The organism is Maritimibacter sp. 55A14, from assembly GCF_003122205.1.
Taxonomy (GTDB): Bacteria; Pseudomonadota; Alphaproteobacteria; order Rhodobacterales; family Rhodobacteraceae; genus QEYE01.
This window is the reverse complement of sequence record NZ_QEYE01000021.1, coordinates 1-55,876: the sequence shown is the minus strand read 5'-3', so window position 1 is coordinate 55,876 and position 55,876 is coordinate 1. Positions and strand designations below refer to the sequence as shown.

49 protein-coding genes and 1 tRNA gene are annotated in these 55,876 nt (G+C 66.7%); 26 read left to right on the top strand and 24 right to left on the bottom strand.

Going from position 1 to position 55,876, the window contains the following annotated elements:
- Window positions 1-121: 121 nt before the first annotated feature.
- The 4 genes from ppk2 (at window position 122) to DDZ14_RS15670 (ending at window position 4,132) form a co-directional block, all read left to right on the top strand.
- Complete coding sequence (gene ppk2 / locus DDZ14_RS15685) at window positions 122-1,072, top strand: polyphosphate kinase 2 (RefSeq protein WP_109425924.1); 951 nt, start codon at window positions 122-124, stop codon at window positions 1,070-1,072.
- Window positions 1,073-1,161: 89 nt separating this feature from the next.
- On the top strand, window positions 1,162-1,824 hold the full coding sequence (locus DDZ14_RS15680) for a DUF1007 family protein (RefSeq protein ID WP_109425923.1): 663 nt from the start codon (window positions 1,162-1,164) through the stop codon (window positions 1,822-1,824).
- A complete protein-coding gene (locus tag DDZ14_RS15675) occupies window positions 1,806-2,699 on the top strand; it encodes a nickel/cobalt transporter (protein ID WP_109425922.1) in 894 nt (297 codons plus the stop codon). The genes DDZ14_RS15680 and DDZ14_RS15675 overlap by 19 nt, the downstream gene beginning before the upstream one ends.
- A 41-nt stretch (window positions 2,700-2,740) precedes the next feature.
- The gene (locus tag DDZ14_RS15670) at window positions 2,741-4,132 is read left to right on the top strand and encodes an MATE family efflux transporter (RefSeq protein ID WP_109425921.1); all 1,392 of its coding nucleotides are present in this window, start codon (window positions 2,741-2,743) and stop codon (window positions 4,130-4,132) included.
- A gap of 19 nt (window positions 4,133-4,151) precedes the next feature.
- Here the strand turns inward: DDZ14_RS15670 and DDZ14_RS15665 are convergent, their stop codons facing one another.
- The 3 genes from DDZ14_RS15665 to DDZ14_RS15655 form a co-directional block, all read right to left on the bottom strand.
- Window positions 4,152-5,369: a bifunctional alpha/beta hydrolase/OsmC family protein gene (locus DDZ14_RS15665; protein ID WP_109425920.1), complete on the bottom strand. Its 1,218-nt coding sequence runs from the start codon at window positions 5,367-5,369 to the stop codon at window positions 4,152-4,154.
- A gap of 127 nt (window positions 5,370-5,496) precedes the next feature.
- Window positions 5,497-6,840 (bottom strand): dimethylsulfonioproprionate lyase DddP, encoded by a 1,344-nt coding sequence (gene dddP / locus DDZ14_RS15660; RefSeq protein WP_109425919.1) that lies wholly within the window; start codon window positions 6,838-6,840, stop codon window positions 5,497-5,499.
- 201 nt (window positions 6,841-7,041) lie between these two features.
- Window positions 7,042-7,833, bottom strand: coding sequence for a hypothetical protein (locus DDZ14_RS15655; RefSeq protein ID WP_109425918.1), 792 nt, complete (start codon window positions 7,831-7,833; stop codon window positions 7,042-7,044).
- Between the two features lie 270 nt (window positions 7,834-8,103).
- Between DDZ14_RS15655 and DDZ14_RS15650 the strand changes: the two genes are divergently transcribed.
- Window positions 8,104-8,292 (top strand): hypothetical protein, encoded by a 189-nt coding sequence (locus DDZ14_RS15650; RefSeq protein WP_146193163.1) that lies wholly within the window; start codon window positions 8,104-8,106, stop codon window positions 8,290-8,292.
- An 88-nt stretch (window positions 8,293-8,380) separates the two neighbouring features.
- Here DDZ14_RS15650 and glnA read toward each other — a convergent pair whose 3' ends face one another.
- Both glnA and DDZ14_RS15640 read right to left on the bottom strand, forming a co-directional pair.
- Window positions 8,381-9,787, bottom strand: a complete 1,407-nt coding sequence (gene glnA, locus DDZ14_RS15645; RefSeq protein ID WP_109425916.1) for a type I glutamate--ammonia ligase — start codon at window positions 9,785-9,787, stop codon at window positions 8,381-8,383.
- A 49-nt stretch (window positions 9,788-9,836) separates the two neighbouring features.
- Window positions 9,837-10,175, bottom strand: coding sequence for a P-II family nitrogen regulator (locus tag DDZ14_RS15640; RefSeq protein WP_109425915.1), 339 nt, complete (start codon window positions 10,173-10,175; stop codon window positions 9,837-9,839).
- A 155-nt stretch (window positions 10,176-10,330) separates the two neighbouring features.
- Between DDZ14_RS15640 and DDZ14_RS15635 the strand changes: the two genes are divergently transcribed.
- Window positions 10,331-11,968, top strand: a complete 1,638-nt coding sequence (locus DDZ14_RS15635) for an NAD(P)H-hydrate dehydratase (RefSeq protein ID WP_109425914.1) — start codon at window positions 10,331-10,333, stop codon at window positions 11,966-11,968.
- Here the strand turns inward: DDZ14_RS15635 and DDZ14_RS15630 are convergent.
- On the bottom strand, window positions 11,965-12,456 hold the full coding sequence (locus DDZ14_RS15630; protein WP_109425913.1) for a Hint domain-containing protein: 492 nt from the start codon (window positions 12,454-12,456) through the stop codon (window positions 11,965-11,967). The two genes, DDZ14_RS15635 and DDZ14_RS15630, sit on opposite strands and share 4 nt — an antisense overlap.
- 176 nt (window positions 12,457-12,632) lie before the next feature.
- On the opposite strand from DDZ14_RS15630, the gene DDZ14_RS15625 reads away from it, so the two are divergent.
- From DDZ14_RS15625 to DDZ14_RS15595, 7 genes are all read left to right on the top strand, one after another.
- Window positions 12,633-12,717, top strand: a tRNA-Leu gene (locus tag DDZ14_RS15625).
- Window positions 12,718-12,743: 26 nt separating this feature from the next.
- Window positions 12,744-14,078, top strand: coding sequence for a trigger factor (gene tig / locus DDZ14_RS15620; protein ID WP_109425912.1), 1,335 nt, complete (start codon window positions 12,744-12,746; stop codon window positions 14,076-14,078).
- A 185-nt stretch (window positions 14,079-14,263) separates the two neighbouring features.
- A complete protein-coding gene (locus tag DDZ14_RS15615) occupies window positions 14,264-14,884 on the top strand; it encodes an ATP-dependent Clp protease proteolytic subunit (RefSeq protein WP_109425911.1) in 621 nt (206 codons plus the stop codon).
- Between the two features lie 154 nt (window positions 14,885-15,038).
- Window positions 15,039-16,304, top strand: coding sequence for an ATP-dependent Clp protease ATP-binding subunit ClpX (gene clpX / locus DDZ14_RS15610; RefSeq protein ID WP_109425910.1), 1,266 nt, complete (start codon window positions 15,039-15,041; stop codon window positions 16,302-16,304).
- A 168-nt stretch (window positions 16,305-16,472) separates the two neighbouring features.
- Entirely contained in the window at window positions 16,473-16,856 is a 384-nt protein-coding gene (locus tag DDZ14_RS15605) for an NADH:ubiquinone oxidoreductase subunit NDUFA12 (protein WP_109425909.1), read from the top strand.
- Window positions 16,857-16,865: 9 nt separating this feature from the next.
- Complete coding sequence (gene mlaD / locus DDZ14_RS15600) at window positions 16,866-17,315, top strand: outer membrane lipid asymmetry maintenance protein MlaD (RefSeq protein WP_109425908.1); 450 nt, start codon at window positions 16,866-16,868, stop codon at window positions 17,313-17,315.
- Window positions 17,312-17,749: a DUF2155 domain-containing protein gene (locus DDZ14_RS15595; protein WP_109425907.1), complete on the top strand. Its 438-nt coding sequence runs from the start codon at window positions 17,312-17,314 to the stop codon at window positions 17,747-17,749. The genes mlaD and DDZ14_RS15595 overlap by 4 nt, the downstream gene beginning before the upstream one ends.
- Here the strand turns inward: DDZ14_RS15595 and aat are convergent.
- The 7 genes from aat to DDZ14_RS15560 form a co-directional block, all read right to left on the bottom strand.
- Window positions 17,692-18,333 carry a leucyl/phenylalanyl-tRNA--protein transferase gene (gene aat, locus DDZ14_RS15590; protein ID WP_109425906.1) on the bottom strand — a complete coding sequence of 214 codons (642 nt, stop codon included), beginning with the start codon at window positions 18,331-18,333 and terminating at the stop codon, window positions 17,692-17,694. The two genes, DDZ14_RS15595 and aat, sit on opposite strands and share 58 nt — an antisense overlap.
- A gap of 96 nt (window positions 18,334-18,429) precedes the next feature.
- Window positions 18,430-19,782 (bottom strand): acetyl-CoA carboxylase biotin carboxylase subunit, encoded by a 1,353-nt coding sequence (accC, locus tag DDZ14_RS15585; protein WP_109425905.1) that lies wholly within the window; start codon window positions 19,780-19,782, stop codon window positions 18,430-18,432.
- A gap of 7 nt (window positions 19,783-19,789) precedes the next feature.
- Window positions 19,790-20,284 carry an acetyl-CoA carboxylase biotin carboxyl carrier protein gene (gene accB / locus DDZ14_RS15580; RefSeq protein ID WP_109425904.1) on the bottom strand — a complete coding sequence of 165 codons (495 nt, stop codon included), beginning with the start codon at window positions 20,282-20,284 and terminating at the stop codon, window positions 19,790-19,792.
- A 130-nt stretch (window positions 20,285-20,414) separates the two neighbouring features.
- Complete coding sequence (locus DDZ14_RS15575) at window positions 20,415-20,618, bottom strand: GDCCVxC domain-containing (seleno)protein (protein WP_109425903.1); 204 nt, start codon at window positions 20,616-20,618, stop codon at window positions 20,415-20,417.
- 32 nt (window positions 20,619-20,650) lie between these two features.
- Window positions 20,651-21,406, bottom strand: coding sequence for a DsbA family protein (locus tag DDZ14_RS15570; RefSeq protein WP_109425902.1), 756 nt, complete (start codon window positions 21,404-21,406; stop codon window positions 20,651-20,653).
- 35 nt (window positions 21,407-21,441) lie between these two features.
- Window positions 21,442-22,785 carry a M48 family metalloprotease gene (locus DDZ14_RS15565; protein ID WP_109425901.1) on the bottom strand — a complete coding sequence of 448 codons (1,344 nt, stop codon included), beginning with the start codon at window positions 22,783-22,785 and terminating at the stop codon, window positions 21,442-21,444.
- A gap of 218 nt (window positions 22,786-23,003) precedes the next feature.
- Window positions 23,004-25,700, bottom strand: coding sequence for a ribonuclease E/G (locus DDZ14_RS15560; protein WP_109425900.1), 2,697 nt, complete (start codon window positions 25,698-25,700; stop codon window positions 23,004-23,006).
- A 418-nt stretch (window positions 25,701-26,118) separates the two neighbouring features.
- Between DDZ14_RS15560 and DDZ14_RS15555 the strand changes: the two genes are divergently transcribed.
- The 5 genes from DDZ14_RS15555 to DDZ14_RS15535 all read left to right on the top strand — a co-directional run bounded on the left by DDZ14_RS15555 (window position 26,119) and on the right by DDZ14_RS15535 (window position 33,560).
- On the top strand, window positions 26,119-27,348 hold the full coding sequence (locus DDZ14_RS15555; RefSeq protein WP_109425899.1) for an N-acetylmuramoyl-L-alanine amidase: 1,230 nt from the start codon (window positions 26,119-26,121) through the stop codon (window positions 27,346-27,348).
- Window positions 27,349-27,490: 142 nt separating this feature from the next.
- Window positions 27,491-30,013: a penicillin-binding protein 1A gene (locus DDZ14_RS15550; RefSeq protein ID WP_109425898.1), complete on the top strand. Its 2,523-nt coding sequence runs from the start codon at window positions 27,491-27,493 to the stop codon at window positions 30,011-30,013.
- 109 nt (window positions 30,014-30,122) lie between these two features.
- Entirely contained in the window at window positions 30,123-31,250 is a 1,128-nt protein-coding gene (prfB, locus tag DDZ14_RS15545) for a peptide chain release factor 2 (RefSeq protein ID WP_109425897.1), read from the top strand.
- On the top strand, window positions 31,247-32,689 hold the full coding sequence (locus DDZ14_RS15540; RefSeq protein ID WP_255417510.1) for an amidase: 1,443 nt from the start codon (window positions 31,247-31,249) through the stop codon (window positions 32,687-32,689). The genes prfB and DDZ14_RS15540 overlap by 4 nt, the downstream gene beginning before the upstream one ends.
- 85 nt (window positions 32,690-32,774) lie before the next feature.
- Window positions 32,775-33,560, top strand: a complete 786-nt coding sequence (locus DDZ14_RS15535; protein ID WP_109425896.1) for a DUF2189 domain-containing protein — start codon at window positions 32,775-32,777, stop codon at window positions 33,558-33,560.
- Window positions 33,561-33,645: 85 nt separating this feature from the next.
- On the opposite strand, the gene DDZ14_RS15530 is transcribed toward DDZ14_RS15535, so the two are convergent.
- From DDZ14_RS15530 to DDZ14_RS15515, 4 genes are all read right to left on the bottom strand, one after another.
- Entirely contained in the window at window positions 33,646-34,206 is a 561-nt protein-coding gene (locus DDZ14_RS15530; RefSeq protein WP_109425895.1) for a polymer-forming cytoskeletal protein, read from the bottom strand.
- Window positions 34,196-35,518 (bottom strand): M23 family metallopeptidase, encoded by a 1,323-nt coding sequence (locus DDZ14_RS15525; RefSeq protein WP_233252609.1) that lies wholly within the window; start codon window positions 35,516-35,518, stop codon window positions 34,196-34,198. The genes DDZ14_RS15530 and DDZ14_RS15525 overlap by 11 nt, the downstream gene beginning before the upstream one ends.
- A gap of 161 nt (window positions 35,519-35,679) precedes the next feature.
- Window positions 35,680-36,480 (bottom strand): ferritin-like domain-containing protein, encoded by an 801-nt coding sequence (locus DDZ14_RS15520; RefSeq protein WP_109425930.1) that lies wholly within the window; start codon window positions 36,478-36,480, stop codon window positions 35,680-35,682.
- 20 nt (window positions 36,481-36,500) lie between these two features.
- Window positions 36,501-36,962: a peroxiredoxin gene (locus DDZ14_RS15515; RefSeq protein WP_109425894.1), complete on the bottom strand. Its 462-nt coding sequence runs from the start codon at window positions 36,960-36,962 to the stop codon at window positions 36,501-36,503.
- A 125-nt stretch (window positions 36,963-37,087) separates the two neighbouring features.
- Here DDZ14_RS15515 and DDZ14_RS15510 point away from each other — a divergent pair, with 125 nt between their 5' ends.
- The 6 genes from DDZ14_RS15510 (at window position 37,088) to uvrA (ending at window position 48,228) form a co-directional block, all read left to right on the top strand.
- Entirely contained in the window at window positions 37,088-40,387 is a 3,300-nt protein-coding gene (locus tag DDZ14_RS15510; RefSeq protein WP_109425893.1) for an AsmA-like C-terminal region-containing protein, read from the top strand.
- Between the two features lie 11 nt (window positions 40,388-40,398).
- Window positions 40,399-41,505 (top strand): tRNA preQ1(34) S-adenosylmethionine ribosyltransferase-isomerase QueA, encoded by a 1,107-nt coding sequence (queA, locus tag DDZ14_RS15505; RefSeq protein ID WP_109425892.1) that lies wholly within the window; start codon window positions 40,399-40,401, stop codon window positions 41,503-41,505.
- A 49-nt stretch (window positions 41,506-41,554) separates the two neighbouring features.
- Window positions 41,555-42,838: an MFS transporter gene (locus DDZ14_RS15500; protein ID WP_109425891.1), complete on the top strand. Its 1,284-nt coding sequence runs from the start codon at window positions 41,555-41,557 to the stop codon at window positions 42,836-42,838.
- 87 nt (window positions 42,839-42,925) lie between these two features.
- Window positions 42,926-43,516, top strand: a complete 591-nt coding sequence (locus DDZ14_RS15495; RefSeq protein ID WP_109425929.1) for a DUF924 family protein — start codon at window positions 42,926-42,928, stop codon at window positions 43,514-43,516.
- 130 nt (window positions 43,517-43,646) lie between these two features.
- Window positions 43,647-45,041 carry a dihydrolipoyl dehydrogenase gene (lpdA, locus tag DDZ14_RS15490; RefSeq protein ID WP_109425890.1) on the top strand — a complete coding sequence of 465 codons (1,395 nt, stop codon included), beginning with the start codon at window positions 43,647-43,649 and terminating at the stop codon, window positions 45,039-45,041.
- A 328-nt stretch (window positions 45,042-45,369) separates the two neighbouring features.
- Window positions 45,370-48,228 (top strand): excinuclease ABC subunit UvrA, encoded by a 2,859-nt coding sequence (gene uvrA / locus DDZ14_RS15485; protein WP_109425889.1) that lies wholly within the window; start codon window positions 45,370-45,372, stop codon window positions 48,226-48,228.
- Window positions 48,229-48,263: 35 nt separating this feature from the next.
- On the opposite strand, the gene DDZ14_RS15480 is transcribed toward uvrA, so the two are convergent.
- The 7 genes from DDZ14_RS15480 to DDZ14_RS15450 form a co-directional block, all read right to left on the bottom strand.
- Window positions 48,264-48,584, bottom strand: coding sequence for an excinuclease ABC subunit A (locus DDZ14_RS15480; RefSeq protein WP_199221358.1), 321 nt, complete (start codon window positions 48,582-48,584; stop codon window positions 48,264-48,266).
- A gap of 93 nt (window positions 48,585-48,677) precedes the next feature.
- Entirely contained in the window at window positions 48,678-48,887 is a 210-nt protein-coding gene (locus DDZ14_RS15475) for a DUF2892 domain-containing protein (protein ID WP_109425888.1), read from the bottom strand.
- An 80-nt stretch (window positions 48,888-48,967) separates the two neighbouring features.
- Window positions 48,968-49,636, bottom strand: a complete 669-nt coding sequence (locus DDZ14_RS15470; RefSeq protein ID WP_109425887.1) for a Crp/Fnr family transcriptional regulator — start codon at window positions 49,634-49,636, stop codon at window positions 48,968-48,970.
- Window positions 49,636-50,508 (bottom strand): 3-hydroxyisobutyrate dehydrogenase, encoded by an 873-nt coding sequence (gene mmsB / locus DDZ14_RS15465; RefSeq protein ID WP_109425886.1) that lies wholly within the window; start codon window positions 50,506-50,508, stop codon window positions 49,636-49,638. The genes DDZ14_RS15470 and mmsB overlap by 1 nt, the downstream gene beginning before the upstream one ends.
- The gene (locus tag DDZ14_RS15460; RefSeq protein ID WP_109425885.1) at window positions 50,505-51,554 is read right to left on the bottom strand and encodes an enoyl-CoA hydratase/isomerase family protein; all 1,050 of its coding nucleotides are present in this window, start codon (window positions 51,552-51,554) and stop codon (window positions 50,505-50,507) included. Before DDZ14_RS15460 ends, mmsB begins: the two co-directional genes overlap by 4 nt.
- Window positions 51,551-52,696 (bottom strand): acyl-CoA dehydrogenase family protein, encoded by a 1,146-nt coding sequence (locus tag DDZ14_RS15455; protein ID WP_109425884.1) that lies wholly within the window; start codon window positions 52,694-52,696, stop codon window positions 51,551-51,553. Before DDZ14_RS15455 ends, DDZ14_RS15460 begins: the two co-directional genes overlap by 4 nt.
- Window positions 52,697-52,781: 85 nt before the next feature.
- Window positions 52,782-53,912, bottom strand: coding sequence for a carboxylate-amine ligase (locus tag DDZ14_RS15450; protein ID WP_109425883.1), 1,131 nt, complete (start codon window positions 53,910-53,912; stop codon window positions 52,782-52,784).
- 356 nt (window positions 53,913-54,268) lie between these two features.
- Here DDZ14_RS15450 and DDZ14_RS15445 point away from each other — a divergent pair, with 356 nt between their 5' ends.
- Window positions 54,269-54,892 carry a VPLPA-CTERM sorting domain-containing protein gene (locus DDZ14_RS15445; protein WP_233252608.1) on the top strand — a complete coding sequence of 208 codons (624 nt, stop codon included), beginning with the start codon at window positions 54,269-54,271 and terminating at the stop codon, window positions 54,890-54,892.
- A 221-nt stretch (window positions 54,893-55,113) separates the two neighbouring features.
- Complete coding sequence (locus DDZ14_RS19455; RefSeq protein WP_146193161.1) at window positions 55,114-55,755, top strand: hypothetical protein; 642 nt, start codon at window positions 55,114-55,116, stop codon at window positions 55,753-55,755.
- Window positions 55,756-55,876 lie beyond the last annotated feature (121 nt).

The window sequence follows — 55,876 nt, the reverse complement described above, 5'->3', positions numbered from 1 at the left end:
GCGCATCCCCGGTGCCCGATTGCCACACTCGTGGCGCATGGGCGGTTTCTTGACGCAGATCAGGGCGCCGCGCCGCCGGGCGGCGTACCGGAGACGGAGTCCGGATTTCGGAGGATAGCGCATGACGACGACCAAAACGACACGATCCCACGCCAAGGCCACCGCCACGGAGAAAGCCGAAAATGCCGCCGCCGAGGTTCAGGATTTTCCCACCGTGACGCCCGATGCGGTGCGCGAAGCCTTCGAGACCGGCAAGTACCCCTATTCCGAAAAGATGACCCGCAGCGATTACGAGGCGCAAAAGGCGCTCCTTCAGGCGGAGCTTCTGAAAGTGCAACTTTGGGTGCAGGAGACGGAGCAGAAATTCGTGCTGCTCTTCGAGGGCCGGGACGCCGCCGGCAAGGGCGGCACGATCAAGCGCTTCATGGAGCATCTCAACCCGCGGACCGCGCGTGTCGTCGCGCTCAACAAGCCGACATGGGAGGAGAAGGGCCAGTGGTTCTTCCAGCGCTATATTCGCGAGTTGCCTACCGTGGGCGAAATGGTCTTCTACGACCGCTCCTGGTACAATCGCGCCGGGGTCGAGCGGGTCATGGGCTTCTGCACGCCCAACGAATACCTGGAATTCATGCGCCAGACGCCGGAAGTGGAGAGGATGCTCGTGCGCTCGGGCATCCGGCTCTACAAATACTGGTTCTCGGTCACGCGGGAGGAACAGAAACTCCGTTTCGACAGCCGCGCCAGCGATCCGCTGAAGCGCTGGAAGCTGAGCCCGATCGACAAGCAGTCGCTGGGCAAATGGGGCGACTATACCGAGGCCAAGGAGGCGATGTTCTTCTATACCGACACCGCGGACGCGCCCTGGACGATTATCAAGTCGAACGACAAGAAACGCGCGCGGCTCAATTGCATGCAGCATTTCCTGGCCCCGCTCGATTATCCGGGCAAGGATGCGAGCATTGTGACCGGCCCCGATCCGCTGATCGTGGGGCGTGCCGACCATGTGATCCACAGCGCAGATCATATTCTGGGCACCTCGCTGCATCCCGGCCAGCGCCGCGGTGGAACCTGAGCCGCGCGGACGGCGTCGGGGCGCCGATCCGCCCGCGGCCCCGCATACGGGGCTTGAGTGCGGCGCGCGGGCGGGGGATAGTCCCGCGCATGATCCGCATCGTCTGGGTATCGCTTCTGTTGACCTGCCTCACCGCCCTGCCGGCGCGGGCGCATCCGCATGTCTTCATCGACGCCGGGCTGACCCTGGTGATGGACGAGGACGGGCGGGTTGCCGCGCTGCGCGTGGCCTGGGCCTATGACGCTTTCTATTCGCTGATGCTGATCGAGGATAACGGTCTGGATGCCGATCATGACGGGGTGCCCGAGCCCGGCGAGCTGGAGCGGCTGGCCGGGCGCGACGTGGACTGGGAGGCACCAGATTTCGGCGGCGATCTGGAGGTGCTGGTCGATGGTGAGCCCGTGGCGCTGGGCGGTCCGATGCGCCACACCGCCGCCTGGTCCGACGGGCGCTATGTCACGACCCATCTGCGGCCGGTCGAGACGCGGATCGACCCGGCGGCACACAGCATTTCGGCGCGCATCTACGATCCGGGCTATTTCGCATTCTACGAGATTACGCTGCCGCTTCGGGTGGAGGGGCGCGCCGATTGCCGGCTGCTGCGCATCCCCGCCGATCTCGACGCCGCCGAGGACGCGCTGCGCGAGAAAATCGCCCAACTTCCCGCCAATGTGGATGCCGAGGCAGAGTATCCGCGCGTGGGTGCGATCTTTGCCGACAGTCTGAGGCTCGAATGCACCGCGCCGTCCTGACCGGGCTGGCGGTCGCCGCGCTTGGCGTGCTGGCGCTCTGGGCGCTGGGGGCGGGCGATGGGCTCGGACGCTGGGCGGCCGAGGGCCAGCGGGTCTTCCAGAATGCGATGGCCGACGGGATCCGGGCGCTGCGCGCCGGCGAGTCGGGCGCGCTGGCGGCGCTGATGGGGCTCTGCTTCGCTTATGGCTTCTTCCATGCGGTGGGGCCGGGGCATGGCAAGCTGCTGATCGGCGGCTACGGCGCGGCCCGCCCGGTCGGCATAGCGCGGCTTTCGGCAATCGCGCTGATGGCCTCGCTGGGCCAGGCGCTGAGCGCGGTGTTGCTGGTTTATGCCGGGATCACGGCGCTTGGCTGGACCCGGCGTCACATGGTCGGCGTCACGGAAACGGTGATGGCGCCGCTGAGCTATGGTGTGATCGCGCTTCTGGGGCTTTGGCTGGTGCTGCGGGGGCTTCGCGGGCTCTGGCGGTTGCGCGACACGGCCCCAGTTGCGGCGTTGGCAGACGGCGGCGTATGCGCCGATTGCGGACACGCGCACATGCCCGATCCGGACGCGCTGGCGCAGGCGGGCGGGCTGCGCGACGCGGTACTCCTGGTCGGCGCGGTGGCGATCCGGCCCTGCACCGGGGCGCTGCTGCTGCTCATTCTCACCTGGCAGATGGGCATCGCCGCCGCGGGCATTGCTGGCACTTTCGCGATGGGTCTGGGCACGGCGAGCGTAACATTGGCCGTCGCCGGGCTGGCCGTGGGCCTGAGGGAGGGCAGCCTTGCCGCGCTGGCCGCACGCCGGAGCCTGGTGATGCCGGTGCTGGAACTCGGCGCGGGCGCGCTGGTCGCGCTGGCGGCGGGGCAACTGGTGCTGCGCGCGCTCTGACCGGGCTTGCCCGCGGCTGCGGCTTTGCCTAAAGGCGGGGGATGGCACAATCGCCCGGCATCCAGTCCTGGGGCGGACATTTCCGCGCCACGATGACACTCGGCCTGCCGCTGATCGGTAGCCATCTGGCGCAGGTCGCGATCCAGTTGACCGACACGTTGATGCTGGGCTGGTACGGGGTCGAGGCGCTGGCCGCGGTGGTTCTGGGCGCCTCGCTCTTCATGGTGCTCTTCTTCGTGGGTTCTGGATTTGCCTGGGCGGTGATGCCGATGGTGGCCGGTGCCGCCGCCGAGGGCGACACGCGCGAGCTGCGCCGCGCCACCCGGATGGGCATGTGGCTGTCGGTCTGCTACGGACTGGGCGCGATGGTGCCGATGCTCTGGTCGGACCCGTTGCTGGTCGCCGCCGGACAGGAGCCGGTTCTGGCGGACATGGCGCAGGACTATCTGCGCATCGCGGGTTGGGGCATGATCCCGGCGCTGCTTGTCATGGTGCTCAAGAGCTACCTCTCGGCGCTGGAGGCCGCGCGCATGGTGCTGTGGTCCACGGTCGCCGCGGCAGTGCTGAATGCGCTGGTGAACTACGCGCTCATCTTCGGCAACTGGGGCGCGCCCGAGCTTGGTATTCGCGGCGCGGCCATCGGCGCGATCGTCTCGCAGGTTGCGCCGTTCCTGATACTGGCGGTCTACGTAACGCATGCGCGGGTGACCCGCGGCCACCATATCTTCGCCCGGCTCTGGCGCGCGGATTGGGAAGCGTTCGGCCGGGTCTTCCGCCTGGGTTGGCCGATCGGGCTGACCACTCTGGCCGAGGCGGGGCTCTTCGCGGCCTCGGCTGTGATGATGGGCTGGATCGGCACCCGGCCGCTGGCCGCGCATGGCATCGCGATCGAGCTGACCTCGGTCAGCTTCATGGTCCATATGGGGCTGAGCCAGGTCGCCACGGTACGCGCGGGGCGGGCGCTGGCGCGCCGCGACATCGCCGGGCTGCGCCGCGCCGCCGCGATGGCGGCCGGCTGCTCGGCGGGCTTCGCGCTGGTCACGGTGGCGCTCTTCCTGGCGGTGCCGGAGTTTCTGATGGGCCTCTTCCTGGAGGCCGGCGACCCCGAGACGCCCGAGATCGTGGCGATCGGCGTCGGGCTTCTTGCCGTCGCGGCGCTCTTCCAGCTTGCCGATGGCGGGCAGGTGGTGGCGCTGGGCCTCTTGCGCGGGGTGCGCGATACCCGCGTGCCGATGTGGCTGGCGAGCTTCAGCTACTGGATCGTGGGCCTGCCGGTGGCCTGGGCGCTGGGGATCGCGCTGGGACTCGGCGGGGTCGGCGTTTGGTTGGGGCTCGTCGTCGGGCTGGCGCTGGCCGCCGTCACGCTGAGCCTGCGGTTCCTGCGCAATCTCGGCCGCATCGCGGACCGTCTGCCGGCGGAGGAACCGGCCTGAGCGCCATGCCGTTGCCGCGTCAGTCCAGCATCACCGTGTCGATCTCCACCTCGCTTTCCAGCGTGCGGTGGACCGGGCAGCGGTCCGCGATCTCGCGCAGGCGCGCGCGCTGATCGGGGGCGAGGTCGCCCTCCAGACGGATGCGTCGGGTGAAGCGGTCGATGCGCTGGCCGTTGGTGCAGTTCTCGCAATCCTGGGCATGGACCTTGTCATGGCTGACATCGACCTGCACATGTTCCAGCGGCCATTGCTTGCGCCGGGCATACATCCGAATCGTCATCGAGGTGCAGGCGCCGAGCCCGGCCGAGACGAACTGATAGGGCGTCAGCCCGCGGCCCGAACCGCCATAGGTCTCGGGCTCGTCGGCCAGCACGTGCAGACGGGTCCCGATATGCACGTCCTGAAGGAAGCCATCCGGGTCGGCCTCCGATATGCGCAGCACGCCTTCGGGGGCGCCGGGCGGCGGGGCAGGGGCGCGCAGGTCGACATAGCGCCGCGCCCAGGCGGCGATCACCTCGGCGGCGTATTCGGCATCCTCGGGCCGGGTGATCAGGTGATCGGCGTCGTCGAGCGTGATGAAGCTCTTGGGGTGTTTCGCGGCCTTGAAAATCTCCGCCGCATTCTCGATGCCCACCACCGCGTCGCGCGGCCCGTGCAGGACCAGGAGCGCCCGGTCCAGATCGCGGATCGAGCGGCCGAGCTTTTCGGCCCGCACATCCTCCACGAAGCGGCGCCCGATGCGCACCGGCCGCCCGCCCAGATCGACCTCTGCCGTGCCGTCGGCGTCGATCCGATCCAGTGCATTGCCGAAATTGTGGGTCACATGCTCGGGATCGAAGGGTGCGCCGATCGTCACCACGGCGCGGACGCTGTCGATCTGCCCGGCCGCACGCAGCGCCGCCGCACCACCCAGAGAATGGCCGATCAGCAGGCGGGGCGCGCGGCCCTCGGCGGTCAGCGCCTCGGCCGCGAGGCGCAGGTCCTCGACATTGGAGGTGAAGGTCGTGTTCTCGAACTCGCCGCCCGAATGCCCGAGCCCGGTGAAGTCGAAGCGCAGCACCGCGATGCCCATCGCCGCCAGCCGCGCCGAGATGCGGCGTGCGGCGGGTATGTCCTTGGAACAGGTGAAGCAATGGGCAAAGAGCGCGGTCGCCAGATAAGGGCCTTCGGGCAGGTCCAGACGCGCCGCCAGCGCCTCGCCGGAATGCCCCGTGAAGGTGAATTTTTCGGTGGGCATGCAATGCTCCGTTTTCCCAATGCCGCAAGGATGGTGAGAGGGCACGGGATGCGCAACCGCGGCCGGGGCGCTTACACGCTAAGGTGAGGCACTGTTACAGCGGGAGCGGGCGGCGATGCGGCGGGGCTCAGCCTTCGCCCATCAGCCGCGGGTCGAACGGATAGCGCGTCAGGTTCTCATGGCCGTCCTCGGTGATCAGCACCTGGTCTTCCAGCTTGATCGAGAAATCGCCGCCGGCCGCGCTCACCAGCGCCTCCACGCAGAGCGTCATGCCCGGCTCCAGCACATAATCGAAGGCGCCCTCGACCATCTGGTCGGGATAGGCGATCAGCGGCCATTCATCGCAAAGCCCGACGCCGTGGATCAGGCAGCCGTATTTCTGTGCCTGGTAGCGGTCGTCGAGCCGGTGGCTGCGCAGCGACAACTCGCGCATCGACACGCCCGGCGCCAGCATCTCCATATTGGTCATGATGTGCTCATGCGCGTGGCGCATCGCGTCCACCATGTCCGGGCGCGGGGGGTGGTCGCCGATCCACCATGTCCGGCTGATGTCGCAGCAGATGCCGTAGCTGCCGATAAGATCGGTATCGAAGGCCAGGATCTCGTTGTTACCCACGAGCCTCGGGCCGCATTCCTGAAACCAGGGATTGGTGCGCGGCCCGGAGGTCAGGAGCCTCGTCTCGATCCACTCGCCGCCGCGGCGGATGTTTTCGGCATGGAGTACCGCCCAGATGTCGTTCTCGGAACTCTGGCCGAGCGGCACGGCCTCCCGCGCGAAACGCTCCATCCCGGCGACCGCGGTCTCGCAGGCGTGGCAGGCGCAGCGCATGGCGCGGATCTCGTCGGACCCCTTGATCGAGCGGGCCTTCTCGGTCAATTCCTCGCCTTCCATGATCTCGAAGCCCTGCGCCTCCAGCGCGCGAAGTCCGTGCAGCATGATCTTGTCCACTGCCAGCCGCGGATTGCCGCCGCCATGCGCGTCGATCAGCGCGCGCAATTCGCCCGCGAAGGCGCGTGCGGCCAGGTCCGCCTTGTCGCCACGGTCGAAATAGAAGAGGTCCGCGCCCGAACGGGCCTCGCGCACCAGCGGGTTGAAGCCCGACAGGAAGGACGAGTTCCGGTAGTCCCAGATCACCATGTAGCCGTCTGCGCAGACCAGCACCGCGCGGAACGGGTTGTGGGTATTCCAGAGCTGCATGTTGGTGCTGTCGGTGGCGTAGCGGATGTTGAGCGGGTCGAACATCAACACGCCGCCATAGTCCCGTGCGACGACGTGACCGGTCAGGCGGTGGTGGCGCCAGGCGCGCATCGCCGGCAGGTCGGGAAGCTCCAACCCCGCTGCGGCCCATTCGGCCAGCGCCAGCCGTGTCGGGCCGATCTCCACCCGGTCGGCATCGTTTGGCGTGTTGTCGCCGGTGATGGCCCCGCGGGTCGGGTCGATCTTGCGGCGGTCCCGGTAATGTTCGTTCATCGCACGTACTCCGGCCGCCTTCGCGGGGCCTCCCGTGCCCTCAGGCTGGCGCCGAACGGGGCTGCTTGCCTTCCGGAAAGCGGCCTGTACAGGTCGGTTTGGGACCATTTTCGGTGCCGAAACCGCCCGCACAGCCGTGCTGCACAGCAATGTGCCGATCAAGGCGCGAGCGGTGCGGACTGATGCGCCGCCCGCGGCGGTTCAGAACCCCATTTCGATATTCAGCGAGAGTACGGCATCGGGGCTTTCGTCGTTCAGACCGGCCAGCAGAGCCAGCCGGGGCTCGATCTCGCGGCCACGCCCGATATCGTATTCGGCATAGATCGCCGGACCCAGCAGGTGCTCGCCGTCGCCGAATTCGCCGCCGTCGAAGGCGTCCTCGATCTCGCCATGCGCCTCGATGCCCAGGGCGAATGTCTCTCCGGCCGGCACCGAGAGGCCCAGCGCGTAGAGCAGGGCCGCGTTATCGCCGTCCGTGAAGGGGATTTCCGCAAGAAGGTTGCCGATGACAGTGGCCCGTCCGGCCGCGAACTCAACCGCCGGGCCGAACGCGAAGGCGCCGTCGTTGATCCCGCCTTCGGCCGGGATCTCCAGCACGCTGTAGAGCGCGGCGGCGGTCAGCCGGAAGCCTTGCGCCGCGGCGCCGTGATCGTGGTCGTCGTCATGCTCCGGTGCGGTCAGGAGGAGGAGGTTCTCCCATTCCGCGGCCTCCACCTCCAGCCCGCCGCCCTGCGGGTCGGCCAGTTCGACGGCGATGGTGGTTTTCCAGAACTGCGTGGGCGCATAGGCCAGCGCAAGCTCAAGCGCGCCGCGCTCGTCGCCTGCGGGAACGCTGTCGAGCCGCGCGCCGCTCAGAATCTCGAGCTCGAAACTGCCGCGCTCCACCTCCGGGTGGATCAGCTCGAAAACCTGAGCCGCGGCAGGGGGCGCGTCGTAGATAAACGCGAGCAGGGCGGGCGCGCCGACGTGAAACAGGATGGAACGGGGCTTCATGGGCAGTCTCCTTGGAAATGGAATGAAGGAAACGTAATAGTATAACATAACTTGCGGTGCAAGGTGGTCCGTGCGGAAAGCCGGACGATTCGCGGCATGCCGGGGACGGTTCCCGTCATGCGCGAGTAACTCACGCGCCGGCGTGACAGTGCCATATTCTGGCCATGATTGTGTCCTGAAGGAGCCGCAAAGACACCGTGAATTTGCCACGAAGGTTAATCCCTGCGACAGTTTCGGATGGTTTCGAGTGTCGGTGAAGGGAAGAACCGGATGGACAGATTGGTGGAAAAGGCCCGCAAGCGTCGCAAGATTGCCTTGGTGTCGAGGGCCTGGCGCGGCGCCGCGCAGCGTGTGGGCGAACCGCAAAGCAGAGAGATCAGCGCGAGTTGGACGCGCAAGGCCTCGGTCAATGCGGTGGCCAACCGGAACGTGATGTGGCTGGAGAGCGCCGCCGACTGAGCAGCGCGCGCCGGGTCCGGGCCGGCAGCCCAAACGTCAAAAGGGCCCCGCGGGGGGGGCCCTTTCGCTTCGGATTATTTGCCGTCGGTCAGCAGCTGTAATACATCTGGAACTCGACCGGGTGGGGCGTGTGCTCATAGGCATAGACCTCTTCCCATTTCAGGTTGAGATAGCCCTGGATCTGATCCTTTGTGAACACGTCCCCGGCCAGCAGGAATTCGTGATCGACGGTCAGCGAGTCGAGCGCCTCTCGCAGGGAGGAGCAGACCGTCGGGATGCCTTCCAGTTCTTCGGGCGGCAGGTCGTAGAGGTTCTTGTCCATCGCCTCGCCCGGATCGATCTTGTTCTTGATCCCGTCGAGGCCGGCCATGAGCAGCGCCGCGAAGGCCAGGTAGGGGTTCGCCGACGGGTCCGGGAAGCGGGCCTCGACGCGCTTGGCCTTGGGGCTCTCGGTCCACGGGATGCGCACGCAGCCCGAGCGGTTGCGGGCCGAATAGGCGCGCAGCACCGGGGCCTCGAAGCCGGGGATCAGCCGCTTGTAGCTGTTGGTCGACGGGTTGGTGAAAGCGTTGAGCGTCTTGGCGTGCTTGAGGATGCCGCCGATGAAGTAGAGCGCCTCCTGGCTAAGATCGGCGTATTTGTCGCCAGCGAAGAGCGGCTTGCCCTCCTTCCAGATCGACATGTTGACATGCATGCCCGTGCCGTTGTCGCCATAGATCGGCTTGGGCATGAAGGTGGCCGATTTGCCATAGGCATGCGCCACGTTGTGGATCACGTATTTGTATTTCTGCAGGTGGTCGGCCTGGTCGGTTAGGGTGCTGAAGATCAGCCCCAGCTCGTGCTGGCAGCTCGCCACTTCGTGGTGGTGCTTGTCCACCTTCATGCCCATCCGCTTCATGGTGGAGAGCATTTCCGAGCGGATGTCCTGGGCCGCGTCGGTCGGATTCACCGGGAAATAGCCGCCCTTGACGCCCGGACGGTGACCGGTGTTGCCCATCTCGTATTCGGTATCGGTGTTCCAGGAGGCATCGACCGCGTCGACCTCGTAGGACACCTTGTTGATGGAGTTGGAGAACCGCACGTCGTCGAACAGGAAGAACTCCGCCTCAGGGCCGAAATAGGACACGTCGCCCACGCCGGAGGATTTCAGATAGGCCTCGGCCTTCTCGGCGGTGCCTCGCGGATCGCGCTCATAGGGCTCGCCGGTGTCGGGCTCCACCACCGTGCAGTGGATCGCCAGCGTCTTCTCGGCGTAGAACGGGTCGATATAGGCGGACTTCGCCGCCGGCATCAGTTTCATGTCGGAGGCTTCGATCGACTTCCAGCCGGCGATGGAGGAGCCATCGAACATGAAGCCCTCTTCCATGAAGTCCTCGTCGACCTGGTCGGCCAGCACGGTCACGTGCTGGAGCTTGCCCCGCGGGTCGGTGAAACGGATGTCGACATATTCGACATCCTCGTCCTTGATCATCTTCAGCACGTCAGCGTTGCTCATGTGACCCAATCCTCTCTCGGTAGATTCCTGTGGTGTTCTTCGGTTTCGTTCAAAGCGCGTCTTCGCCGGTCTCGCCCGTGCGGATGCGGATCGCCTGTTCCACGGGGGAGACGAAGATCTTGCCGTCACCGATCTTGTCGGTGCAGGCGGCGTCGATGATGGCCTGCGCGGCGCCATCGACCTGGTCGTCGGCCAGGACCACCTCGATCTTCACCTTCGGCAGGAAGTCCACGACATATTCGGCGCCGCGATAGAGCTCGGTATGGCCTTTCTGGCGGCCGAAGCCCTTGACCTCGGTGACCGACAGCCCCTGGATGCCGACCTCCTGCAAGGCTTCCTTCACCTCGTCGAGTTTGAAGGGCTTGATGATCGCCTCGATCTTTTTCATGGCCGACTCCCTTGGCGTTCCGTTTGAGCGGGTGTGACCACTTCCGCCGGGGCGGCGCAATCGGCTAGGCTGGCGGCCACGGGGGCGCCACGGGGATTCTGGAGACACCGCCTAATTATTGTGCAACATGCGCGTTTCGGGGGCTGTATGCGAAAATGACCGAATTACTGACCGCGGCGCAGATGCGCGCGATTGAAGAGGCGGCCATCGGGTCGGGCGCGGTGACCGGGCTCGAACTGATGGAACGCGCAGGCCGCAGCGTGGTCGAGGCGGTGTTCGAGGAATGGCCGGACCTGGCCAAGGCGCCGCACCGGGCAGTGGTGCTCTGCGGGCCGGGTAACAACGGCGGCGACGGGTTCGTCGTGGCGCGGCTGTTGAAGGCGTGGGGCTGGGAGGTGGAGGTGTTCCTCTACGGCGATCCCGCGAAACTGCCGCCGGATGCGAAGGTGAATTACGAGCGGTGTTTGGAGATGGGGGAGGTCGACCTCCTGAGCGATGGCAACCTGTTTGACGCTGATGGCGGGTTGAGTCGTGCCGCTCTTTGGGTGGATGCTTTGTTTGGCACAGGACTGACTCGGCCTCTTTCGGGCCCGTCCCTCGTGCATGCAGTCATGTGTTTGAATGAAGTGTCCTCCCTCGGCCTTGGGAAAGTTGTAGCCTGCGACGTTCCATCTGGCCTTTGTGCTGATAGCGGTCGGAAACTGGTGCCGTCGGATGATTGCACCAGTGTCCAGATGAGCGTGAATGCAGATTTCACTGTGTCATTTCACAGCGGAAAAATCGGGCATCGTCTTGCCGAAGGTCCGAGAGGTTGCGGCAAAACCGTCGTCAAAAGCATCGGACTTGAGGGTGGCCCCCGGCCGCGGGTGGGGGTGAAGCCCCCGCCCGGGGGGGCGGTCGGGGGCTGCCCGGCGGTGCCGCCGGGCGATGTGGTTCGGCTTGTTGAGGGCATTTCTGTTGGCCTGCTGGCTAAGGCAGCACAAACCCACAAATACGCCCACGGCCATGCCCTGATCCTGGTGGGCGGCGCGGGGCGGACCGGCGCGGCAAGGCTGGCGGCACGCGGCGCCTTGAGGATCGGCGCGGGGCTGGTGACGCTGGGGGTGCCGGGCAGCGCGCAGCAGGAGGTGGCCAGCCAGATCACCGCGCTGATGCTCAGGCGGGTGGAAGACGGCGCGGGCCTGGCCGGGGTGCTGGGAGACGCGCGGATCAACGCGCTCTGCCTCGGACCCGGGATGGGCATGGAGCGGGCGCGGGAGTTGGTGCCCGCGGCGCTGAGGACCGGCCGGGCGGTGGTGCTGGACGCGGACGCGCTGACAGGCTTCTCGGAGGCGCCAGAGGAGCTTTTTCGGCTTCTGCACGAGAATTGCGTCATCACCCCACATGCCGGCGAGTTTGCGCGGCTCTTCCCCGACATTGCCGAGAAGCTGAACGCCACACCCACCACGGGGCCTGCCTGTTCCAAGGTGGATGCGACGCGGGAGGCCGCCGCGCGCGCGGGCTGCGCGGTGCTTTTCAAGGGGCCCGATACGGTGATCGCCGCGCCGGACGGACGGTGCAGCATCAACTCCGCCCATTACGACCGTGCCGCGCCGTGGCTGGCCACGGCGGGTGCGGGCGACGTGCTGGCCGGCTTCATCGCCGGGCTGTTGGCGCGGAGGATGCCACCGATGCAGGCGGCCGAGGCCGCGGCCTGGCTGCATGTTGAGTGCGCGCGCCGGTTCGGTCCCGGTCTGATCGCCGAGGATCTGCCCGAAACGCTGCCGGGCGTCCTGCGCGATCTGGGCTGTTAGTCTGCGGTGGCGTGCGCGTCCGAACTGGCAAGTTCCAGCCCGTCGGCATAGAGGATATGCGGCGCGTCGAAGACAAGCTCATGCAGCGTCATCGCGACATCTTCCTCGCGGACGAGGAACTCGCCGTCCACCAGCCGGTCGACGGGAACCAGCGCCTGCGCGCAGCCGAACAGCGCCGGGGCGCGCCAGTCTCGAAGCAGAATCCGCTGGCCTGCGGGCAGGAGCGTGTCGGTATCCGGCCGCCCGTGGCCCAACGTGCCTGCGCGCACCCGCACGGCCCGGCCCGTGACCTTGCGGCTTCGGATGCCGCGCAGCACCGCCATGCCGCCATCGCGGGTGACGATCCGGTCACCGGGCGCGAGAAACTCGATGGGCAGCGCGCCGTCGCCGGTCAGGATCGTGGTCCCGGTGGGAAGTCCTGTGAGTGCATGCGCGTCGACCGTGGCGGAAACCTGCCCGCCGACGCGCGCGGTCGTTTTCGGTTTCATGGGCGTTATCCGCTATAACCTGCCGCAATCCTTCGTCGCGGAATGTGTCAGGAATGGGATGAAGTCGTGCCATTTTCGGCGCCTTCACACCTGCTTTTCCTCTCGCATCCGCGCGTTGGCTTTGCTAGAGAGCGCGTCAACAGCGGGCGGCCCTTCCGGCGGCCTGCCGGGTATTGGCGGGTGTGGCGGAACTGGTAGACGCACCAGATTTAGGTTCTGGCGCCGCAAGGCGTGGGGGTTCAAGTCCCTCCACCCGCACCACGGGTCATTGAAAGAGGACGACGAGAATGCAGGTCACCGAAACCCTGAACGAAGGTCTCAAGCGCGGCTACAAGCTGATGCTGACCGCGCAGGAGCTGGACGAGAAAGTGGACGCAAAACTGCGGGAAGCCCAGCCCGAGGTGGAAATGAAGGGCTTCCGCAAGGGCAAGGTGCCGATGGCGCTGCTCAGGAAGCAGTTCGGCCAGCGCATCATGGGCGAGGCGATGCAGGAAGCCGTCGATGGCGCCATGAACGAGCATTTCGAGGCCACCGGCGACCGCCCGGCGATGCAGCCCGAGGTCAAGATGACCAACGAGGACTGGAAAGAGGGCGACGATATCGAGGTGGCGCTCAACTACGAGAAGCTGCCGGAGATGCCCGAGGTGGACCTCAAGGCCCTCAAGCTGGAGCGGATGGTCGTCCCCGTGGCCGATGAGGACGTGGACGACGCGCTGAAGAACCTGGCCGAGAGCGCGCAGAATTTCGCGGACCGCAAGAAGGGCGCCAAGGCCAAGGACGGCGACCAGGTGGTGATGGATTTCGTCGGCAAGATCGACGGTGAGGCGTTCGATGGCGGCTCGGCGGAGGATTATCCGCTGGTGCTGGGCTCCAACTCCTTCATTCCGGGCTTCGAGGAGCAGCTCGCCGGTGTGAAGGCGGGCGAGGAGAAGGCCGTCACCGTCAACTTCCCCGAGGAGTACGGCGCCGCGCATCTGGCCGGCAAGGAAGCCGTTTTCGACTGCACGATCAAGGCGGTGAAGGCGCCGGAGGCCGCGCAGATCGACGACGAGCTGGCCAAGCAGTTCGGCGAGGAGAGCCTCGATGCGCTCAAGGACCGCATCCGCGAGCGCCTGTCCGAAGAATACCGCCAGACCGCGCGCCAGTTCACCAAGCGCCAGCTTCTGGACACGCTGGACGAGACGGTGAAGTTCGAGCTGCCGCCGACGCTGGTCGACAGCGAGGCCAAGCAGATCGCGCACCAGCTCTGGCATGACGATAACCCGGATGCGCACGGCCACGACCACCCCGATATCGAGCCCACCGAGGAGCATCTCAAGCTCGCGGAGCGGCGCGTGCGGCTGGGCCTCCTGCTGGCCCATATCGGCGAGAAGGCGGGGATCGACGTCACCGAACAGGAGATGACCCAGGCGATCATCAACGAGGCCCGCAAATATCCGGGCCAGGAACAGCAGTTCTTCCAGTTCGTGCAGCAGAACCAGCAGATGCAGCAGCAGATGCGCGCCCCGATCTTCGAGGACAAGGTCGTGGACTACGTCTTCGAGCTGGCCGAGGTGACCGACAAGGAGGCCACCAAGGACGACCTCAAGGCCGCGATCGACGCGCTCGACGAGGAAGAGTGAAACGCGGCCGCGGCGCCACCGGGATGGAGGGGCGCCGCGGCGCCCCTTTTCCCATTGCGCGGGGGCCACGATTTCGGCGCCGCCCCGCGCCTCCGGCCCTTGCAGGCCCTTGGGCGCGGCACTAAGACTCTGTCAGGTTTCCCGCGCTAGAAACCCCCAGACAATCCAGAGGCAGGCTTCACATCATGCATGATCCGATCGACACCTACATGAACACGCTCGTCCCGATGGTGGTCGAACAGACCTCGCGGGGGGAGCGCGCCTATGACATCTTCTCGCGGCTGCTCAAGGAACGGATCATTTTCGTCTCGGGACCGGTGCATGACGGGATGTCCACGCTGATCGTGGCGCAGCTTCTGTTCCTGGAGGCCGACAATCCGTCCAAGGAAATCTCGATGTACATCAACAGCCCCGGCGGCGTTGTCACGAGCGGGCTGTCGATCTACGACACGATGCAGTATATCAAGCCCAAGGTCAGCACGCTGGTCATCGGGCAGGCGGCCTCGATGGGGTCGATGCTGCTGACCGCGGGCGAGCCGGGGATGCGCTTCTCGCTGCCCAATTCGCGCATCATGGTCCACCAGCCCTCCGGCGGCTACCAGGGCCAGGCCACGGATATCATGATTCATGCCGAGGAGACCCAGAAGCTCAAGCGGCGGCTCAACGAGATCTACGTCAAGCATACCGGCCAGACCCTCAAGAAGGTGGAAGCGGCGCTGGAGCGCGACAATTTCATGAGCCCCGAGGATGCCAAGGACTGGGGTCTGATCGACGAAATCGTCGAAAATCGCCCGCGCGAAACCTGAAGGTGAACCCGTCGCGCGGCTGCCACACCCGCATGTGAGCGAAGCGAAAATTGCATTGTGCCCGGCGAATGGCTGCCCTAGTCTTTGGATGAGAGGGTGGACCAGAAGCCGGACAAGCCCCGCACGCAGGGGCGCGACCTATCTGAGGTGACTGATGGCGACAAACAGCGGCGACTCGAAGAACACGCTCTACTGTTCTTTCTGCGGGAAGAGCCAGCATGAGGTGCGCAAGCTCATCGCCGGGCCGACCGTGTTCATCTGCGATGAATGCGTGGAACTGTGCATGGATATCATCCGGGAGGAGACGAAATCCACCGGGCTGAAATCCACCGAAGGCGTCCCGGCCCCCAAGGAAATCTGCCAGGTTCTGGACGATTACGTGATCGGCCAGATACATGCCAAGCGTGTTCTGTCGGTGGCCGTCCACAACCACTACAAGCGGCTCAACAACGCCTCCAAATCCTCCGATATCGAGCTTGCGAAATCCAATATCCTGCTGATCGGCCCGACGGGCTGCGGCAAGACGTTGCTGGCGCAGACGCTGGCGCGCATTCTCGACGTGCCCTTCACAATGGCCGACGCGACGACGCTGACCGAGGCCGGGTACGTGGGCGAGGATGTCGAGAACATCATCCTGAAACTTCTCCAATCCAGCGAGTACAATGTCGAGCGTGCCCAGCGCGGCATCGTCTATATCGACGAGGTCGACAAGATCACCCGCAAGTCCGACAACCCCTCGATCACCCGCGACGTGTCGGGCGAGGGCGTGCAGCAGGCGCTGCTGAAGATCATGGAAGGCACCGTCGCCTCTGTGCCGCCGCAGGGCGGGCGCAAGCATCCGCAGCAGGAATTCCTGCAGGTGGACACGACCAATATTCTCTTCATCTGCGGCGGGGCCTTCGCGGGGCTCGACCGGATCATCGCGCAACGCGGCAAGGGCTCGGCGATCGGCTTCGGCGCCGATGTGAAGGATGAGGAAGCCCGCCAGATCGGCGAGACGCTCAAGGTGCTGGAACCCGAGGATCTGTTGAAATTCGGCCTGATCCCGGAATTCGTCGGCCGCCTGCCGGTCATCGCCACGCTGGAGGATCTGGACGAGGAGGCGCTGGTCACCATCCTGACCCAGCCCAAGAACGCGCTGGTCAAGCAGTATCAGCGGCTTTTCGAGCTGGAGGACGTGAAGCTGACCTTCACCGAGGACGCGCTGAAGGGCATCGCCAAGCGCGCCATCGAACGCAAGACCGGCGCGCGCGGCCTGCGCTCAATCATGGAGGATATCCTGCTCGACACGATGTACGACCTGCCCAGCCTCGACCATGTCGAGGAGGTCGTCGTCAACGAGGAGGCCGCCACCTCGCAGGCCAACCCGCTCTTCATCTATACCGACCAGGAAAAAAGCGGCGCGGCGAGCGCGGGCTGACCGCGCCTGCATTGCGATGCCGCTCGAATGACGCGCCGCCGCCGGCCGGGCCGGCGGCGTTTTTCATCGGACGGGCGCGGGCGTTCCGGCGCTGGCGATAGGCCATTGCCACTAGACCTCCGCGCCCACATGGTCCATATCAGAACCAGTGAAAACCGGAGGCATCCGATGGGCATTCTCAACACTCTTCTGCGCGCCGTCACCTGGTGGAACGGGCAGACGCTCAACACCCAGCTCTATACCTGGCGCAAGGGCCGGCGGGTGGGCGAGGATGCCGAGGGAAACATTTTCTACCAGACCGCCGACGGCAAGAAACGCTGGGTGATCTTCAACGGCGAGGCCGAGGCCAGCCGCGTGTCGCCCGACTGGCATGGCTGGCTGCATTACACCTACAAGGAGCCGCCGACCGATCAGCCACTGGTCCACAAGCCCTGGGAGAAACCCCATCAGGAGAACCTGACGGGCACGCCCCTGGCTTATGCACCTGCGGGCTCGATCCGCCGGGCGGTGCCTGCGGAGCGCTCCGATTACGAAGCCTGGGTGCCGGAGTGACGTCGAGACATGGCTGAGAACACGACAGAAACGATCATCGGCGCCGCGGTGATTACGGTGGCCGCGGGCTTCCTGGTCTTCGCCTCGCAGGCCGCGGGCGTCTCCACCCGGTCGGGCAGCTATCCGCTGACCGCCAGCTTCCGCTCCGCCGACGGGGTGTCGGTGGGCACGGATGTGCGCCTGGCGGGCGTGAAGATCGGCACGGTCACGGATCTGGATCTCAACCCGCAGACCTTCCGCGCCGACGCGACCGTGTCGGTTCTCAAGGGGCTGGAGATCCCCGAGGACAGCGCGATCCTGGTCAGCCAGGACGGGCTGCTGGGCGGCAACTATATTGAGATCGTGCCGGGCGGTTCGCCCTTCAACCTGGAGCCCGGTGGCGAGATCGAGGACACCCAGGGCTCCGTCAGCCTGGTGTCGCTCCTGATGAAATTCGTCTCGGCGAGCAGCGAGGAATGACGCCTGGCGCCTTCGGTCGCGTTGTGCTTCTGGCTGCGCTGGCCGGCGCTGCGGGGCCGGTCGCCGCGCAATACGAGTCCGCCCCGCTGGACCAGCCACAGAACCAGCCGCGAGTTAGCGTGGCCCGCGAGGGCGCGGTGCTGCGCGGGCTTGACCGGGTCTCCGGCGCCTTGACCGAGATGCGGCTCGCACCGGGGGAGACGCAGGTCTATGGCGGGCTTGACGTGACGCTGGGCGAGTGCCGGTATCCCGCCGAGGACCCCGCCAGCGATGCCTTCGCCCAACTGACGATTGCCGACACGGCGGGCGGAGAAGTGATCTTCGAGGGCTGGATGATCGCCTCGTCGCCGGCGCTCATGGCGCTCGACCACCCGCGCTACGATGTCTGGGTGATCAGTTGCAGGACCTCGGAAGGCGAGGACGGGGCCGACTGAACGAAGAAATCCGCGGGCTCGGCCAGCGCGGCCTTCAGGTGCCGCCGATAGGCCTCGCGCGGGATCTCCATGGCGCCCAGCGAGCGCAGATGCGGGGTGATGAACTGCGTATCGAATAGCCGGAAGCCGCCCGCGCGCAACCGCGCCACCAGCCAGGCCAGTGCGATCTTGGAGGCGTTGCGCCGGCGCGAGAACATGCTCTCGCCGAAGAACGCGGCCCCCATCGTCACGCCATAGACGCCGCCCACCAGCGCGGTGCCCTCCCAGACCTCGACGGAATGCGCCCAGCCGCTGCGGTGCAGGGCGGCGTAGAGATCGAATATCTCCTCGTTGATCCAGGTTTCCGGGCGGTCGGCGCAGCCCGCTACAACGCCCTCGAAATCCGCGTCGATGCGCACCGCGAAAGGGTGGCGGCGGATCTCCCGGCGCAGCGAGCGCGACAGGTGGAAGCCGTCCAGCGGGATGATCCCGCGCTGGCGCGGATCGACCCAGAAGATCTCGGCCGCGGCGCGCCCCTCGGCCATCGGGAAGACGCCCGCACCATAGGCGTGCAAAAGCAGATCCGGCGTGATCGGCGGCGTCATGGGAACCCTTTGGCTGTCTCGCCCGAACCATAATCCCCGGCCGGGTGCCGCGCCAGCGCGAAACCGAACGGGTCGGGGGCGGTCATGCGGGGCCGCTCAGCTACCGCCCAGATTGGTTTCCAGCCAGTGTTCGAGCCAGTGGATGTTGTAGTCGCCGCTCTGGATGTCGGGTTCGTTCACCAGCGCATGGAAGAGCGGCACGGTGGTGTCCACGCCGTCCACGATCAACTCGCCCAGTGCGCGCTTGAGCCGTGCCAGTGCCTCCTCCCGGTCGAAACCGTGCACGATCAGCTTGCCGATCAGGCTGTCGTAATAGGGCGGAATCGCGTAGCCGGAATAGAGCGCGCTGTCCATCCGAACGCCCAGCCCGCCGGGGGCGTGGAAGGTCGTGATCCGGCCCGGACAGGGTGAGAAATTCGGCAGCTTCTCGGCGTTGATCCGCACCTCGATCGCATGGCCCTGAAGGTGCAGGTCGTCCTGGGTAAAATGCATCGGCAGACCGGCGGCGACCCGGATCTGCTCACGCACCAGATCGACGCCATAGACCGCCTCGGTCACCGGGTGTTCGACCTGGAGGCGGGTGTTCATCTCGATGAAGAAAAACTCGCCATTCTCGTAGAGAAACTCGATCGTGCCCGCGCCGGCATAGTTGATCCGCGCCACGGCCTCGGCGCAGGTCTTGCCGATCTCGGCGCGCATCTCGGGCGTGATGGCGGGGCCGGGGGCTTCCTCGAAGACCTTCTGGTGACGGCGCTGAAGCGAACAGTCGCGCTCGCCCAGATGCACCGCGCTGCCCTTGCCGTCGCCGAAGACCTGCACCTCGATATGCCGGGGCGTGCCGAGATACTTCTCGATATAGACCTCGTCATTGCCGAAGGCGGACTTGGCCTCGGACCGGGCCGAGCGGAAGGCGACCGTCAACTCGTCGCGCGACCGCGCCAGCTTCATGCCGCGCCCGCCGCCGCCCGCCGTGGCCTTGACGATCAGCGGATAGCCGATCTCGTCGCCAAGTTCGAGCGCGGCCTCCACCGTCGGCACCCCGCCCTCGGAGCCCGGCACGCAGGGCACGCCGAGCGCCTTCATGGTTTCCTTGGCGGTGATCTTGTCACCCATGATGCGGATGTGTTCGGCCGTGGGGCCGATGAAGGTCAGGTCGTGATCCTCCACCACCTGCACGAAATCCGCGTTCTCCGACAGAAAGCCGTATCCCGGATGGATCGCCTCGGCGCCGGTGATTTCGCAAGCCGAGATGATGGCGGGCACCGACAGGTAGCTCAGCGTGCCGGCGGGCGGGCCGATACAGACGCTTTCGTCGGCCATGCGCACATGCATCGCGTCGGCGTCGGCCGTGGAATGCACCGCGACGGTGGCGACGCCCATTTCCTGGCAGGCGCGGATGACGCGAAGCGCGATTTCGCCCCGGTTGGCGATCAGGACTTTTGAAAACATGCGCGCCTCACTCGACGATCATCAGCGGCGCGCCGAATTCCACCGGCGTGCCGTCCTCGACGAGGATCCGCTTGACCGTGCCCGCCCGCGGCGCGGGGATGTGGTTCATGGTCTTCATCGCCTCGATGATCAACAGCGTCTCGCCTTCCTCGACCGTGTCGCCGATCTTCACGAAAGCCGGCGTGCCGGGTTCGGCCTGAAGATAGACCGTTCCCACCATGGGCGAAGTCACAGCGCCCGGATGCTGTGCCAAATCCTCGGGCGAGGCAGCCTGCTGCGCGACCTCGGCGCCGGGCGCGGGCGCGGCAGAGGCGGCGGGGGCTGCGACATGAACCGGGGCTGCGGCAGGCGCCGCCTGCATCTGGCGCGCCACGCGGACATTCAGGCTGTCATCCTCGCCATAGTCGCGATGGACCTCCAGTTCGGTCAGTTCGTTGCTGCGCAGCAACTCCGCCAGGGCCTGGATGAAGGCCACATCGGCATCGTGCGATTTCTTGGTCATGGGAGATCCTCGATCACTCTGGCTGGCGTTCCTGTCGCCCTGCGCGGTGCAGGCGCTTCTTCTGCTCTGGCTGCTTATACGCAAGCGGACGGGCGCTGAAAAGCGTCGGGTGCAGAAAATGCGGCCTCGGTCAGCCGCAGCAGTCCTGCCCGGCCTGAACCGGCGGACAGGGCTTGTCGGCGTAGGAGCAGAAAACGCAGCAATCGCCGGGCGCGGGACGCAGGAGCGCGTGGCAGAAGGAACATTCGTGAAACCACTGGCAGGCGTCGGTCGGCATTCGAAGCCTCTCGCTCCGCCCGCATTCGGGGCAGGTCAGGGTCGCATGGCCGCTCATGTGCCGCTTCGCTTGTTCCCAACAGACCGCGGTCAGTTCACCTGCGCGCGCGCGGCGTCGAGCAATCGCTCCATCTGCGCCAGCGGGACGTAACCGCGCAGCATCCGGTCCTCCAGCACGAAGGTCGGCGTGCCGTTGATCTGCATGCGCTGCGCCAGGCGGTGATTTTCGGAGATGACGCGGGTCACCTCGTCGCTGTCCATCGCGTCCATGATGGCGGTGGCGTCGAGATCGAGCTTGCGCGCGATGCCGGCCAGCGAGGTTTCAGTGAGCTGCCCGCCATAGGTCATCAGCTCGTCATGCAGGGCCTTGTAGGCATCGTCGCCCGCGATCTGGCGCGTGGCGATCGCCATGCGCGCGGCCAGCATGGATTGCTCGCCCAGAATCGGGAACTCCTTGATGACGAAGCGCAGGTCGTCATTGCCCTCGACCAATGCATGGACTTCGTCGAAGGCCTTGCGGCAATAACCGCAACGGTAATCCATGAACTCCACCAGCGTGATCGCACCGTCCGGATTGCCGCCGGTCCAGCTATCGGGATCGTTGAAGAGCGCATCGGCATTGGCTGCAACCAGCGCCGCGTCGTCGGTATCCTGCTGCGCGGCCTGGCGTTCCTCCAGCCTCTGGATCGCCTCCAGCAGAACCTCGGGATGTTCCAGCAGATAGGCGCGCACCTCGGCCCGGAACGCCTCGCGCTCCGCCGGTGTCGGGTCAGTCAGCCCGTCGGCCAGTGCGGGACCGGCCAAGGCGGCGATCCCGAGCATGAGTGCGGTGAGAAACTGTTTCATGGGGCCTACCTTACCTTGCTTCACCTGGCTTGCCGTCATTTCCTCGCCGCCTGTTTGGCGGCGCCGAGCACATCCTGCGCCCGGAGCCAACCGGGCGAGCCGCGCGGCACCAGTCCGGAGGCCCGTTTGGCGTGGATCGCGGCATCTTCGAGCCGGCCCATCACCGCGTAACGCTCGGCCGTGGCCACCGATGCCATACCATTATCGCCTGTACGCGCATAGGCCACCGCCAGATCGCGCAACATCACCGGATCGTGAGGATCGCGGGCGCGCGCGCGGGTCAGGCTTTCCAGCGCCGCGCGGGCCTGACCGCCGGCCAGTTGCGCCCGGCCCAGACCGGCAAGGATCAGCGGCTCGTTCGGGGCCAGCCGGGCGGCGCGGGAATAGCTGGTGATGGCCGGACCCGCGCGCCCGGATTCCAGTAGGATCTGGCCCTTGAGCTCGTGATAGTAGGGATCGTTGGGGCGGGCGCGGATCAGCCCGTCGGCATGGCGGATCGCCTCGTCGGGCTTGGGCATCCGGTGATAGGCGATGGCGCGGGCGAGCGTCGCGATCTCGCCCCGGTCGGCGCGGTCGAAGCGGCGCAGCGTCCAGGACGGGTTGCGCAGGAAGGCCGAAAGCTTGGTGGTGGCGCGCGCATACCAGTAGCGCGTTTCGGCCGGGGCCGGCCGGGCTCGATCGCCCAGCGCGGCGGCCTGGCCCTTGATCGCGCGGATCCGGTCGCGCGTCAGCGGATGGGTCAGCACGTAAGGGTCCTGGAGGCTGGACGAAAGTGCCTCCTGCCCGCGGAAGATCTCCAGGACCCGCAGCATCGCTTCGGGGTCGATCCCGGCGCCGGCCATGGTGCGCGCGGCGGTCAGGTCGGCGGCGGTCTCCTCGGCACGGGTGTGGGCGAAGAAGCGGCGCATGGCGGCGCTCTGCGTGCCGGCCGCGACGCCGACGCCGGCATCCGCTCCACCCGCCACCGCCGCCGCCAGCGCCAGGACCAGCCCCAGCCGCGCGGCCTGCGACGCGCTGCGCAGATTGGTCATGCGCCGCGCGACATGGCCGTTGGTGATATGCGCCAGCTCATGCGCCATGACGCCTTGCAACTCGTCGGGGCTGTCGAGTTTAAGGATCAGGCCGGAATGCAGGAAGATATGTTGCTGATCGCCGACGAAGGCGTTGAGCGATCGGTCGCCCACCACGAGGAAGCGCACCGCGCCGCGCCCCAGGCCCGAGGATTGCAGCACCGGGGCCGCGACCATGCCCAGCGCGTGTTCGATTTCCGCGTCGCGCAGGAGCGACTGCGCCTTTGCACCTGGCGCGGCCAGAAGCGCGAGCGAAGCGGCCAGCGCGGCGGAGACGCGCCGGAACCTGCGAAACGGGCCGTGTCTCATCGGTGCGTCTCCCTCCTGCGGCGTGGGGCCGGGGATACCCCCCTTGATAGAGAGCTTGGCCCGGCGGTTTCAAGCCGCACGGCGCCGATGCGCGGTGTCCGGCCGAACGCCGGCCTGCCGTCTTGCCGGGCCGCATGGCCGGGGGAAACGAACGCGGGCGCCGGGGTTTCCCCCTGCGCCCGCGTCCGATTCGGTGCTTTCGCGCGGTCTGACGCGGCTCAGCGATTGAGCGCCCACCAGCCGCGGCGGCGGGTGGTCTTGGGTTTCGCCTTATCCGCCTCGCCCTCTTCGGCAGCACTCTCCCCGGCCATCGCCGGTTCGGGTGCCACGGCTGGCTCGGCGGCCTCCGCCGGGGGCTCGGGCTGCGGCTCGGCGGCCGCTGCTTCGGCTGGTTCCGGCGCAGGCTCGGGCTTGGCCTCTGTCTCCGCCTCGGGGGCAGGGGCCGCATCCTTCGGCTTGGGCTTGGCGCGGCTGCGCTTGCGGGGCGCGGGCTTCTTCGGCTCGGCCTCCGCTTCGGGTTCGGCTTCAGGTTCCGGGGCCGCCTCCGGCGCGGAAGCGGCGTCCTGAGGCTGGTCTTCGCCGGCTTGCTCCGGCTGGGCCTCGGGCGTATCGGCCCTCTTGCGCCGGCTGCGCTTGCGCGCGGGCTTGGGCGCTTCGGCCTCCGCCTCCACCGGTGCGGTGGCCGGGGCGTCAGCCGATTCTTCCGCTGCCGCGGCACCATCCCCGGCGTCGTCCACGGCCTCATTCGCGTCGTCCTGACCGGAATCGCCGCCGCCATTGCGGCCGCGCCCGCCGCGCCGCCGCCGGCGCCGCCGCTTCTTCCTCGGCCCGCCATCGCCATCGCCGTCGCCAGTGCCACCGCTCTCGCCACCGGCACCGCTCTCGCTTCCGCCCGCGTTCTCCGCGGCCTCGGCTTCGATCTCGGCCTCGATCTGCGCATCGGCCGCGGCGATCGCCTCGTCGGTTTCCTCAAGCAGCTTGCTGTCGACCGACACGACCGGCGCCGTCACCTCGGGCACCGCGCGCGTCGCGGTCTTGAACCGCTCGATCGTGTGGTCGGGGCTGACCAGGGCCGGGTCGGCCTCGATCCGCACCGACAATCCGTAGCGGCTCTCGATGAAGGCGATATGCTCGCGCTTCTGGTTCATCAGGAAATTGGCGATGCCCACCGGCGCCTTGACCAGCACCTCGCGGGTGCGCTTGCGCACGCCCTCCTCCTCGAGTTGACGCAGGATCGAAAGCGCCATGCTCTCGTCGTTGCGGATCAGCCCGGTGCCGTGGCAATGCGGGCAGGGGGCGGTGGTGGCCTCGATCATGCCGGGGCGCAGCCGCTGGCGGCTCATCTCCATCAGCCCGAAGCCAGAAATGCGGCCCACCTGGATGCGGGCGCGGTCGGTCTTGAGCTTCTCCTTCATCCGCTTCTCGACGGCGGCGTTGTTCTTGCGCTCGTCCATGTCGATGAAGTCGATCACGATCAGCCCGGCCAGGTCGCGCAGGCGAAGCTGGCGCGCAACCTCCTCGGCGGCCTCCAGATTGGTCTTGAGCGCCGTCTCCTCGATAGAGCCTTCCTTGGTGGCGCGGCCCGAGTTCACGTCGATCGCCACCAGCGCCTCGGTCACGCCGATCACGATATAGCCGCCGGACTTGAGTTGCACCGTCGGGTTGAACATCGCCGAGAGATAGCTTTCGACCTGGTAGCGCGCGAAGAGCGGCAGCGGGTCGGTGTAATGCTTCACGTTCTTGGCGTGGGACGGCATGAGCATCTTCATGAAGTCCTTGGCCAGCCGGTAGCCGGCCTCGCCCTCCACGAAGACCTCGTCGATCTCGCGGTTGTAGAGGTCGCGGATCGAGCGCTTGATCAGGTTGCCTTCCTCGTAGATCGGGGCAGGGGCCACGGATTTCAGTGTCAGTTCGCGGATCTGCTCCCACAGGCGCTGGAGATACTCGTAGTCGCGCTTGATCTCGGCCTTGGTGCGCTTGGCACCGGCGGTGCGGATGATCAGCCCGGCGCCCTGCGGGATCTCGATCCCGTTGGCGATGTCCTTGAGCTTCTTGCGGTCCGCGGCGTTGGTGATCTTGCGGGAGATGCCGCCGCCGCGGGCGGTGTTGGGCATCAGCACGCAGTAGCGCCCGGCCAGCGACAGGTAGGTGGTGAGCGCCGCGCCCTTGTTGCCGCGCTCTTCCTTGACGACCTGAACCAGCAGGATCTGGCGGACCTTGATGACTTCCTGGATCTTGTAGCGGCGCGAGCGCTGCTTGCGCGGACGCTGGATTTCCTCCTCCACGTCCTCGCTGGCCACCGATTCGATGTCGGTGTCGCGCGCCGCGGCATCGGGCTTGGCGCCCTCGTCGCCATCCTCGTCGGCCGTACCGGTGGCATCGCCCTCGGCATCCCGTTGCGCCTCGTCGGTTGCGAAACCTTCAATGCGTTCGGCCCGCGCGTCCTCGTCGTCCAGATCGACCACGTCCATGCCGGGGATCGAGTCCCCGGACGGTTCGGCGGTGACGACCTGATCGGCGTCGGAAGCGGCTTTCTCCGCCTTCGCGGTCCCGGCCGGCTTCTTGCGCCGCGACCGGCGACCGCGCGCGGGTTTTTCCTGCGCGTCCTCGTCGTCGGCCTTGCGTGCCAGTTCCCGCTCTTCCTCGAGCAGCGCCTGACGGTCGGCCACCGGGATCTGGTAGTAATCCGGGTGGATCTCCGAAAAGGCCAGGAACCCGTGGCGGTTGCCGCCGTAATCGACGAAGGCCGCCTGAAGTGACGGCTCGACGCGGGTTACCTTCGCGAGATAGATGTTGCCAGCAAGCTGGCGCTTGTTGACGGATTCAAAGTCGAATTCCTCGACCTTGCTTCCGTCCGCCACGACGACGCGGGTCTCTTCCGCGTGCGTGGCGTCGATGAGCATTTTCTTGGCCATTTAGTCTCTTTACACGCCCCGGCGGCCCGTCGGACTTGATCGCGGGCAGGTGGGGGCTGATTTGTCAGGGCGATATGGAGCGCAGGCCACGCTTCGGCGCCGGCTGATGCCGGTCTTGCCACTCGCGTGTCTTGCCTGTCGCGTCTCATCGCGTTTCTTCTCCGATGTCGCGCGCGGCGGCACCCTGGTTGTTTCCGCCCCAGTTCCGGGCGGTGCGGCCTTTCGGCCTGATCGGTCTGTTCGAAATTGCCCTGGCGCGTTTTGCCCAGCAGGTACGAAACAGCGAAACTTGTGCAGTGGCGGGCAAATCGGCCCGATTTCCACCTTCCGTTGAACATAGCGGGTTTGACGGGACAATGACAATGCTGTTTTTCGGCGGCCGCAGCGGGTATAGAGGCGGCAAAAGAAAGCGGGCAGAATGTATCGTCTCGGAACATGGATTTTGGCGCTCGCGCTGGCGGCGGGCGGAGGCATGCCCACCGCTGCGCAGGAACTGACGGCGCGCGCGCGGCTGATGCAGCAGGGCTCGGCCATTTTCGATGAGGGCGCGGGCGTCGCGGCGGAACTGGCACTGACGCAGGGCGTGCCCTACCGGGTCTTCACGCTCGATGCGCCGCGCCGCCTGGTGGTTGATCTGCGCGAGGTCAGCTTTGACGGGGTTGATGCTGCGGCGCTGGAGCGCGCAATGGCCGTTTCGGGGATGCGGATGGGGCTCTTCCGCCCCGGCTGGTCGCGGATCGTGCTGGACCTCGATGCGCCGCTGGCGCTGCGAAGCGCCGAGATGCGGACCGACGCGTCCACCGGCGAGGCGCGCATCGCGATCCGGCTGGAGCCGGTTCCGGAGGCGGAGTTTGCTGCCCGTTCCGGCGCGCCGGAGGCCGCGCTCTGGCCGCGCACGCCGCCGCCCGACGCAGCCGCGCCCAAGCGCCGGCAGACCGGGGACAGGCCGCTTGTCGTGGTGCTCGATCCGGGGCATGGCGGGATCGACCCCGGCGCCGAGCGCGACGGCCATAGCGAGGCCGACCTGATGCTGACCTTCGCACGGGAATTGCGCGAGGTTCTGGCCTTCTCGGGCCGCTACGAGGTGGTCCTGACCCGCGAGGAGGACGTCTTCGTGCCGCTCATCTCGCGCATCAGCATCGCGCGCGCGGCCGGCGCGGATGCCTTCCTGTCGCTCCATGCCGACGCGCTGGCCGAGGGGCGCGCGCGGGGGGCGTCGGTCTACACGCTGTCGGACACCGCCTCCGACACGGCAGCTGAATTGCTGGCGGAACGCCACGACCGGGCCGATCTGCTGGCCGGGGTCGACCTGGCCGAGCAGGACGACGTGATCGCCGGCGTCCTGATGGACATGGCCCGGCTGGAGACCGAACCGCGCTCCGAACGCCTGGCCGGGACGCTGGTCGAGGGTATCCGCGCGGCCGTCGGCAAGATGCACAAACGCGCCCACCACTACGCTGGCTTTTCGGTCCTGCGGGCGCCGGATATCCCGTCGGTGCTGATCGAGCTGGGCTTCATGTCGAGCCCGAAGGAGCTGGAAAACCTCGTGGACCCGGAATGGCGGGGCCGGTTCGCGCAAGGGATTCTGGACGCGCTCGACACCTGGGCGCAGGCGGATGCCGAGGAATCCCGGCGGCTGCGGCAATGAGCCCCGGTTCCGCATCGCCCGTGCGCCGGGTAAAGCCACGTCCGGCGGGCGGATTCCGGCGCGTCGCGGCGGCCTTGTGTTTTGACCCGCCCCGGCGCAGCCCATATACTGGCGGCTACATCTTTCTCGGGAGGGGCTTGCGGTGATCCGTGCGATCCTGTCTTTCTTCGGTTTCATCTTCAGCTGGCTGACATTGGGCATCTTCATGATCGCCTTCGTCATCGGCGGCGTGCTCTACATCTATTCCCGCGACCTGCCCAATCACGAGCAGCTCGCGCAATACGCCCCTCCGACGATCAGCCGGATTTATTCCGGCCAGGGCCGACTGATGGACGAGTTCGCGCGCGAGCGCCGCATCTTCGCGCCGTCGAGCGAAATCCCCGATCTGGTCAAGCAGGCTTTCGTGTCGGCCGAGGACAAGAATTTCTACATCCACAGCGGCTATGACGCGCGCAGCATGATCGCCGCACTGGTCGATGCGGTGCGCACCCGTGGCGAGACACTGCGCGGCGCCTCGACCATCACCCAGCAGGTGATGAAGAATTTCCTGCTGTCGGGCGACCGCAAGGCGGAGCGCAAGATCAAGGAGATCATCCTGGCCACCCGGCTGGAGGAGACGCTGAGCAAGGACCAGATTCTGGAGCTTTACCTCAACGAGATCTTCCTGGGCCAGAACTCCTATGGCGTGGCCGCCGCGGCGCAGACCTATTTCAACAAGACGCTGGAGGAACTGACCCCGGCGGAAGCCGCCTATATCGCCGCGCTGCCCAAGGCGCCGTCGGACTATCACCCGGTCTTCGAGCGCGAGCGCGCCCTCGACCGGCGCAATTACGTGCTGCGCGAGATGCACGACAACGGTTATATCGACAAGGACGCCTACGAGACCGCCAAGGCCAGCCCGCTGGAGACCGTGCAGGGCGGCGAAATCGCCTCGTTCCGCGGTGCGCTGCCGGATCGGGATTACTTCACCGATGAGATCCGGCGGCAGCTTTCCGACCGCTACTCGGAGGAGGAATTTTTCGGCGGCGGGCTCTCGATCCGCGCAACGGTGGACCCCGAATTGCAGCGCCTCGCGGCGCAGGCGCTCCGCGAGGGGCTGGAGGAATACGACCGCGCCCGCGGCGCTTGGCGCGGTGCAGCCGCGACCATCCCGGAGGCGCAGATCGACAACTGGCGCACGGCGCTGGCGGAACTGCGTGTGCCCCGTGATATCGAGGGCTGGTCGCCCGCCGTCGTCCTGGGCTTCGAGGGCGATTCCGCTCGCATCGGCGTCGAAGGCTTCGATGTGGCCGATGCCGCGTCCATCCTGCCGCGCGACGCGTTTCGCTGGATCCAGAATGCGGGCGGCCCGAAGGATGTGCTGAGCCCCGGCGATGTGGTGCATGTGAAACCGGTGCGCGGCGACGATGGCGAGATCCGCCATTTCTCCCTGCGCCAGATCCCCGAGCTTCAGGGCGGGTTCATGGCGATGGACGTTCATACGGGTCGTGTTCTGGCCATGCAGGGCGGCTTCTCCTACCAGCATTCGGTCTTCAACCGGGCCACGCAGGCGACGCGGCAGCCCGGCTCGTCCTTCAAGCCTTTCGTCTATGCCTCCGCGCTCGACAGCGGCTATGCGCCCAACACCATCGTCATCGACGCACCCATCGAGGTGGAGACCGGCGACGGCATATGGCGGCCGCAGAATGCCAGCCGCAAATTCTATGGCCCGGCGCCGCTCCGGACCGGCATTGAACGCTCGCGCAACCTGATGACCGTGCGCCTGGCACAGGATATCGGGATGGAGACGGTGGCCTATTACGCCGAACGCTTCGGCGTCTACGACCGGATGCAGACCTACCTGGCCAATGCGCTGGGCAGCCAGGAGACGACGCTCTTCCGCATGGTGGCGGCCTACGCGATGTTCGCCAATGGCGGCGAGCGGGTGGAGCCCACGCTGGTGGACCGGGTGCAGGACCGCTATGGCAAGACGATCTATCGCCACGACAAGCGCGACTGTATCGACTGCGGGCAGGACACGCTGACCGCGGGCGAGGGGCCGACCCTGGTCACCAACCGCAGCCGCGTCATCGACGCGGTGACGGCATATCAGGTCAGTTCGATGATGCGCGGCGTGGTGGAACGCGGCACCGCGGCGGGGCAGGTCAGCCTGGGCGTGCCCACGGCGGGCAAGACCGGCACCACCAACGACGCGCGCGACGTCTGGTTCATCGGCTTCACTTCCAACATCGTGGCGGGCTGCTACATGGGCTTCGACCGGCCCCGCACGATGGGCCGCAGGGCCTATGGCGGCACGATGTGCGGCCCGGTCTTCAACAGCTTCATGCAGAAGGCGGTGGAGAAATACGGCGGCGGCCGGTTCCCGGTGCCGCCCAACAGCCATTTCGTGAAGATCGACCGGTTCACCGGCGAACGCCTGCCCCCGGATGCCAGCGGCGAGTACGTCGTGGCCGAGCTTTTCCGCGATGGCGAGGATCCGCTCTCGGGCTTCATGAACATCATCGACGGCGGCTTCGCGATGAGTGGCGACCTGCCGATCTTCTCCCGCGGGGAGGAGGCCGAGTTCGAGGAAAGCCAGGAGGTCATCACCTCCACCGGAGAGCGCCGCGAAATCCCGAAGGGCAACGCGAGCTTCGGGTCGATGTCCTCGGGCGGGCTCTACTGACAGCGGCGGCTCGGGCTGGCCCAGTGGCAGGCCCCACGGGCGGGCTTGCCGCCGCCGGGGCGGGCCGGTAAACCGGGCCCCAGACATCAGGGCAGGAGACGGGCGCAGCATGCGGGCGGACGCACAAAACAGGGTCGAGGAGATCACCAGGTCGCTGGACCTGCTCCGGCAGCGGGTCGGGTGGGGGAGCGTCGATCACCGGCTCGAGGAATTCAACGCGATGACCGAGGATCCGGATCTCTGGAACGATCCGGCGCGCGCGCAGAAGCTGATGCGCGACCGCCAGAGCCTGGTCGACGCGGTGGAGACCGTGCGCTCCATCGCGCAGGAGCTTGAGGACAATGTCGAACTGATCGAGATGGGCGAGGCCGAGGGCGACGCCGATGTCGTGGCCGAGGCGGAGGCCGCGCTCAGGAAACTCGCCGACCGCGCCGCTGCCAAGGAACTCGAGGCGCTGCTCGACGGCGAGGCCGACGGCAACGACACGTTCCTGGAGATCAACGCCGGCGCGGGCGGCACGGAAAGCTGCGACTGGGCCGCGATGCTGGCGCGGATGTATGTGCGCTGGGCCGAGAAGAAGGGCTACAAGGTCGAGCTTCAATCCGAAAGCGCCGGCGACGAGGCGGGGATCAAGTCCGCCGCCTACAAGATCAGCGGACCCAACGCCTATGGTTGGCTCAAGTCGGAGTCCGGCGTGCACCGGCTGGTGCGAATCTCGCCCTATGACAGCGCGGCGCGGCGGCACACCTCCTTCTGCTCGGTCTGGGTCTACCCGGTGGTCGACGACAATATCGAGATCGAGGTCAACCCGGCGGAGATCCGCATCGATACCTACCGGTCCTCCGGTGCAGGCGGGCAGCATGTGAACACCACCGACTCGGCGGTGCGGATCACCCACCTGCCCACTGGCATCGTGGTGACGAGCTCGGAGAAATCCCAGCACCAGAACCGCGACATCGCCATGAAGGCGCTGAAATCGCGGCTCTACCAGATGGAGCTGGACAAGCGCAACGCGGCGATCACCGAGGCGCATGAGGCCAAGGGCGAGGCCGGCTGGGGCAACCAGATACGCTCCTACGTGCTGCAACCCTACCAGATGGTGAAGGATCTGCGCACCAATGTGGAAACCTCGGACACGCAGGGCGTGCTCGACGGTGATCTGGACCAGTTCATGGCGGCGACGCTGGCGCTCGACGCCAGCGGCAAGAGCCGGGCCGAGGCGCAGGACAGCGCGTGAGCGCGGGCGGGCCGGGAACGCAGGGGCTCGCGGGCCTCGGTGCGCTCGATCTGTCCGACATGCTGGCGCGCCGCGAGATCGGCGCGGAGGAGGTGATGCGCGCCACGCTGGCGCGGATCGAGGCGGTCAATCCCGAAATCAATGCGATCGTATCGCTGCGCGACGGCGACGACCTGCTGGCCGAGGCGCGCGCCGCCGACGCCGCCCCGCGCAAGGGCTGGCTGCATGGCGTGCCGCTGGCGGTCAAGGATCTGGCCAATGCGGCCGGGCTGCCGACCTCGCGCGGCTCGCCGCTCTTCGCGGGCGAGATCGCGGCGGCGGACGACCTGCACATCGCGCGGCTGCGCGCGGCGGGCGCGATCGTCATCGGAAAGACCAACACCCCGGAATTCGGCCTGGGCAGCCACACGTTCAACCCGGTCTTCGGGGCGACGCGCAACCCCTATGACCCGGCGCGGTCGGCGGGTGGGTCTTCGGGCGGGGCGGCGGCGGCGCTGGCCACCGGCATGCTGGCGGTCGTCGACGGCTCGGACATGATGGGCAGCCTGCGCAACCCCGCCGCCTGGTGCAATGTCTACGGGATGCGGCCAAGCTGGGGCCGCGTGCCGTCGGAGCCACAGGTCGACACCTTCCTGCACCAGCTTTCCACCAACGGGCCGATGGCGCGCAACCCGCGCGACCTGGCGGCGCTGCTCGACAGCATGTCGGGACCCGATCCGCGCCAGCCGCACGGGGCCGACGCCGCACCCTGCCTGCCCGATATCGGGGCGGATGTCGCGGGTCGGCGGATCGGCTGGCTGGGCGACTGGGGCGGCGCCTACCCGATGGAGGAGGGCATCCTCGCGCTCTGCGAGACCGCGCTGCACGGGCTGGAGGCGCTGGGCTGCCCGGTCGAGCCGCTGGCTCCGCCATTTCCGGCCGCACAGATCTGGCAGGGCTGGACGGTACTCCGAAGCTGGGCGGTGGCGGCCAGCCTGGGGCCGCTCCACGCCGACCCGGACCACCGCGCGGCGCTCAAGCCCGAGGCGCTCTGGGAGATAGAGCGCGGCCTGCGGCTCGACGGGATGGAGATCCACCGCGCCAGCGTCATCCGGTCCGACTGGTTCGCCGCCGCCGCGCGGCTCTTCGAGACATTCGACGTCCTGGCGCTGCCCGCCGCGCAGGTCTGGCCGTTTCCGCTCGGCTGGCGCTACCCGGACCGGATCGCGGGACAGGAAATGGACAGCTACCACCGCTGGATGGAGGTCGTGGTGCCCGCGAGCCTGGCGGGACTGCCGGCGATCAGCCTGCCTGCGGGGTTCGGGCCGCAGGGCCTGCCGATGGGGCTTCAGATCATCGGCCCGCGCGGCGCCGACGCGTGCTTGCTGCAACTGGCGCGGGCCTGGCACGAGGCGACGGACTGGCCCGGCGCGCGCCCGCCCGAGACGCGCGGCGCTTGACGCGCACGCGGGACGCGGATCATCCTTGCTTGACGGCGGGGCGGTCGAGGCCGCCGCGCCACGCGCGAGGATCGGGAGGAGAACCATGAGCGAGACAGCAGAAACCGCGGCGTCGCCGCGCCCGGTGATACGGACGCTGGGGGCCGCGGATATCCGCGCGGCGCTGGGGCTGGGCCTGCGCGACTTCCGCCGCGCGCCCGCCTTCGGGCTCTTCTTCAGCGCGGTCTATGAGCTGGGTGGCATGTTCCTCTACTGGATGCTGGTGCCGCCGGGAAATCTGGTCTGGGCCCTGCCGGTGCTGCTGGGCTTTCCGCTGATCGCGCCCTTCGCGGCGGTCGGACTCTACGAGGTCAGCCGCCGGCTGGAGGCCGGCTCACCGCTGGTCTGGGGCGAGATCCTGGGCGTCGTCCTGCGCGAACGCAACCGTCAGATGCCGTCCATGGCGGTGGTCATCATCTTCATTTTCCTGGTTTGGGTCTTCATCGGCCACATGATCTTCGCGCTTTTCATGGGGCTTCAGGTGATGACCAATGTCTCCACCTCCTTCGAGGTGTTCCTGACCCCGAACGGGCTGACGATGCTGGCCGTGGGGACCGCGGTGGGGGCGGGCTTCGCCTTCGTGCTCTTCGCCATCACCGTGGTGGCGCTGCCGCTGCTGCTGGACCGCGAGATCGACTTCGTCACCGCGATGATCACGAGTTTCCAGACCGTGACCGGGAATTTCGTGCCGATGATGGGCTGGGCCGCGACGATCACAGCACTTCTGGCGCTGGGAATGCTGCCCTTTTTCCTGGGCCTTTTCGTCGTGCTGCCGGTGCTGGGCCACGCGACCTGGCATATCTACCGCCGCGCCATCGGCTTCGACGCCTGACCCATCGCCTCTCGCGGCAACGAAAAAACGCGCGGCACCGGGCCGCGCGTTCGTCATTTTGGGGGGATGCGGCGCGAGGCCAGCGTCAGGTGCCCTGCGGCTTGCCCGTGCCGGCACCGGCGGGTGCGGCGGCCTTCTGCTGCTGCTGCTGTTGCTGCTGCTGGCCGCCCTGTTTGGACTTGTCGCCGGAGCTCAGCGGGTCTTCCTGGCGCTGCACCGAGCCTTCGAAATGCGCGCCGCTCTCGATGGCGATGGTCTTGTGGATGATATCACCCTCGACCCGCGCGGTGGAAGTCAGGCGCACCTTGAGGCCGCGCACGCGGCCCACGACGCGGCCGTTCACCACCACGTCATCGGCGATCACCTCGCCCTTGATGGTGGCGCCTTCGCCGACCGTCAGGAGATGCGCGCGGATGTCGCCCTGAACCGTGCCCTCGACCTGGATATCGCCGGTCGTCTTCATGTTGCCGGTGACGGTCAGGTCCGAGGACAGGGTGGACGGCGCGGCCTTCGGCTTGGCCGAGGCCTGGCGCGCGGGTGCCGCACTTTCGCCGGACGGCTGCGGGGTTGAGCTTTCGGTCCGGGGCGCGTCGGATTCACTCTTCGCGCCGGAACCGGGTTCGTTGATTCTGCTTTTAGAAAACATCTCTGCCTGCCTTGATGTAAGTCATCGGATTGACGGCCCGGCCACCAACGCGAACTTCATAGTGAAGGTGGGAGCCTGTGGATCGGCCGGAATTCCCCATATCACCGATCCGGTCGCCGCGCGACACCTTTTGTCCCACTTCCACGCGCACCTTGCTGAGATGGGCATACCGGGTCTCGAATCCAAGCGCGTGCCGCACTTTTACCAGCCTGCCATATCCCGCGAGCCAGCCCGCATGGGTGACGATGCCGTCGGCCGTCGCATGGATCGGGGTGCCCACTGGTCCGGCCAGGTCGGTGCCCTTGTGCATGCGCCCGCCGCGCGGCCCGAAGCCGGATGTGAAGCGGAAGCTGCCGCGCACCGGGAACGCGAAGGGGGTGCGGTCCACTGCGATGCGATAGAGGTTGATGCGGTCAAGCTCGCCCATCAGCGCGTTGAAGCGCAGGGAGTTCGCGTCGGGCGGCTCGCCCTTGGTGGAAAAGGCGATCGGGGTCAGCGGCCCGCCCTGTCCGGAATAGGCCCCGCGCACATCCGCCAGCAGTTTGTCGGTGGGCACGCCGGCCTTCTCGAACATCTTTTCAAGCGGGTCGAGCGAGACGGTCACCGCTTCCTCCAGACGCGCGAAGATGCGGTTGGTGCGTTCCTCCGCCAGCCGCGCCTCGAGCTTGAGTTTCTCGACCTCCGTGGCCAGTTCCTCGGCCGAGCGCTGGATGCCGTCGCGCGTCTCGGCGGTGTCCGAGAGCGCGAGCGTCATGAAGTCGAGCGTGCCCTCCAGGGCCTCGCTGCGACCCGAGACGGTGCGCGTCTCGCCCGTGGCCTCGCGCAGTTCCGCGAGCAGGGTTTCGCCGCGCGCCTCGGCCGCGTCGCGTTCCTTCATGGTGCGCCGCAGCGTCTTCTGGAGCACCTCCAGCCCGGTCTCCATCTCGCGGCGCCGTTCCTCGGAGGCCAGCAGCCGCGACTGCTGCTGCGATACCTGTTCGAGCGCCAGGTAGAACCGGTCCTGCGCCTTCTGCGCCTCCTGCGCGCGCAGGTCACGTTCGCTGGCCAGTTCGTTCAGGCGTTCCTCGTAGATCGCGCGCTCGCGCAGGGTCTGCTCGCGGCTGTCGGTGGAACTCATCAACCCGATGAAGAGCACCGCCGAGGCGATGGCCGACCAGGCAACGAAAACCGTGCCTCCGGCCAGGATCAGCGCTTGAGTGGATGAGCGCAGCCGCAGATAGCGTGTGCTGTCGTCGCTGCGCAGGAAGAGTCTCTGTTCCGGAAGATGCTTTTCCAGAAAAAGGTGAAGCTTGCGTCCCAGCCTGTGTGGCAAAGTCCTGTCCCCGTCTGTCCCATCCCTGCCGCGCTCGGGCTTCTGCGCCCCGGTCGCCGCTTGGAATTGCTTAGTCAACACTCAGTATTTTCGCAACATTTTTGCGGCAATAGCTGGGCGGTCCTGTGCCGGAGGGGGCAAAACCGGCAGAAACCCGCCGATCAGCGCGCGGGCGTCTCGTCGCTGAGCGGCCAGTAGAAATCGGGCGGCAGGCCCGCCTCGGCGCGTTTTTCCTCGTTGAATGGCGGCTTGACAGCCCCCTTGAAATAGCGCCGTACGAGGGCGTGGAACACCTCCTTCGGGTCGGCGTCTTTTCGCCCACAAAGGAAATGAAACCATTTCGAGCCATAGGCGACATGGCCCACTTCTTCGGCATAGATCGTCTCGAGCGCCGCCATCGCGCGGCTGTCCCCGGCCTTGCGGAATATCCCGATCATGCCCGGTGTCACGTCGAGCCCGCGCGCCTCCAGCACCATCGGCACCACCGCGAGCCGGCCCATCAAGTCGCCGGCCGTATCCTCGGCCGCGCGCCACATACCGCAATGGGCGGGCAGGGCGCCGTAATGGCTGCCCATCGCTTCCAGGCAATCGCAGAGCAGGTTGAAATGCTTGGCCTCCTCGGCGGCGGCCTTGACCCAGTCGTCATAGAAACCCGCCGGCATCGGCACATGTGCGAACCGCGCGACGATGTCCCAGTGCAGGTCCACCGCGTTCAACTCGATATGGGCAATGGCGTGCAGCAGGGCGATGCGGCCCTCGGGCGAGCCGGGGCGGCGGCGCGGTACGTCGCGGGGCGACAGAAGCTCGGGGCGGGCGGGGCGCGCCGGCGCGTCGGGCGGGCGCACATCGCCCAGAGGGATCGGCTTGCTTGCCTCGCGCGCGATACGCCAGCGTTCCGCATGGGCGCGCGACAGCGCCGCCTTTTCGCGGCCGTCCGCGGTGGTCAGGACCTCCACCGCCATCTGTGTCAGCCTGGGAGCGGTCACAGCGCGCGCACGGCGTCCAGCACCTCGTCGGCATGGCCCTTGACCCTGACCTTGCGCCAGACGCGCGCGATCCGGCTCGCGCTGTCGATCAGGAAGGTCGCGCGCTCGATGCCCATATGCGCCTTGCCGTACATCTTCTTCTCCACCCAGACGCCATAGCGTTCACAAACGTCGCCTTCGGCATCGGAGAGAAGCGTCACGCCCAGCCCGTGCTTGGCGGCGAATTTCTCGTGCTTGGCCACGCTGTCCTTGGAGACGCCGATGATCCGCGCCCCGGCCTGCGCAAAGTCGCCGGCGCGCGCGGTGAAATCGAGCGCTTCAGTCGTGCAGCCCGGCGTGTCGTCGCGCGGATAGAAGTAGAGCACGACCGGTGCCGGCCTGAGCGCGGAGAGCGTGACCGTTTCGCCGCCGTCGCGGGGCAGCGTGAAATCGGGCGCGGTGTCGCCGGTGTCGGGCATTGATGAAGCTCCTGCATGACCCAAGTTTGACTTACCTCTGCGACCTAGTTCGAATAAAAGGACGAAAAGGGCAAGAGGCACGGCACGAGGGCCACAGCCGGAGGGCGGCGCGGCAAGGCGCTGACATGACAGAGCAGACGGACACAGAAGCGGTGGCGCCCCGCCGCAAACGGCGCATCGGGCTCTACGTTCTGTTGAGCCTGGCGATGCTCTGCGCGGTTTTGGCGGTGCTGCTGATCGGGTTGCGGGGCGAGGTCCGGCTGCCCGGATGGGTGCAGGCGCGGATCGAGACGCGGCTGAGCGACGGCAACCCGCTGGGCGCGGTGCGTCTGGGCGAGGTGGTGCTCGATTTCAGCGAAGATGCGCTGCGCCCGGTGTTCAGGGTCTCCGACCTGACCGTGCTGGACGCGTCTGCGGAGCAGGACGACGTGCGTCTGGCGCTGCCGCAGATGACGGTTCGGATCGATCGCGACGCGCTGCTGGATGGCGCAGTGCGTCCCGAAAGCGTGACGCTGGACGGCGCGGCGATGCACATGTCGCGGGCCGAGGACGGCAGCATCGACATTGCGCTGGGCGGTGAGGGGCCGCGCGACCTGCAGGAGGTGCTGCGCACGGTCGAGGCGATTTTCGACGGTCCCTACCTGGGGCGGCTGCGCCGGGTCGAGGCGACGGGGATGAGCATCACCGTGGACGACGCGCTGACCGACCGCGTCTGGTCGGTGACCGATGGAAGGCTGACGCTGGAAAACGAGCCGGGGACACTTTCGGCCTCGCTGGCGCTGAGCCTCGAACAGGTGGGTGGCGCGGTGACCACCGCGCTCCTGTCGCTCGACCACGTCAAGGGCGCCCCCGAGATTCGCGTCGCGATCCGGCTGACCGATGCGCCGGCCCGCGATATCGCCGCGCAATCGGCAGCACTTTCCTGGCTGTCGGTCCTGGATGCGCCGATTTCAGGCTCGCTCACCACCGTGATCGCCGGCACGGGCCAGTTCACCGAGTTGAACGGCGCGCTGGAAATCGGCGCTGGCCGGCTGGAGCCCGGCGGCGGCGCGGCGCCCCGCCGTTTCAACCGCGCCAAAGCCTATTTCCGCTTCGACGACGCGGCCAGCAAGCTGACATTCGACCAGATATCGCTGGAAAGCCCGTCCGCCACGGTCACCGCCGAGGGGCATGCCTATCTCAAGGGACGCAAGGGCCGGACGGTGGAGGCGCTGGTCGGACAGTTCAGCTTCGCCGATGCGGTGCTGAACCCGCCTGACCTGTTGAGCGAGCCCGCGGTCTTCGAGGAAGGCGCGCTCGACATGCGGATGATGCTCGATCCGCTGCGGGTCGATATCGGCCAGATGGTCCTGATGAATGGCGACGTGCGGTTTCAGGCCAGCGGCCATCTGGCGGCGCGCCCGGAAGGCTGGGAAATTGCGCTCGATGCCGGCGTGCCGCGGTTGGAACTGGCGCGGCTCATGGCGCTCTGGCCCCTGACGCTGAAGCCCAAGACCCGCGAATGGATGACCGAGAACATGCGCCAAGGCTGGTTTCTGGACGTGCGCGCGGCGTTCCGCAAGCCGGCCGTGGGGCCCGAGCGGCTGGGCCTCAATTTCGGCTTCGACGAGTTGACCACGACCTTTGTGCGCGCCATGCCACCCATCGAGGGCGGGCGCGGTTACGGCGTGATGACCGAGGAGCGGCTCGACCTGAAGCTCTACGAGGGTCATGTGACGCCGCCCGCGGGCGGACCGCTGTCGCTTGCCGGCAGCACGATGGCGATCCCCGACATCACCATCAAGGGCGGGCCGGGCGATATCGACCTCAGGGTCGCGGGCAGCCTGCGCGCGGCGCTGGAGATCCTCGACCACGACCCGTTCAAGTTCCTCACCAAGGGCGGCATCTCCACGCAGATCGCCACCGGCCGGGCGGAGGCGCGGATCGCGCTGCATCTGCCCCTGCGCGACGGCGTCACCTTGGATGACGTGACATGGTCGGGCACCGGGCGGGTGACCGATGCGCGCTCCGACACGCTGATCCGCGGCAAGCTGCTTGCCGCACCGGTACTCGATGTGCGCGCGGATGCGGGCGGTGTGACGCTCTCGGGCAGCGGGCGGCTGGGCGCGGTGCCGGTGCAAGGCGGGTGGGAGCAGAAATTCGGTCCCGAACATCGCGGCCGCAGCCGGGTAGAGGGGCGCATCGATCTGTCGCAGACCTTCCTCGACGAGTTCGGCATCGCCTTGCCGGACGGCGCGTTGGCAGGGACCGGGACGGCGGATGTGGTGATCGACCTGGTGCGCGGGGAGCGGCCGGAGTTCCGGCTGCTGTCCGATCTCAACCAGCTCACGCTTCGTCTGGCGGCGCTCAACTGGTCCAAGCCGCCTGCCGAGCGCGGCCGGCTGGAGGTCACCGGCGCGCTGGGCCAGCCGGTGCGGATCGACGCCGTCAGCATCGAGGCGCCGGGGCTTACGGCCAGCGGCAGCGTAACCCTGACCGAGAGCGGCGCGCTCGACGTCGCGGCCTTCGACCGGGTGCGCGCGGGCGGCTGGTTCGATGCCCCGGTGGAACTGCGCGGCCGCGGTCCGGGAGAGCCGGTGCGCGTCGCGGTGACCGGCGGCAGCGTCGATATGCGGCGTGCGACCTTCGGCGGGACCGGCGGCGGCGCCGGCGCGGGTGGCGGGCCGGTCGCGCTGCGGCTCGACCGGGTGATCGTCTCCGACGGTATGGTCCTGACCGGGGTCGAAGGCGGGCTGAACACGAGCGGGCGCCTCAACGGCCGCTTCTCGGCGCGCATGAACGGGAAGAGTCCGGTGACCGTGACGCTGGCACCGACCGAGCGGGGTACGGGGGTGCGGCTCGTCTCGCAGGAGGCGGGCGAGTTGCTGGCGGCGGCGGGCATTTTCTCGGGCGCGCGCGGCGGCGATCTGGTGCTGCAACTTGCGCCTACAGGGCAGCCGAAAAGCTATCAGGGACGGGTCGACATCTCCGAGATCCGGGTGCGGGATGCGCCAACGCTGGCCGCGCTTCTGTCGGCGGTCAGCGTGATCGGGCTGCTGGAACAGCTCAGCGGCTCGGGCATCGTCTTCACCTCCGCCGAGGCCAACCTTTCGCTGACCCCGCGCGGCGTCACGGTGCGGCGCGGCAACGCGGTCGGACCGTCGATGGGCATCTCGATGGAAGGCATATACGATTTCGCCCGCGCGCGGCTCGACATGCAGGGGGTTGTCACCCCGATCTACATGCTCAACGGCATGCTGGAGCAGACCCGGCTTTTCGGCGATCTCTTCGGGCGCACCAAGGGCGAGGGCGTGTTCGGCTTCACCTACAAGCTTCGCGGACCGGCCAGCAATCCGACCGTTTCGGTCAACCCGCTTTCGGCGCTCGCGCCAGGAGTGTTCCGCCAGCTCTTCCGCCGCTCGCCCCCAACGATCCCCACGGAATGAGCCGAGACGCCATGAAACTCTCCGATTTCGATTTCGACCTGCCCGAGGATCTGATTGCGACCCGCCCGGCGCGCCCGCGCAGCGCCGCGCGGCTGCTGGTGGCCGAAGGCGACCGGATCGAGGACCGGCGGGTCTTCGACCTGGTCGAGATTCTGGGCCCCGGCGACCGGCTGGTGCTCAACGACACCAAAGTGATCCCGGCGCGCCTTTCCGGGCTGCGGCGGCGCGAAAGCGCGGACGGTCCGGTGGAGGCGAAGGTCGAGGTCACCCTGCTGGAGCCGCTTCCCGGCGGCGGTTGGCGGGCGATGGCGCGGCCGCTCCGGAAGTTGCGACCGGGCGATGCGATCCGCTTCGAGGCGGGGCTGGAGGCCGAGGTGGCGGCACGCGCGGCCGACACCGCCGAGCTGGTCTTCAACCTGACCGGTGAGGCCTTCGACGTGGCGCTCGCCCAGGCCGGCGCGATGCCGTTGCCGCCCTATATCGCGGCGCGCCGCGCCGCCGACGTGCAGGACCGGGAAGACTACCAGACCGTCTTTGCCCGCAATCCCGGCGCCGTGGCCGCGCCCACTGCGTCGCTGCATTTCGACGACCGTCTGCTGGCCGCACTGGCCGCGCGCGGCGTGGCCTTCAGCCATGTGACGCTCCATGTCGGCGCGGGCACCTTCCTGCCGGTGAAGGTGGAGGACGTACGCGACCACAGGATGCATGCCGAATGGGGCGAGGTCAGCGCGCGCGCCGCCGACGAGATCAACGCCACGCGCGCCGCGGGCGGGCGGGTCATCCCGGTCGGCACGACCGCGCTCAGGCTGATCGAGACCGCGGCCGACGGAACCGGCCGCGTCCGGCCCTGGAGCGGCGAGACCGACATCTTCATCCGCCCCGGCTACCGCTTCCGCGTCACCGACGCGCTGATGACCAATTTCCACCTGCCGAAATCGACGCTGATGATGCTCGTCTCGGCGCTGATGGGGCCCGCGCGCATCCGCGCGATCTATGCGCATGCGACAAGGCAGGCATACCGTTTTTTCTCTTACGGAGACGCCTCGCTCCTGATACCGGACGCCAAAGACGACGCCGGACCGTCGCAGGCGGACGGTCAGGGGACTGATGCAGGCTGACAGACTGGGCGATAACGCCGCGACATGAACGGCAGCGCCGGAGACGAGCATGTTCGATGTATTGAGAAATTCCTGGGCCCTGCTTCTGGGCATGATGCTGCTGATGCTCGGCAACGGGCTTCAGGGCACGCTCCTGGGCGTGCGCGGCTCGATCGAGGGCTTCTCGGCCTCCCAGATGTCGCTGGTCATGTCGGGCTATTTCGTGGGCTTCCTGGGCGGCTCGCGCATGGCGCCGCACCTGATCAGGCGGGTCGGGCATGTGCGCGTCTTCGCGGCGCTGGGCTCGCTCGTATCGGCGCTGATCGTGCTCTACCCGGTGGCGCCGGATCCCTGGATCTGGACCGCGATGCGCGTGCTGATCGGGTTCTGCTTCTCCGGCGTCTACGTGACCGCGGAAAGCTGGCTCAACAACGCCTCCACGAACGAGAACCGCGGCAAGGCGCTGTCGGTCTACCTGATCGTGCAGATGATCGGCATCATCGCCGCGCAGGGGCTGCTGAACCTGGGCGACCCGTCGGACTACATCCTCTTCATCATCCCCTCGGTGCTGGTGTCGGTCGCCTTCGCCCCGATCCTGCTGTCGATCTCGCCCGCGCCCTTCTTCGAGACCAGCAAGCCGATGTCGCTGGTCGGGCTGGTGCGGGTCTCGCCGCTGGGGGCAGTGGGCACCTTCCTACTAGGTGGCGTCTTCTCGGCGCAATTCGGCATGTCGGCGGTCTATGGCACCGAGGCAGGCATGAGCGTGGCGCAGATCTCGCTCTTCGTGTCGATGATCTTTACGGGCGGCATGGTCTGCCAGTACCCGATCGGCTGGATCTCCGACCGCATGGACCGGCGCGTGCTGATCTGCGGGCTGGCGGGCTTCGCCGGCGTGTTCCTGGTCATCCCGGTGTTTTTTACCGTGGGCTTCCCCGTGCAGCTTGCGATGGCCTTCTTGATGGGCGGCGTGTCGAACCCGCTCTATTCGCTGATCATCGCCTATACCAACGATTACCTGGAGTCCGACGACATGGCGGCGGCCTCAGGCGGGCTGATCTTCATCAACGGGGTGGGGGCCTCCACCGGCCCGCTGATCCTGGGCTGGGTCATGGGGCAGGTGGGGCCGAACGGCTTCTACGGCTTTATCGCACTCCTGATGTTCGCGCTGTCGGGATACGCCGTCTACCGGATGACCCAGCGCCCCGCCCCGCGGGCCGAGGACACCACCTCCTACGCGCCGGTCGGTCAGACCGCATCGCCCGTGGCGATGGAGCTGGCCCAGGAGATTGCCATCGAAATGGCCAACGATGCGGCTGGCAGTGAAGACACTGTGGACAAAAAAGCGGAATGTTAACGATAACGGGCGGTTGCAAGTTGAATTAAACTTTGCGACGCTTTTTTGACACTTGGGGCAACCGCGAGGGAGCGTGTTATGAAGCCCATGCAGAGACCGGACGACGTGCTGGACTACTGGCTGAACAAGCTGGGGCCCGAGGGGTGGTACGAGGTCGATCCGGCAGTGGATGCCGAAATCCGTGACAAGTTCGAGCCCGCCTGGCACGCCGCGCAGGCGGGCGTCTGTGCCGAATGGATGAGCCACCCGCGCAGCGCGCTGGCGCTCCTCATCCTGCTCGACCAGATGCCGCGCAACATGTTCCGCGGCACCGGGCGCGCCTTTGCGTCCGACAAGCTGGCGCTGGCGATGGCGAAACGGGCCATCGACCTGGGCTGGGACATGCGCGCGGGCGAGCCGGAACGGCAGTTCTTCTACCTGCCGCTGATGCATGCCGAATGCCTCTGCGATCAGGAACGCTGTGTGCGGCTGATGCTCACCCGGATGCCCGAGAGCGGCGCCGCCAACCTCCTGCACGCCAAGGCGCATCGCGAGGAGATCCGCCGCTTCGGCCGGTTCCCGCACCGCAATGCAATGCTTGAGCGGGCCACGACCGGACCCGAGGCCGCCTATCTCAAGGGCGGCGGCTACGGCAGCACGGTGCGCGGCCTTCAGCAGACCGAAGCGGTTTCGGCCTGATCCGCGGGCGGTCGCCCCGGCCTTGCGGCCGGTGCAATGCCGCTGCCCGCATGCGCGCTGCGGCATGAGGTCCGTTGCGCGGATTCTCCGGATAGTTTAATATCAAACAAATTTTATCCGGAGGAATGCCATGGCTGCCAGAACCTTTGACCTGATCGTGATCGGCGCGGGACCCGGCGGCTATGTCGCCGCCATCCGGGCCGCGCAGCTGGGTCTGAACGTGGCGATCGTGGAGCGCGAGCATCTGGGCGGCATCTGCCTGAACTGGGGCTGCATCCCCACCAAGGCGCTGCTGCGCTCGGCCGAGGTTTTCCACCTGATGCACCGCGCAAAGGATTTCGGGCTCAAGGCGGACGCGGTGGGTTACGATCTGGACGCGGTCGTGAAACGCTCGCGCGACGTGGCCAAGCAACTGACCTCCGGCGTCGGCCACCTGATGAAGAAGAACAAGATCACCGTCGTCATGGGCGAGGCGACACTGCCCGCGAAGGGCAGGGTCGAGGTCGCGACCGAAAACGGCAAGGAAGAGCTGACGGCCAGGAACATTATCCTGGCCACCGGCGCGCGGGCCCGCGAATTGCCGGGGCTGGAAGCCGATGGCGACCTGGTCTGGACCTACAAACACGCGCTGCAACCCAAGCGCATGCCGAAGAAATTGCTCGTCATCGGCTCGGGCGCGATCGGGATCGAATTCGCGAGTTTCTTCAACACGCTGGGCGCGGAGACGACAGTGGTCGAGGTGATGGATCGCGTGCTGCCCGTGGAGGATGCCGAAATCAGTGCCTTCGCAAAGAAATCCTTCGTCAAGCAGGGCATGACGATCATGGAGAAATCCACGGTCAGGCAACTCGACCGCGGCAAGGGCAAGGTCACCGCGCATATCGAGAGCGGCGGCAAGACCGAAAAGCTGGAGTTCGACACGGTGATCTCGGCCGTGGGCATCGTCGGCAATGTCGAGGGGCTGGGGTTGGAAGAACTCGGGGTCAAGCTCGACCGCACCCATGTTTTGACAGACGAGTATTGCCGCACCGGGGTCGACGGGCTCTACGCCATCGGGGATATCGCCGGCGCGCCCTGGCTGGCGCACAAGGCCAGCCATGAAGGCGTCATGGTGGCGGAAATGATCGCCGGGAAGAAGGTGCACCCCGTCAAGCCCGAGAGCATCGCGGGCTGTACCTACTGTCATCCCCAGGTGGCCTCGGTCGGGTATACCGAGGCGAAAGCGAAGGAGCTTGGATACAAGGTCCGCGTCGGGCGTTTTCCTTTCATCGGCAACGGCAAGGCGATCGCGCTGGGCGATGTCGAAGGCATGGTGAAGACCGTGTTCGACGACAGGACGGGCGAGCTTCTGGGTGCGCATATGGTCGGTGCGGAAGTGACCGAACTGATCCAGGGCTTTGTAGTGGGCCGCCAGTTGGAGACCACCGAGGAGGACCTGATGCACACCGTCTTTCCGCACCCGACGCTAAGCGAGATGATGCATGAAAGCGTGCTCGACGCCTATGGCCGCGTGATCCATATGTGAAACGGGGCAAGGGGACTCTGCCCCCCGTCCTTCGGACTCCCCCCGAGGTATTTTAACCAAGATGAAACGGCGGCGCCCCGCCCGTGCGGCCTGAACCGCAGGGACGGGGCGCTTTCACCTTGGGCGGTCATCGGCGCCTCCGCCTGTACCGCTGGGCCAGAAAACCACCTATTCCTTTCATCTTGGTTAAAATACCTCGGGGGCGCGGGGGCTGCGCCCCCGCTTCTGCCGGGCCGGCTCTTGGCGGAAGTTCTCTTATTGTTCTCAATTTTCGGTTGGAGACTCGCGCGCGCTCCACTATCTCTTAACCATTCCTGCGGAGGGGCAGATGGCCGAGCTGAAGAATATCGAGGTGCGCGGTGCACGCGAGCACAATCTCAAGAATGTCGATGTCGACATTCCCCGCGACCGCCTTGTGGTCATCACCGGGCTCTCGGGGTCCGGCAAGTCGAGCCTCGCCTTCGACACGATCTATGCCGAGGGTCAGCGCCGCTATGTCGAGAGCCTTTCGGCCTATGCCCGGCAATTTCTCAACATGATGGAAAAGCCCGATGTGGACCACATCACGGGCTTGTCGCCGGCGATTTCGATCGAGCAGAAGACCACCAGCAAGAACCCGCGCTCCACCGTGGGCACGGTGACCGAGATCTATGACTACATGCGGCTTCTCTTCGCGCGCGTCGGCACGCCCTATTCACCGGCCACCGGCCTGCCGATCGAGGCGCAGCAGGTGTCGGACATGGTGGACCGCATCATGGCGATGGAGGAGGGCACGCGCGCCTATCTGCTGGCGCCGATCGTGCGCGACCGCAAGGGGGAGTACCGCAAGGAGTTTCTGGAACTGCGCAAGCAGGGCTTCCAGCGCGTCAAGGTCGATGGCGGGTTTCACGAGCTGGACGAGCCGCCCACGCTGGACAAGAAATTCCGCCACGATATCGACGTGGTGGTGGACCGGATCGTGGTGCGCGAGGGGCTGGAGACGCGCCTGGCCGACAGCCTGCGCACCGCGCTCGACCTGGCCGACGGCATCGCCGTGCTGGAGACCGCGCCGCGCGAGGGCGAGCCGGAGCGCCACACGTTCAGCGAGAATTTCGCCTGCCCGGTCTCGGGCTTCACCATCCCCGAAATCGAACCGCGGCTCTTTTCGTTCAACGCGCCCTTTGGCGCCTGCCCGGATTGCGACGGTCTGGGGGTGGAGCTTTTCTTCGACGAGCGTCTCGTCGTGCCGGATGCCTCTCTCACCCTTTATGACGGGGCGCTGGCGCCCTGGCGCAAGGGCAAATCGCCCTATTTCCTGCAGACGATCGAGGCCATCGCCGCACATTACGAATTCGATAGGCACACGCCCTGGCGCGACCTGCCCGAGCATGTGAAGCAGGTGATGCTCTACGGGTCGGGCGAGGAGGAGATCCGGTTCCGCTATGACGAGGGCGGGCGGGTCTATACTGTCAGCCGCGTCTTCGAGGGCGTCATTCCCAACATGGAGCGGCGTTGGCGCGAGACCGACAGCGCCTGGGTGCGCGAGGAGTTCGAGCGCTATCAGAACAACCGACCCTGCGGGACTTGCGACGGTCACCGGCTGCGGCCCGAGGCGCTGGCGGTCAAGATCGGCGGGCTGCATGTCGGCGAAGTGGTCGAGATGTCGATACAGGAGGCGTTCGACTGGGCCGGCACGGTGCCCGCGGCGCTGACCGCGCAGCGCAACGAGATCGCCCGCGCCATTCTCAAGGAAATCCGCGAACGCCTTGGTTTTCTTGTCAATGTCGGGCTCAATTACCTGACTCTGTCGCGCAATGCCGGCACGCTCAGCGGCGGCGAGAGCCAGCGCATCCGGCTGGCCAGCCAGATCGGATCGGGGCTGACGGGGGTCCTCTACGTGCTCGACGAGCCCTCCATCGGACTGCATCAGCGCGACAACGACCGGCTGCTCACCACGCTCAAGAACCTGCGCGACCAGGGCAACACGGTGATCGTGGTGGAGCATGACGAGGAGGCGATCCGCAGCGCCGATTACGTGCTCGATATCGGCCCCGGCGCCGGGGTGCATGGTGGGCGCATCGTCGCGCGCGGCCTGCCCGAGGAGATCGCCGCCGATCCGGCCTCGATCACCGGGCAATACCTGACCGGCGCGCGCGAGATCGCGGTGCCCAAGACCCGCCGTCCGGGCAATGGCCGCGAGGTGACCGTGGAGAAGGCCACCGGCAACAACCTGCAAGGCATGACCGCAGCCTTTCCGCTGGGCAAGTTCGTCTGTGTCACGGGCGTGTCGGGCGGCGGTAAATCCACCCTGACCATCGAGACGCTCTTCAAGACCGCCTCGATGCGGCTCAACGGCGCCCGCCAGACGCCCGCGCCCTGCGAGACGATCCGGGGGCTGGAGCATCTGGACAAGGTGATCGACATCGACCAGCGACCCATCGGGCGCACGCCGCGGTCGAACCCCGCGACGTATACGGGCGCCTTCACGCCGATCCGCGACTGGTTCGCCGGGCTGCCCGAGGCCAAGGCGCGCGGCTACAAGCCGGGGCGGTTTTCCTTCAACGTCAAGGGTGGGCGCTGTGAGGCCTGCCAGGGCGACGGGCTGATCAAGATCGAGATGCATTTCCTGCCCGATGTCTATGTGACATGCGAAAGTTGTCAGGGCGCGCGCTACAATCGCGAGACGCTGGAAGTAAAGTTCAAGGGCAAGAGCATAGCGGACGTTCTTGATATGACGGTTGAAGATGCTCAGGGCTTCTTCAAGGCCGTGCCCTCGATCCGCGAGAAGATGGATGCGCTGATGCGCGTGGGGCTGGGCTATATCAAGGTGGGCCAGCAGGCGACGACGCTCTCGGGCGGCGAGGCGCAGCGCGTGAAACTGTCGAAGGAACTGTCGCGCCGGTCAACCGGGCGGACGCTCTATATCCTCGACGAACCGACCACGGGGCTGCACTTCGAGGACGTGAAGAAGCTCCTGGAAGTGCTTCACGAGCTTGTGGATTCCGGAAATACGGTCGTGGTGATCGAGCACAATCTCGACGTCATCAAGACGGCGGACTGGATCATCGACATCGGACCCGAGGGCGGCGACGGTGGCGGGCGGATCGTGGCAGAGGGCACACCGGAAGATGTCGCCCGGACCGGGGCGAGTCATACCGGGCGGTATCTCAAGGACATGCTGCGGCCGCGCAAGGTGGCGGCCGAATAGAAATGGTGCTCCGGCCGGTTGGCCATGTCAGCCGCTCAGTCCAGAACCCGTACGGCGTCGCCGATCAGATCCAGCACTTCGCGGGTTTCCCGGTCCACCCGGTAGACATAATCGCCGACGCGGTAGTAGCTGTCGCGGGGGTCGAGCCCGTAGCGGCCCGGATCGCGGATCACGATATAGCCGTCGTGGATGAAATCGCCGCGATAATAGCGCTTCGCCTGTCCCGGCGGGATGCAGGCAGGGCGCTTTTTGGCCAGGCCGGGCGGGCAATGACCGATACCGGGATCCGCGGCGGCAGGGCCGGGGAAGGGCACGGCCAGCGCCAATGCCAAGGCGGCGGCGAGGATCATGCGCATGGAAAGCCTCCATTCTCTTTGAGGCAAGAGATGAGGCCGAAGGCCACCCGGCGCAAGCTCATTTCGCATCTTTTCGGCGGAACGCCGCCGGTGTCAGCCCTTTTGCAGCGGGCAGGTGCGCAGGCCGAAAAGCGTGTAGAGCGGGCAACTCGACATCGCGCCGGTCACGATGCCCACGATGCCGACGACGAGAAGCGCCCAGCGCCAGGGTGCGTCCGGCAGGGCGACGAAGGCGGTGATCATCGCGATGCCCACCAGAACGCGCAGCACGCGATCGACGGTTCCGACGTTTTTCTTGAACATGGGGTCTCTCCGGTCAGGTGGCGCCGGACGATCCGGCGTCTTTCCACCTTTGTGGCGCAGAGACCGCGTCGGATCAGTGACTATGTCACGAAGCCGTCGTCGAGCCCCGCGAGCCGGGCCAGCGCCGCCCTGTCGGTCAGCGTGATCCGTCCGCGGTCGAGCCGCACCCAGCCGCGCTGCCGGAAGCTCTCCAGCCTGCGCGAGACGACCTCGCGCGCGGTGCCGACCCGGACCGAGAGATCCTGATGCGTGACCGACAGTGGCCCGTCCGGCGGGGCCAGGTCCAGCAGGGTCGTCGCCAACCTGGCCTCGATTTTCTGAAATGCAATTCTTTCAAGCAGGTGCATCATTGTCTGAACGCGGCGCGCGAAGGCCGTGAAGACAAAATGCCGGAACGCCGCGCTGGTATCGGTCAATGCCAGAAAGATGTCGCGCGGCACCATCACCAACTCGCAGTCGGTGGCCGCGATCGCCTCGCCGGTGTAATCCTCGCCGCCCAGCAGCCCCAATGTGGACTGGACGCAGGACTGTCCCGGCTCGACGGCGTAGAGCAGGATCTCTCGTCCTGTGGGCCCGGTCAGGAACACCTCCACCCGGCCCGCGAGCATCACGACGAATCCGGCCACGGAATCGCCGGGATGGAAGAGCACCGTACCGCGCGGCACCTGCATCGGCTTGAGCGTGTCGAGCCGGGTGCGGGTTTCCGGCTCGAACCCCGCCAGGGCGGGGGCGCGGCCCGTCCAGCCCATCAGCCCCGTCCGCGCGCCGCGAAGCGTGGCAGCAGGGCCGAGAAGTCGCGGCCCTCGCCGTCCTCCTGCTCCACGAATTGCACGTAGAGTTCCAGCGCCCGCGCGCCCATCGGCGTGTCGGCGTCGGCGGCTTCGGCGGCCTGTTGGGACAGGCGCAGATCCTTGAGCATCAGATCGGCGGCGAAGCCCGGCTTGTAATCGTTGTCGGCGGGCGATTTGGGGCCGATGCCGGGCGCCGGGCAATAGGTGTTCATCGACCAGCTCTGCCCCGAGGAGGTGGAGACGACATCGAACATCGCCTGCCGGTCCAGCCCCAGCTTGTCGGCCAGCGCGAAGGCTTCGCAGGTGACTGCCATCGTGGCGCCCAGGATCATGTTGTTGCAGATCTTCGCAGCCTGCCCGTTGCCGGAGGGGCCGCAATGCACGGCCTTGGCGCCCATCACCTCAAAAAGCGGACGGGCGGTCTCGAACGCCGCGGCGTCGCCACCCACCATGAACGTCAGCGTGCCGGCCTGCGCGCCGCCGACACCGCCGGAAACCGGCGCGTCGAGCGCCCCCAGCCCGGCCTCATTGGCCTGCGCGGCCACCGCGCGGGCGCTGTCGACATCGACGGTGGAGCAGTCCAGGAAGACCGCGCCGGCCCGCATCGCCGGGATCACCTCGGCCGCGACGGCACGCAGTATCTCGCCATTGGGCAGCATGGTGATGACCACTTCGGCGCCCTTGGCCGCGGCCGCGGCGGAGGCGGCCGTCGTCACGCCCTCGGGGCAGGGCGCGGCCAGATCGAACCCGGCGACCTCGTGTCCGGCCTTGGCCAGGTTCGCGGCCATCGGCCCGCCCATGTTGCCCAGTCCGATAAAACCGATCCTCATGTCAGTTCCTCCTCCAGTTTCAGCTCCTGCGCGCCCAGCGGCATCAGCATGCGGGAGACATCGGCGGCTGTCACCTGCTCGATGCCGGCATGGCGCCAATGCGGCGTCTTGTCCTTGTCGATGATCATCGCCCGGATGCCCTCGATGAAATCCGCATGTTCCATGCTGCGATGGGTGAAGCGGTATTCGAGCGCCAGCGCGTGGAAGATATCCGCGATCCCGCGCTGGCGGTGGATCAGCTCCACCGTGCAGGCCACCGAAAGCGGTGCGTTGCGCTCCAGCGCGCGCAGTGCGTCCTGCGCCAGGTCGCCCTCCGTGGCGCGTAGCGCGCGCAGGCAGTCGCCCGCCGTCTCGCCTGAAAAGAGCCGGTCGATCTGCGTCTGCACAGCGGCGAGCGGGCTGTCGGGGGCGGGGCGGGCAGCCGCGTCGATGCGCGTCCAGTCGCCGGTCTCCGTCAGTTCCTGCGTCAGGTCGGGCCACAGCGCCTCGGGCAGGTAATAGTCGGCGAAACCCGCATGGAGCGCGTCCCCCGGCCCCATGCGGCTGCCGGTGGTGCCCAGGAATTCGCCCAATCGCCCCGGCGCATGGGCCAGCAGGTGCGAGCCGCCCACATCGGGGATCAGCCCGATGGAGCATTCGGGCATGGCAATGCGGCTGCTGTCGCCCACCACCCGGTGCGAGCCGTGGCAGCCCACGCCCACGCCGCCGCCCATCGTGAAGCCCTGCATCAGGCTGGCGACGGGTTTTGGGAAACGGTGCATCTTTGCGTTCATCCGGTACTCGTCGCGCCAGAATTGCCGGCCATAGGTGTAGTCGCCCGCCATGCCCGTCGCATGCATCTGCGCGATGTCGCCGCCCGCGCAGAATGCCTTGTCGCCTTCGGCGTCGATCAGCAGCATCGCCACGGTCTCGTCGGTCGCCCAGGCGTCGAGCGCGGCCTCGATGGCGGTGCACATCTCGTAGCTGAGCGCGTTGAGCGCCTTGGGCCGGGTCAGCGTGATCCGCCCGATGCGGCCGTCCTGCCGGATGTGGATGTCGCCGCTCATCCGCGTGCCTCCAGCATCTTGCGGGCGACGATTAGGCGCATGATCTCGTTGGTGCCTTCGAGGATCTGATGCACCCGCAGGTCGCGCACGATCTTCTCCACCCCGTAATCGGCCAGGTAGCCGTACCCGCCGTGCATTTGCAGGCAGTCATTGGCGACATCGAAGGCCGCATCGGTGACATAGCGCTTGGCCATCGCGCAGAACTTGGTCGCATCTGGCGCGCCGGTGTCGAGCTTCCAGGCCGCCTGACGCAAGAAGATCCGCGCCGATTGCAGCGCGGTCTCCATGTCGGCCAGACGGAATTGCAGGCCCTGGAACTGGTCGATGGTTTTGCCGAAGGCCTTGCGTTCGCCCATATAGGCCAGCGTCGCGTCGAGCGCCGCCTGCGCGCCGCCCAGTGCCGAGGCCGCGATGTTGAGCCGCCCTCCATCGAGCCCGGCCATCGCGTAGACAAAGCCGCGGCCCTCCTCGCCGATCAGGTTTTCGGCCGGCACCTCGCAATCGTCGAACTGAACCTGCGCGGTGGGCTGCGCGCGCCAGCCCATCTTGTCTTCCAGCCCGCCGAAGCTGAGCCCCGCCGCGCCGTCCTCCACGACCACGGTGGAGATGCCTTTGGGGCCGTCGTCGCCGGTGCGCACCATGACCACATAGGCGTCCGAATAGCCGCCGCCCGAGATGAAGGCCTTGGTGCCGTTCAGCCGGTAGCCCTCGTTGGTGCGCTCCGCACGGGTGCGCAGCGCCACCGCGTCCGAGCCCGAGCCGGGCTCGGTCAGGCAGTAGGAGAAGATCTTCTTCATGCTGCACAGATCGGGCAACCATTTCGCCCGCGTCTCGTCGGAGCCGAACTTGTCGATCATGCCGCCGCACATGTTGTGGATCGACAGGAAGGAACCGACAGCGGGGCAGGCCATGGCCAGCGCCTCGAAAACCAGCGTCGCGTCGAGCCGGCTGAGCCCCGAGCCGCCATGATCCTCGGAGACATAGATGCCGCCCAGACCCAGCTCCGCCACCTTGGGCCAGAGATCCTTGGGAATGGTGCCCGCCGCTTCCCATTCGCGTGCGTGCGGGGCGATGTGATCCTGCCCGAACCCGTGCGCCATGTCGAAAATGGCGGTCTGTTCCTCGCTGAGCGCGAAATCCATGATGCTCCCCCGCAATGTCAGAATTGAACATATGTTTAATTATCGATTGTTGCAGGAGTTTTGCAAGCGATCGCTGCGCGCGGGCTCAGAGATCGGCGGAAAACTCCTCCACGAGCGAGCGAACCACGGCGCGCTGAGCGGATTCGTGCTCCTCGCCCGCTTCCACCGCCTTGGCATAGACCGCGCGCTGGCGTTCCGCGCTGGTGCCGGAAACCAGGATATCGCGCGCCGCATCGACCTCGGCCATGCAGTCGAGCGCATCGGCATCCTCGGCCACCAGCGCGATCATCTCCTCCAGCAGTTCAGCATAGGGCACGACCTCGTGCCGGCCAAAGTCGATCAGCCCTTCCCTGGGGCCGTAGCGCTGCGCCCGCCAGCGGTTCTCGCCCACCAGGAAGCCGTCATAGATGCGCCAGCGCTGGTTGGACTTGCTGAGCCGCCAGAGCATCCGCAACAGGCACTGCGTCAGCGCCGCCACCGACAGCGCGTGTTCCAGCCGGGGCGTGACATCGCAGATGCGGCTTTCCAGCGTCGGGAACCGCGAGGACGGGCGCAGATCCCACCATATCTTCGAGCTGTCCTCGATCACACCGGTGTCGATGATCACCTGCACCGAGCGCTGATATTCCGAGAAACTGGCCAGCCGCGGCGGAAGTCCGGTACGCGGCAGGTTGTCGAACACGGTCAGACGGTAGCTCGACAGCCCGGTATCCTGTCCCTGCCAGTAGGGCGAGGAACAGCTCAAGGCCAGAAGATGCGGCAGGAAATAGGAAAACTGGTTCATCAGGTCGATGCGCAGGTCTTCGGACTCAATGCCAACATGCACATGCATCCCGCAGATCAGCATCCGCCGTGCAACCCCAGCAAGGTCACGCTCCAGGTCGCGGTAGCGGTCCTTCTTGGTGAAATGCTGGGCGCGCCAGCTTGCATAGGGGTGGCAGGAGGCCGCGATCGGTGCCACGCCGTGGCGCCCGGCGACCTCGGCCACCTTGGCGCGCAGCCGCTTGAGGTCGGTGCGCGCGTCGCCGATGGTCTTGCAGACGCGGGTGCCGACCTCGACCTGGCATTTCAGGAATTCCGGGCTGACCTGGTCTTCCAGATCGGCGGCGCATTCCTCCATCAGCGCCTCGGGCGCCTCCGCCAGATCCATCGTGTCCAGATCGACGAGCAGGTACTCCTCCTCGATGCCGATGGTGAAGCTGGGTGTGCTGGTCATGGCGCGGCGCTCCGGCTGTGTCAGCCGATCAAAGCAGAGCCCATGACGCCGGGCAAGTCCTTGCTGGCGTCGTGCGCGGGCGAATCGCCGCTCGGGATATGTGGGTGGGCAGGGAAACAATGCGCTGCGATTATCCTTTTTGTCGCGCCGGGCGCGGCAATCAGGGGGCGAGCCGGAACGAAGCGCGGCAGACCCGCCGATTGTTAAGCCCGGTACTGGATTTCCTCCGATTTCTGTTTCGGCCCCGCTGCAATTTTGCCATCTTGAGGATGGGTAGGGCACCTGTGCGCCGGGAAGCGGATTGCGGTAGCAGGGCCCGCAGAGGGCCGAGAGGCCGGATTGGAGCGATGGTAACGATGGATATGCGTAACACGGTTTTTCCCGGTATCACGGCGGCCTTCCTGATGGTGGCTGCCGGGGCGGCGCAGGCCGCCACGATCTTCGCGGATGATTTCAACCGCCCGGCGGGCAACAGTGTCGGCAACGGCTGGGCCGAGCGCGAGTCCGAGGCCGACGACGTGGCGATCTTCGCCGACCGTCTGCGGCTGCGCGACTTCGTCTCGGACGCGCTGCCCAGCGCCTCGGCGCTTCAGACCGGGCTCACGGGTGGCGGGCTGGTCAACATCTCCGTGTCCTTCGACTGGCGCGGGATTAACCTCGAAAGCGACGACAGGTTCTATTTCGGCTGGGCCGCGGCGGGGACGGACGCGCTGGCCGTCGATCTATGGACCAACACCGGCTTCAACAGCACCGACGATCAGTGGCGCAGCGCGACGATCTCGCTCGCCTCGGTGCCGAACCTTTTCGACGTGATGTTCTGGTCGAAGGTGAGCCAGCGCAGCGAAGGCTTCGCGATCGACAATTTCACCGTCTCCGGCGATGTGCCGGCCCCGGTGCCGCTGCCCGCGGCGGGCTGGCTGATGCTGGCGGGGATCGGCGGGCTGGCCGCGGCGGGGCGGCGCCGGCGCAGGGCGGGCTGAGCCGGAAAACCCCGGACGGGACAAGCGAAGGGCGGCCACGGAGGCCGCCTCTTGGCAGTAGATGGTGCAGGCGGCCGATGACGTTGGTTTCGTCGAGAGTCCGCATCGGGCCCTTGTTGACACTTTAGGCATAGCTATGTGCTTTCGGATCTTGCTTTGCGTGCGCTCTCCGCGGATAAATTATTCAAAATTTCCGAAAGTGTAATACTTGGAGCTCCTGCATGCCAAAAGAACGCTGGCTGAAAAAGTACACAAAGTTGAAGCACTTGGAGGCGGTGCTGAAAGGGCAGCAACTGCATCTGGGAAATCCCAGAGAATGGGAAGACAAGAATGACAGCGAGTGTATCCGTATTTATTCTGATAAATTCCTTAAGTTCGAAGTTCGCGGGACGTGCCTGACGGGAGCAGCGGATAGATTTCATTTTTGGCATATCTTTGGCGGACGTAAGAGAGGTGTGTGTCTTTGGTTCGAACGAGATAGCCTTATCAAAGACATAAAAGGGGATGCATCGCTTGTTGCTGACAAAGTTCGATATCGGATGCCCGCAGGTCTAAGCCAGCTGGAATCAGGGCTGATCCCATTTGCCAAAAGAGAACAGTACCGCGATGAGTGCGAGTTCCGCGTTCTTAGGCTAAGCACTCCGCAGGGCATGCCCACTGACAAGTTTTCATTCTCAGCTAACAGTCTTAAGCGGATTTACTTGAATCCATGGTTGTCGCCGAAGGAAGTTGAGCGAGAGAAGGTTAGAATTTCGGGCTTGATGAACGATCAGCTCAAGCACGTTTGCGTGATGCAAAATCGGTCCCTCAAACAAAAGGCTTGGATTGATGCTGTGTCTGACGCGGTGGGAACAGACTGTTAGGGTCAGGACCCATTGATTTCAGCCGAGCATCGTGATTCACCGCCTGAAAACAGAGCGGTGACATGTCTGATCTTTACTGGCTGAGCGACGCGCAGATGGCGCGTCTGGAACCCTATTTTCC

Excerpts from the sequence above, each read along its gene's own strand:
- DDZ14_RS15445 (WP_233252608.1), top strand. The coding sequence starts at position 54,269 with ATGGATATGCGTAACACGGTTTTTCCCGGTATCACGGCGGCCTTCCTG.
- DDZ14_RS15555 (WP_109425899.1), top strand. The coding sequence starts at position 26,119 with ATGTATCGTCTCGGAACATGGATTTTGGCGCTCGCGCTGGCGGCGGGC.
- DDZ14_RS15565 (WP_109425901.1), bottom strand. The coding sequence starts at position 22,785 with ATGAGACACGGCCCGTTTCGCAGGTTCCGGCGCGTCTCCGCCGCGCTG.
- mlaD (WP_109425908.1), top strand. The coding sequence starts at position 16,866 with ATGGCTGAGAACACGACAGAAACGATCATCGGCGCCGCGGTGATTACG.
- DDZ14_RS15640 (WP_109425915.1), bottom strand. The coding sequence starts at position 10,175 with ATGAAAAAGATCGAGGCGATCATCAAGCCCTTCAAACTCGACGAGGTG.
- DDZ14_RS15560 (WP_109425900.1), bottom strand. The coding sequence starts at position 25,700 with ATGGCCAAGAAAATGCTCATCGACGCCACGCACGCGGAAGAGACCCGC.
- DDZ14_RS15500 (WP_109425891.1), top strand. The coding sequence starts at position 41,555 with ATGTTCGATGTATTGAGAAATTCCTGGGCCCTGCTTCTGGGCATGATG.
- mmsB (WP_109425886.1), bottom strand. The coding sequence starts at position 50,508 with ATGAGGATCGGTTTTATCGGACTGGGCAACATGGGCGGGCCGATGGCC.
- queA (WP_109425892.1), top strand. The coding sequence starts at position 40,399 with ATGAAACTCTCCGATTTCGATTTCGACCTGCCCGAGGATCTGATTGCG.
- DDZ14_RS15575 (WP_109425903.1), bottom strand. The coding sequence starts at position 20,618 with ATGAGCGGCCATGCGACCCTGACCTGCCCCGAATGCGGGCGGAGCGAG.
- dddP (WP_109425919.1), bottom strand. The coding sequence starts at position 6,840 with ATGAACGAACATTACCGGGACCGCCGCAAGATCGACCCGACCCGCGGG.
- aat (WP_109425906.1), bottom strand. The coding sequence starts at position 18,333 with ATGACGCCGCCGATCACGCCGGATCTGCTTTTGCACGCCTATGGTGCG.
- DDZ14_RS15495 (WP_109425929.1), top strand. The coding sequence starts at position 42,926 with ATGCAGAGACCGGACGACGTGCTGGACTACTGGCTGAACAAGCTGGGG.
- DDZ14_RS15475 (WP_109425888.1), bottom strand. The coding sequence starts at position 48,887 with ATGTTCAAGAAAAACGTCGGAACCGTCGATCGCGTGCTGCGCGTTCTG.
- uvrA (WP_109425889.1), top strand. The coding sequence starts at position 45,370 with ATGGCCGAGCTGAAGAATATCGAGGTGCGCGGTGCACGCGAGCACAAT.
- DDZ14_RS15670 (WP_109425921.1), top strand. The coding sequence starts at position 2,741 with ATGGCACAATCGCCCGGCATCCAGTCCTGGGGCGGACATTTCCGCGCC.
- DDZ14_RS15520 (WP_109425930.1), bottom strand. The coding sequence starts at position 36,480 with ATGGCGGTGGAGGTCCTGACCACCGCGGACGGCCGCGAAAAGGCGGCG.
- DDZ14_RS19455 (WP_146193161.1), top strand. The coding sequence starts at position 55,114 with ATGCCAAAAGAACGCTGGCTGAAAAAGTACACAAAGTTGAAGCACTTG.
- lpdA (WP_109425890.1), top strand. The coding sequence starts at position 43,647 with ATGGCTGCCAGAACCTTTGACCTGATCGTGATCGGCGCGGGACCCGGC.
- DDZ14_RS15665 (WP_109425920.1), bottom strand. The coding sequence starts at position 5,369 with ATGCCCACCGAAAAATTCACCTTCACGGGGCATTCCGGCGAGGCGCTG.
- prfB (WP_109425897.1), top strand. The coding sequence starts at position 30,123 with ATGCGGGCGGACGCACAAAACAGGGTCGAGGAGATCACCAGGTCGCTG.
- tig (WP_109425912.1), top strand. The coding sequence starts at position 12,744 with ATGCAGGTCACCGAAACCCTGAACGAAGGTCTCAAGCGCGGCTACAAG.
- DDZ14_RS15470 (WP_109425887.1), bottom strand. The coding sequence starts at position 49,636 with ATGGGCTGGACGGGCCGCGCCCCCGCCCTGGCGGGGTTCGAGCCGGAA.
- DDZ14_RS15535 (WP_109425896.1), top strand. The coding sequence starts at position 32,775 with ATGAGCGAGACAGCAGAAACCGCGGCGTCGCCGCGCCCGGTGATACGG.
- DDZ14_RS15530 (WP_109425895.1), bottom strand. The coding sequence starts at position 34,206 with ATGTTTTCTAAAAGCAGAATCAACGAACCCGGTTCCGGCGCGAAGAGT.
- DDZ14_RS15570 (WP_109425902.1), bottom strand. The coding sequence starts at position 21,406 with ATGAAACAGTTTCTCACCGCACTCATGCTCGGGATCGCCGCCTTGGCC.
- DDZ14_RS15455 (WP_109425884.1), bottom strand. The coding sequence starts at position 52,696 with ATGGATTTCGCGCTCAGCGAGGAACAGACCGCCATTTTCGACATGGCG.
- clpX (WP_109425910.1), top strand. The coding sequence starts at position 15,039 with ATGGCGACAAACAGCGGCGACTCGAAGAACACGCTCTACTGTTCTTTC.
- accC (WP_109425905.1), bottom strand. The coding sequence starts at position 19,782 with ATGTTTTCAAAAGTCCTGATCGCCAACCGGGGCGAAATCGCGCTTCGC.
- DDZ14_RS15515 (WP_109425894.1), bottom strand. The coding sequence starts at position 36,962 with ATGCCCGACACCGGCGACACCGCGCCCGATTTCACGCTGCCCCGCGAC.
- DDZ14_RS15595 (WP_109425907.1), top strand. The coding sequence starts at position 17,312 with ATGACGCCTGGCGCCTTCGGTCGCGTTGTGCTTCTGGCTGCGCTGGCC.
- DDZ14_RS15605 (WP_109425909.1), top strand. The coding sequence starts at position 16,473 with ATGGGCATTCTCAACACTCTTCTGCGCGCCGTCACCTGGTGGAACGGG.
- DDZ14_RS15480 (WP_199221358.1), bottom strand. The coding sequence starts at position 48,584 with ATGCGCATGATCCTCGCCGCCGCCTTGGCATTGGCGCTGGCCGTGCCC.
- DDZ14_RS15655 (WP_109425918.1), bottom strand. The coding sequence starts at position 7,833 with ATGAAGCCCCGTTCCATCCTGTTTCACGTCGGCGCGCCCGCCCTGCTC.
- glnA (WP_109425916.1), bottom strand. The coding sequence starts at position 9,787 with ATGAGCAACGCTGACGTGCTGAAGATGATCAAGGACGAGGATGTCGAA.
- DDZ14_RS15635 (WP_109425914.1), top strand. The coding sequence starts at position 10,331 with ATGACCGAATTACTGACCGCGGCGCAGATGCGCGCGATTGAAGAGGCG.
- DDZ14_RS15450 (WP_109425883.1), bottom strand. The coding sequence starts at position 53,912 with ATGACCAGCACACCCAGCTTCACCATCGGCATCGAGGAGGAGTACCTG.
- ppk2 (WP_109425924.1), top strand. The coding sequence starts at position 122 with ATGACGACGACCAAAACGACACGATCCCACGCCAAGGCCACCGCCACG.
- DDZ14_RS15650 (WP_146193163.1), top strand. The coding sequence starts at position 8,104 with ATGGACAGATTGGTGGAAAAGGCCCGCAAGCGTCGCAAGATTGCCTTG.
- DDZ14_RS15675 (WP_109425922.1), top strand. The coding sequence starts at position 1,806 with ATGCACCGCGCCGTCCTGACCGGGCTGGCGGTCGCCGCGCTTGGCGTG.
- DDZ14_RS15615 (WP_109425911.1), top strand. The coding sequence starts at position 14,264 with ATGCATGATCCGATCGACACCTACATGAACACGCTCGTCCCGATGGTG.
- accB (WP_109425904.1), bottom strand. The coding sequence starts at position 20,284 with ATGACCAAGAAATCGCACGATGCCGATGTGGCCTTCATCCAGGCCCTG.
- DDZ14_RS15630 (WP_109425913.1), bottom strand. The coding sequence starts at position 12,456 with ATGAAACCGAAAACGACCGCGCGCGTCGGCGGGCAGGTTTCCGCCACG.
- DDZ14_RS15510 (WP_109425893.1), top strand. The coding sequence starts at position 37,088 with ATGACAGAGCAGACGGACACAGAAGCGGTGGCGCCCCGCCGCAAACGG.
- DDZ14_RS15460 (WP_109425885.1), bottom strand. The coding sequence starts at position 51,554 with ATGAGCGGCGACATCCACATCCGGCAGGACGGCCGCATCGGGCGGATC.
- DDZ14_RS15680 (WP_109425923.1), top strand. The coding sequence starts at position 1,162 with ATGATCCGCATCGTCTGGGTATCGCTTCTGTTGACCTGCCTCACCGCC.